64 protein-coding genes and 2 pseudogenes (1 of these 66 cut by a window edge) are annotated in these 55,018 nt (G+C 51.8%); 15 read left to right on the top strand and 51 right to left on the bottom strand.

The annotated features are described in order from the left end of the window. From rsmF to OGX94_RS14850, 3 genes are all read left to right on the top strand, one after another. Positions 1 to 251: the 3' end of a 16S rRNA (cytosine(1407)-C(5))-methyltransferase RsmF gene (gene rsmF, locus OGX94_RS14860; RefSeq protein ID WP_257661916.1), read on the top strand. It extends 1,171 nt beyond the left edge of the window; 251 of the gene's 1,422 nt are visible here — the last part of the coding sequence; its start codon lies off the left edge, out of view; its stop codon occupies positions 249 to 251. 100 nt (positions 252 to 351) lie between these two features. Continuing rightward, positions 352 to 588 carry a YebV family protein gene (locus OGX94_RS14855; RefSeq protein ID WP_029139506.1) on the top strand — a complete coding sequence of 79 codons (237 nt, stop codon included), beginning with the start codon at positions 352 to 354 and terminating at the stop codon, positions 586 to 588. A 102-nt stretch (positions 589 to 690) separates the two neighbouring features. After that, positions 691 to 882, top strand: a complete 192-nt coding sequence (locus OGX94_RS14850) for a YdfD/YebW family protein (protein ID WP_003833789.1) — start codon at positions 691 to 693, stop codon at positions 880 to 882. On the opposite strand, the pseudogene pphA reads toward OGX94_RS14850, so the two are convergent. The 4 genes and pseudogenes from pphA to yobA all read right to left on the bottom strand — a co-directional run bounded on the left by pphA (position 883) and on the right by yobA (position 3,546). Beyond that, positions 883 to 1,524 (bottom strand): annotated as a pseudogene (pphA, locus tag OGX94_RS14845) (protein-serine/threonine phosphatase). Positions 1,525 to 1,936: 412 nt separating this feature from the next. Next, positions 1,937 to 2,275 (bottom strand): YebY family protein, encoded by a 339-nt coding sequence (locus OGX94_RS14840; RefSeq protein ID WP_003833793.1) that lies wholly within the window; start codon positions 2,273 to 2,275, stop codon positions 1,937 to 1,939. A gap of 20 nt (positions 2,276 to 2,295) precedes the next feature. Beyond that, positions 2,296 to 3,168 (bottom strand): copper homeostasis membrane protein CopD, encoded by an 873-nt coding sequence (gene copD / locus OGX94_RS14835; protein WP_008785042.1) that lies wholly within the window; start codon positions 3,166 to 3,168, stop codon positions 2,296 to 2,298. A gap of 3 nt (positions 3,169 to 3,171) precedes the next feature. After that, on the bottom strand, positions 3,172 to 3,546 hold the full coding sequence (yobA, locus tag OGX94_RS14830; RefSeq protein ID WP_003833799.1) for a CopC domain-containing protein YobA: 375 nt from the start codon (positions 3,544 to 3,546) through the stop codon (positions 3,172 to 3,174). Between the two features lie 143 nt (positions 3,547 to 3,689). Here yobA and OGX94_RS14825 point away from each other — a divergent pair, with 143 nt between their 5' ends. The 3 genes from OGX94_RS14825 (at position 3,690) to exoX (ending at position 5,369) form a co-directional block, all read left to right on the top strand. Then, positions 3,690 to 3,920 carry a DNA polymerase III subunit theta gene (locus tag OGX94_RS14825; RefSeq protein ID WP_003833800.1) on the top strand — a complete coding sequence of 77 codons (231 nt, stop codon included), beginning with the start codon at positions 3,690 to 3,692 and terminating at the stop codon, positions 3,918 to 3,920. A gap of 106 nt (positions 3,921 to 4,026) precedes the next feature. Further along, on the top strand, positions 4,027 to 4,683 hold the full coding sequence (locus OGX94_RS14820; RefSeq protein ID WP_003833801.1) for a carbon-nitrogen hydrolase family protein: 657 nt from the start codon (positions 4,027 to 4,029) through the stop codon (positions 4,681 to 4,683). A gap of 23 nt (positions 4,684 to 4,706) precedes the next feature. Continuing rightward, positions 4,707 to 5,369, top strand: a complete 663-nt coding sequence (exoX, locus tag OGX94_RS14815; protein ID WP_257661894.1) for an exodeoxyribonuclease X — start codon at positions 4,707 to 4,709, stop codon at positions 5,367 to 5,369. Here exoX and ptrB read toward each other — a convergent pair. The 4 genes from ptrB to yebG all read right to left on the bottom strand — a co-directional run bounded on the left by ptrB (position 5,360) and on the right by yebG (position 9,020). Further along, positions 5,360 to 7,414, bottom strand: a complete 2,055-nt coding sequence (ptrB, locus tag OGX94_RS14810; RefSeq protein WP_257661893.1) for an oligopeptidase B — start codon at positions 7,412 to 7,414, stop codon at positions 5,360 to 5,362. The genes exoX and ptrB overlap by 10 nt on opposite strands. A gap of 86 nt (positions 7,415 to 7,500) precedes the next feature. Next, entirely contained in the window at positions 7,501 to 8,160 is a 660-nt protein-coding gene (locus tag OGX94_RS14805) for a tellurite resistance TerB family protein (RefSeq protein WP_063940875.1), read from the bottom strand. Between the two features lie 94 nt (positions 8,161 to 8,254). After that, positions 8,255 to 8,608 (bottom strand): protein YebF, encoded by a 354-nt coding sequence (gene yebF, locus OGX94_RS14800; protein WP_257661892.1) that lies wholly within the window; start codon positions 8,606 to 8,608, stop codon positions 8,255 to 8,257. Positions 8,609 to 8,729: 121 nt separating this feature from the next. After that, positions 8,730 to 9,020 (bottom strand): DNA damage-inducible protein YebG, encoded by a 291-nt coding sequence (gene yebG, locus OGX94_RS14795; protein WP_003833810.1) that lies wholly within the window; start codon positions 9,018 to 9,020, stop codon positions 8,730 to 8,732. 132 nt (positions 9,021 to 9,152) lie between these two features. Between yebG and purT the strand changes: the two genes are divergently transcribed. Further along, on the top strand, positions 9,153 to 10,331 hold the full coding sequence (gene purT, locus OGX94_RS14790; protein ID WP_003833812.1) for a formate-dependent phosphoribosylglycinamide formyltransferase: 1,179 nt from the start codon (positions 9,153 to 9,155) through the stop codon (positions 10,329 to 10,331). 67 nt (positions 10,332 to 10,398) lie between these two features. Here the strand turns inward: purT and kdgA are convergent, their stop codons facing one another. From kdgA to zwf, 3 genes are all read right to left on the bottom strand, one after another. Further along, a complete protein-coding gene (gene kdgA, locus OGX94_RS14785; protein WP_003034901.1) occupies positions 10,399 to 11,040 on the bottom strand; it encodes a bifunctional 4-hydroxy-2-oxoglutarate aldolase/2-dehydro-3-deoxy-phosphogluconate aldolase in 642 nt (213 codons plus the stop codon). 34 nt (positions 11,041 to 11,074) lie between these two features. Continuing rightward, positions 11,075 to 12,886 (bottom strand): phosphogluconate dehydratase, encoded by a 1,812-nt coding sequence (edd, locus tag OGX94_RS14780; protein WP_008785050.1) that lies wholly within the window; start codon positions 12,884 to 12,886, stop codon positions 11,075 to 11,077. Positions 12,887 to 13,119: 233 nt separating this feature from the next. Next, positions 13,120 to 14,595, bottom strand: coding sequence for a glucose-6-phosphate dehydrogenase (gene zwf, locus OGX94_RS14775; protein WP_003833817.1), 1,476 nt, complete (start codon positions 14,593 to 14,595; stop codon positions 13,120 to 13,122). Positions 14,596 to 14,959: 364 nt separating this feature from the next. On the opposite strand from zwf, the gene OGX94_RS14770 reads away from it, so the two are divergent. Together OGX94_RS14770 and pyk are read left to right on the top strand one after the other, a co-directional pair. After that, on the top strand, positions 14,960 to 15,829 hold the full coding sequence (locus OGX94_RS14770) for a MurR/RpiR family transcriptional regulator (RefSeq protein WP_286569514.1): 870 nt from the start codon (positions 14,960 to 14,962) through the stop codon (positions 15,827 to 15,829). Between the two features lie 119 nt (positions 15,830 to 15,948). Beyond that, complete coding sequence (pyk, locus tag OGX94_RS14765; RefSeq protein ID WP_003833821.1) at positions 15,949 to 17,391, top strand: pyruvate kinase; 1,443 nt, start codon at positions 15,949 to 15,951, stop codon at positions 17,389 to 17,391. 46 nt (positions 17,392 to 17,437) lie between these two features. Here pyk and lpxM read toward each other — a convergent pair whose 3' ends face one another. From lpxM to znuA, 3 genes are all read right to left on the bottom strand, one after another. Beyond that, positions 17,438 to 18,409, bottom strand: a complete 972-nt coding sequence (gene lpxM, locus OGX94_RS14760; protein WP_126957908.1) for a lauroyl-Kdo(2)-lipid IV(A) myristoyltransferase — start codon at positions 18,407 to 18,409, stop codon at positions 17,438 to 17,440. 120 nt (positions 18,410 to 18,529) lie between these two features. Continuing rightward, positions 18,530 to 19,849 carry a murein DD-endopeptidase MepM gene (mepM, locus tag OGX94_RS14755; RefSeq protein WP_003833825.1) on the bottom strand — a complete coding sequence of 440 codons (1,320 nt, stop codon included), beginning with the start codon at positions 19,847 to 19,849 and terminating at the stop codon, positions 18,530 to 18,532. Between the two features lie 15 nt (positions 19,850 to 19,864). After that, positions 19,865 to 20,809 carry a zinc ABC transporter substrate-binding protein ZnuA gene (znuA, locus tag OGX94_RS14750; RefSeq protein WP_063940898.1) on the bottom strand — a complete coding sequence of 315 codons (945 nt, stop codon included), beginning with the start codon at positions 20,807 to 20,809 and terminating at the stop codon, positions 19,865 to 19,867. Between the two features lie 78 nt (positions 20,810 to 20,887). Here znuA and znuC point away from each other — a divergent pair, with 78 nt between their 5' ends. Beyond that, positions 20,888 to 21,643: a zinc ABC transporter ATP-binding protein ZnuC gene (znuC, locus tag OGX94_RS14745; protein WP_003833829.1), complete on the top strand. Its 756-nt coding sequence runs from the start codon at positions 20,888 to 20,890 to the stop codon at positions 21,641 to 21,643. Then, entirely contained in the window at positions 21,640 to 22,425 is a 786-nt protein-coding gene (znuB, locus tag OGX94_RS14740) for a zinc ABC transporter permease subunit ZnuB (RefSeq protein WP_003833831.1), read from the top strand. The genes znuC and znuB overlap by 4 nt, the downstream gene beginning before the upstream one ends. Before the next feature lie 78 nt (positions 22,426 to 22,503). Here the strand turns inward: znuB and ruvB are convergent, their stop codons facing one another. The 6 genes from ruvB to aspS form a co-directional block, all read right to left on the bottom strand. After that, positions 22,504 to 23,514 carry a Holliday junction branch migration DNA helicase RuvB gene (ruvB, locus tag OGX94_RS14735; RefSeq protein ID WP_003034872.1) on the bottom strand — a complete coding sequence of 337 codons (1,011 nt, stop codon included), beginning with the start codon at positions 23,512 to 23,514 and terminating at the stop codon, positions 22,504 to 22,506. 8 nt (positions 23,515 to 23,522) lie between these two features. Beyond that, the gene (gene ruvA / locus OGX94_RS14730) at positions 23,523 to 24,134 is read right to left on the bottom strand and encodes a Holliday junction branch migration protein RuvA (RefSeq protein ID WP_003034869.1); all 612 of its coding nucleotides are present in this window, start codon (positions 24,132 to 24,134) and stop codon (positions 23,523 to 23,525) included. An 80-nt stretch (positions 24,135 to 24,214) separates the two neighbouring features. Then, complete coding sequence (gene ruvC, locus OGX94_RS14725) at positions 24,215 to 24,736, bottom strand: crossover junction endodeoxyribonuclease RuvC (RefSeq protein WP_003034867.1); 522 nt, start codon at positions 24,734 to 24,736, stop codon at positions 24,215 to 24,217. A 34-nt stretch (positions 24,737 to 24,770) separates the two neighbouring features. After that, entirely contained in the window at positions 24,771 to 25,514 is a 744-nt protein-coding gene (locus tag OGX94_RS14720) for a YebC/PmpR family DNA-binding transcriptional regulator (RefSeq protein WP_003833836.1), read from the bottom strand. A 28-nt stretch (positions 25,515 to 25,542) separates the two neighbouring features. Beyond that, positions 25,543 to 25,986, bottom strand: a complete 444-nt coding sequence (gene nudB, locus OGX94_RS14715) for a dihydroneopterin triphosphate diphosphatase (RefSeq protein WP_003833839.1) — start codon at positions 25,984 to 25,986, stop codon at positions 25,543 to 25,545. A 1-nt stretch (position 25,987) separates the two neighbouring features. Then, positions 25,988 to 27,760 carry an aspartate--tRNA ligase gene (gene aspS / locus OGX94_RS14710; protein WP_003833841.1) on the bottom strand — a complete coding sequence of 591 codons (1,773 nt, stop codon included), beginning with the start codon at positions 27,758 to 27,760 and terminating at the stop codon, positions 25,988 to 25,990. A gap of 287 nt (positions 27,761 to 28,047) precedes the next feature. Here aspS and OGX94_RS14705 point away from each other — a divergent pair, with 287 nt between their 5' ends. From OGX94_RS14705 to OGX94_RS14695, 3 genes and pseudogenes are all read left to right on the top strand, one after another. Next, on the top strand, positions 28,048 to 28,614 hold the full coding sequence (locus OGX94_RS14705) for a hydrolase (RefSeq protein WP_126957904.1): 567 nt from the start codon (positions 28,048 to 28,050) through the stop codon (positions 28,612 to 28,614). Next, a pseudogene (locus tag OGX94_RS14700) lies at positions 28,611 to 28,706 on the top strand (hypothetical protein); the annotation flags it as partial. The gene OGX94_RS14705 and the pseudogene OGX94_RS14700, both read left to right, overlap by 4 nt. 261 nt (positions 28,707 to 28,967) lie before the next feature. Beyond that, entirely contained in the window at positions 28,968 to 29,207 is a 240-nt protein-coding gene (locus tag OGX94_RS14695) for a DinI family protein (protein ID WP_000497460.1), read from the top strand. An 85-nt stretch (positions 29,208 to 29,292) separates the two neighbouring features. On the opposite strand, the gene OGX94_RS14690 is transcribed toward OGX94_RS14695, so the two are convergent. Next, the gene (locus OGX94_RS14690; RefSeq protein ID WP_275397587.1) at positions 29,293 to 29,703 is read right to left on the bottom strand and encodes a hemerythrin domain-containing protein; all 411 of its coding nucleotides are present in this window, start codon (positions 29,701 to 29,703) and stop codon (positions 29,293 to 29,295) included. Between the two features lie 191 nt (positions 29,704 to 29,894). After that, complete coding sequence (locus OGX94_RS14685; RefSeq protein ID WP_048216169.1) at positions 29,895 to 30,227, bottom strand: hypothetical protein; 333 nt, start codon at positions 30,225 to 30,227, stop codon at positions 29,895 to 29,897. A 78-nt stretch (positions 30,228 to 30,305) separates the two neighbouring features. On the opposite strand from OGX94_RS14685, the gene OGX94_RS14680 reads away from it, so the two are divergent. Further along, positions 30,306 to 30,545, top strand: coding sequence for a DinI family protein (locus OGX94_RS14680; protein ID WP_286547859.1), 240 nt, complete (start codon positions 30,306 to 30,308; stop codon positions 30,543 to 30,545). A gap of 144 nt (positions 30,546 to 30,689) precedes the next feature. Here OGX94_RS14680 and OGX94_RS14675 read toward each other — a convergent pair whose 3' ends face one another. The 29 genes from OGX94_RS14675 to OGX94_RS14535 all read right to left on the bottom strand — a co-directional run bounded on the left by OGX94_RS14675 (position 30,690) and on the right by OGX94_RS14535 (position 54,979). Continuing rightward, a complete protein-coding gene (locus OGX94_RS14675; RefSeq protein ID WP_286569480.1) occupies positions 30,690 to 31,973 on the bottom strand; it encodes a phage tail fiber protein in 1,284 nt (427 codons plus the stop codon). A 59-nt stretch (positions 31,974 to 32,032) separates the two neighbouring features. Beyond that, positions 32,033 to 32,713, bottom strand: coding sequence for a hypothetical protein (locus tag OGX94_RS14670; RefSeq protein WP_286569478.1), 681 nt, complete (start codon positions 32,711 to 32,713; stop codon positions 32,033 to 32,035). Beyond that, positions 32,713 to 33,033 (bottom strand): hypothetical protein, encoded by a 321-nt coding sequence (locus OGX94_RS14665; protein ID WP_286569476.1) that lies wholly within the window; start codon positions 33,031 to 33,033, stop codon positions 32,713 to 32,715. Before OGX94_RS14665 ends, OGX94_RS14670 begins: the two co-directional genes overlap by 1 nt. Further along, positions 33,026 to 36,199, bottom strand: a complete 3,174-nt coding sequence (locus tag OGX94_RS14660) for a TipJ family phage tail tip protein (protein WP_286569475.1) — start codon at positions 36,197 to 36,199, stop codon at positions 33,026 to 33,028. Before OGX94_RS14660 ends, OGX94_RS14665 begins: the two co-directional genes overlap by 8 nt. Positions 36,200 to 36,737: 538 nt before the next feature. After that, positions 36,738 to 37,328, bottom strand: a complete 591-nt coding sequence (locus tag OGX94_RS14655; RefSeq protein ID WP_286569473.1) for a tail assembly protein — start codon at positions 37,326 to 37,328, stop codon at positions 36,738 to 36,740. A 53-nt stretch (positions 37,329 to 37,381) separates the two neighbouring features. Beyond that, positions 37,382 to 37,792 carry a hypothetical protein gene (locus OGX94_RS14650; protein ID WP_043016030.1) on the bottom strand — a complete coding sequence of 137 codons (411 nt, stop codon included), beginning with the start codon at positions 37,790 to 37,792 and terminating at the stop codon, positions 37,382 to 37,384. Positions 37,793 to 37,821: 29 nt separating this feature from the next. Beyond that, entirely contained in the window at positions 37,822 to 38,532 is a 711-nt protein-coding gene (locus OGX94_RS14645) for a C40 family peptidase (protein ID WP_286569471.1), read from the bottom strand. A 1-nt stretch (position 38,533) separates the two neighbouring features. After that, a complete protein-coding gene (locus OGX94_RS14640) occupies positions 38,534 to 39,289 on the bottom strand; it encodes a phage minor tail protein L (protein WP_057064999.1) in 756 nt (251 codons plus the stop codon). Continuing rightward, a complete protein-coding gene (locus OGX94_RS14635; protein WP_048216155.1) occupies positions 39,286 to 39,633 on the bottom strand; it encodes a phage tail protein in 348 nt (115 codons plus the stop codon). The genes OGX94_RS14640 and OGX94_RS14635 overlap by 4 nt, the downstream gene beginning before the upstream one ends. Before the next feature lie 3 nt (positions 39,634 to 39,636). Next, on the bottom strand, positions 39,637 to 42,153 hold the full coding sequence (locus OGX94_RS14630; protein ID WP_286569469.1) for a phage tail tape measure protein: 2,517 nt from the start codon (positions 42,151 to 42,153) through the stop codon (positions 39,637 to 39,639). Then, the gene (locus OGX94_RS14625; RefSeq protein WP_008322441.1) at positions 42,131 to 42,409 is read right to left on the bottom strand and encodes a phage tail assembly protein T; all 279 of its coding nucleotides are present in this window, start codon (positions 42,407 to 42,409) and stop codon (positions 42,131 to 42,133) included. Before OGX94_RS14625 ends, OGX94_RS14630 begins: the two co-directional genes overlap by 23 nt. 50 nt (positions 42,410 to 42,459) lie before the next feature. Next, the gene (gpG, locus tag OGX94_RS14620) at positions 42,460 to 42,867 is read right to left on the bottom strand and encodes a phage tail assembly chaperone G (RefSeq protein ID WP_200030656.1); all 408 of its coding nucleotides are present in this window, start codon (positions 42,865 to 42,867) and stop codon (positions 42,460 to 42,462) included. A 36-nt stretch (positions 42,868 to 42,903) separates the two neighbouring features. Beyond that, positions 42,904 to 43,641, bottom strand: coding sequence for a phage tail tube protein (locus OGX94_RS14615; RefSeq protein ID WP_200013050.1), 738 nt, complete (start codon positions 43,639 to 43,641; stop codon positions 42,904 to 42,906). 7 nt (positions 43,642 to 43,648) lie between these two features. Then, the gene (gene gpU / locus OGX94_RS14610) at positions 43,649 to 44,047 is read right to left on the bottom strand and encodes a phage tail terminator protein (RefSeq protein ID WP_286569465.1); all 399 of its coding nucleotides are present in this window, start codon (positions 44,045 to 44,047) and stop codon (positions 43,649 to 43,651) included. Continuing rightward, a complete protein-coding gene (locus OGX94_RS14605; protein ID WP_103849301.1) occupies positions 44,044 to 44,598 on the bottom strand; it encodes a phage tail protein in 555 nt (184 codons plus the stop codon). Before OGX94_RS14605 ends, gpU begins: the two co-directional genes overlap by 4 nt. Positions 44,599 to 44,610: 12 nt before the next feature. After that, positions 44,611 to 44,886, bottom strand: coding sequence for a DNA breaking-rejoining protein (locus OGX94_RS14600; RefSeq protein WP_008784476.1), 276 nt, complete (start codon positions 44,884 to 44,886; stop codon positions 44,611 to 44,613). Then, positions 44,879 to 45,205: a DUF2190 family protein gene (locus OGX94_RS14595; protein WP_008784475.1), complete on the bottom strand. Its 327-nt coding sequence runs from the start codon at positions 45,203 to 45,205 to the stop codon at positions 44,879 to 44,881. The genes OGX94_RS14600 and OGX94_RS14595 overlap by 8 nt, the downstream gene beginning before the upstream one ends. Positions 45,206 to 45,296: 91 nt before the next feature. Continuing rightward, entirely contained in the window at positions 45,297 to 47,339 is a 2,043-nt protein-coding gene (locus tag OGX94_RS14590; RefSeq protein WP_353622356.1) for a ClpP-like prohead protease/major capsid protein fusion protein, read from the bottom strand. Further along, on the bottom strand, positions 47,266 to 48,774 hold the full coding sequence (locus OGX94_RS14585; RefSeq protein WP_286569462.1) for a phage portal protein: 1,509 nt from the start codon (positions 48,772 to 48,774) through the stop codon (positions 47,266 to 47,268). Before OGX94_RS14585 ends, OGX94_RS14590 begins: the two co-directional genes overlap by 74 nt. Continuing rightward, positions 48,771 to 48,986, bottom strand: a complete 216-nt coding sequence (locus tag OGX94_RS14580; protein WP_286569461.1) for a DUF6148 family protein — start codon at positions 48,984 to 48,986, stop codon at positions 48,771 to 48,773. Before OGX94_RS14580 ends, OGX94_RS14585 begins: the two co-directional genes overlap by 4 nt. After that, entirely contained in the window at positions 48,983 to 51,085 is a 2,103-nt protein-coding gene (locus OGX94_RS14575; RefSeq protein ID WP_286569459.1) for a phage terminase large subunit family protein, read from the bottom strand. The genes OGX94_RS14580 and OGX94_RS14575 overlap by 4 nt, the downstream gene beginning before the upstream one ends. Next, positions 51,085 to 51,573, bottom strand: coding sequence for a DUF1441 family protein (locus tag OGX94_RS14570; RefSeq protein ID WP_200080605.1), 489 nt, complete (start codon positions 51,571 to 51,573; stop codon positions 51,085 to 51,087). Before OGX94_RS14570 ends, OGX94_RS14575 begins: the two co-directional genes overlap by 1 nt. A 250-nt stretch (positions 51,574 to 51,823) precedes the next feature. Next, complete coding sequence (locus tag OGX94_RS14565) at positions 51,824 to 52,027, bottom strand: hypothetical protein (protein WP_044703081.1); 204 nt, start codon at positions 52,025 to 52,027, stop codon at positions 51,824 to 51,826. Positions 52,028 to 52,505: 478 nt separating this feature from the next. Continuing rightward, positions 52,506 to 53,015, bottom strand: coding sequence for a hypothetical protein (locus OGX94_RS14560; protein WP_048240887.1), 510 nt, complete (start codon positions 53,013 to 53,015; stop codon positions 52,506 to 52,508). 74 nt (positions 53,016 to 53,089) lie between these two features. Beyond that, positions 53,090 to 53,287: a hypothetical protein gene (locus OGX94_RS14555; RefSeq protein WP_048221277.1), complete on the bottom strand. Its 198-nt coding sequence runs from the start codon at positions 53,285 to 53,287 to the stop codon at positions 53,090 to 53,092. Positions 53,288 to 53,350: 63 nt separating this feature from the next. Next, entirely contained in the window at positions 53,351 to 53,515 is a 165-nt protein-coding gene (locus tag OGX94_RS14550; RefSeq protein WP_215532526.1) for a YnfU family zinc-binding protein, read from the bottom strand. 162 nt (positions 53,516 to 53,677) lie between these two features. Beyond that, complete coding sequence (locus OGX94_RS14545; protein ID WP_286569510.1) at positions 53,678 to 54,184, bottom strand: DUF2514 domain-containing protein; 507 nt, start codon at positions 54,182 to 54,184, stop codon at positions 53,678 to 53,680. Next, positions 54,181 to 54,729, bottom strand: coding sequence for a lysozyme (locus OGX94_RS14540; RefSeq protein ID WP_115601849.1), 549 nt, complete (start codon positions 54,727 to 54,729; stop codon positions 54,181 to 54,183). Before OGX94_RS14540 ends, OGX94_RS14545 begins: the two co-directional genes overlap by 4 nt. Beyond that, positions 54,701 to 54,979 carry a phage holin gene (locus tag OGX94_RS14535; protein WP_016150433.1) on the bottom strand — a complete coding sequence of 93 codons (279 nt, stop codon included), beginning with the start codon at positions 54,977 to 54,979 and terminating at the stop codon, positions 54,701 to 54,703. The genes OGX94_RS14540 and OGX94_RS14535 overlap by 29 nt, the downstream gene beginning before the upstream one ends. Between the last annotated feature and the right edge of the window lie 39 nt (positions 54,980 to 55,018).

Below are 55,018 nucleotides of genomic sequence, written 5' to 3'. Positions count from 1 at the left end.
ATCGCTGGCAGCATGAGGCCGTTATCGCCCTCGCCGATCCGAACCACAGCCATGCATTCGAGCTGACCCTTGCCGAAGCGGAAGAGTGGTATCGCGGTAGAGATGTTTACCCGCAAACCGCACCGACGAGTGACGACGTACTGGTTACGTTCCAGCATCAGCCGATCGGTCTGGCAAAACGCATTGGATCGCGACTGAAGAATAGCTATCCGCGCGATCTTGTCCGGGATGGCAAACTCTTTACGGGATAACGCACGTTTTTACTGGCGCTTTTGCTAACGTTGACTACGCTGAAAAATGGACGGCCTAACTGGTCGTACCACAACCAGCAAATTAACGGAGAGCACGATGATGAAAACCAGTGTGCGCATTGGCGCTTTTGAAATCGACGACGCCGAGTTACATGGCGAATCGCCGGGGGACCGAACGTTAACCATTCCGTGTAAATCCGATCCAGATTTATGTATGCAACTGGATGCCTGGGATGCCGACACCAGCGTCCCGGCCCTGTTGAACGGAGAACATTCAGTACTATTTCGCGAACACTACGATCGTAAGTCAGATGCCTGGATCATGCGCCTTGCCTGATTCAAAAAGAACCCGTCGCCAGACGGGTTATTTCTTGGTTAATTTCCCTCATCTATCAACATCTTCTACACTACAGGTATGGCTTTACCATTTGAGGATGGAATGTTCACGCTGGTTCTTTTTGTGTGCTATCTGGATGGCGGTTGTGAAGATATCGTGGTTGATGTCTACAAAACTGAGCGGCAGTGCCTGATATCGATGGACGATCAACGTATTCGTAACGGCGGATGTTTACCTGCGGATGACTACATCGACAGTTTCTGGCATCCGGCCCAGGAATACAGCGATTTTTGATTATTGCAGTTGTGCCAGCGTTAACTCGCCGCCAAATACAGCACCGGTATCAATATAGTGCAGATTCTCGCGATCCAGCCGATGGCGCAACGGCGTGTGGCCAAACCAGAAGTGATCCGCGCCGCGAATCCCACAACCGTTGTTGATTAGCCTCGAGCGGTCCCACAGCACCCGCTGTAAATCGATCTCTTTTAGCCACTGATAATCATCATCCGGATAATCGGCATGAGCAATAACGTGTATGCCGTTCTGACAATGCAGCTCCAGAATCCAGGGTAATTGTCAACACTCTTCAAGAGCAAATTTCGCTGCCGGTTGCTCCGCCTGCTCGAACCACGAGCCACCATTCATAAACCACATGAATTGATCCCCCGTCGCCAGCGCGTCCAGCGCCATCTGTTCATGGTTCCCCCTGACCGCGACAATCCAGCGTTTACGCAGTAGTTTCAGACAACGCAAACTGTCTGGTCCACGGTCGATAACATCCCCCACTGAAACCAGCAGATCCTGCCAGGGATCAAAACGGTACTGGCGCAGTTTAGCCATCAGCATCGAGAAGCATCCGTGGATATCCCCAACCACCCAGACGTGACGCCACTGCGTACCGTCGATTCGTTGATAGATATTGCCAGGTCGTCCCATGTCGCCTCCAGATTACAAGGGTACCTGATTATAATTTTAGCAATGATGGTAAAAAAGCCTGGACGATCGTGGGCAGGAGTATGGTATGGTTTATGGAGAATGCAGCATGCAATACGCCGTGTTTTGCCCTGGATGGCATCGCATTCGCCACATAAAAAGAGACCGAATACGATTCCTGTATTCGGTCCAGGGAAATGGCTCTTGGGAGAGAGCCGTGCGCTAAAAGTTGGCATTAATGCAGGCTAAGTTACCCTGCCATTTAAGAATAGATGACAGCGCCAGGTTTTCCAGTCCGCGGCTAAAGTGGCCGGAAAAAAAGGACGTTTGTTACGCATCCAAACGCAAAAACCGCAAGTTCTCCTGCGAGATCCTTGCGGTTTTTTATTGGAAATCAGAGCGCTACATCTGACAATTAACAGAGCTTTTCTGCACGCTCTACAAACGGTGCCAGGCTCATTTTTTCGCCCGGTTTCGCCGGATCATCAATCTGGATAATCTCTATCGGCTTTGCCGTGGTTTTTCCGCTCTCCACCTGCTGTCTGGCGACATCATTCAACGGGTATTGCACCAGCGTACTGGGATTGATGACATACAGCGCGTTACCTGGACGGCAGGTCAGCATCACCTCTTCCCGATTAAACGCCCACTTATCTTTGCCAACCTCAAAACGGCTGACGGTAATGACCTGCGGCGCAGCCAGCGCGGCTCCGGAGCTTGCCAGGAGTAATAAAGAGATAATGATTTTTTTCATGCGTTTCGCCAGTCCATCAATCAGAAAGGTTCGAGGGTTGCAAACAGGCTGACAATCGCCAGAACAACGGCTCCTATACCCCATTCCAGCTTGGTCATCCAAATAAAATAGAGAGTCATGCCGCGGTTATCCTGCCGCATGCGTGGTACCAGAACATACCGATTCACCAGCGCAATCGCCACCATTAGCATGACCAGGGCACCTTTTAACAAAAGCAGTCGCCCGTAAGCCATGTGCCAGGGAACAGAAAAACCGACAATAAACAGCGCATTCATAATACCGGTTAGTAAAACACCGATAACGAAAAGATGTCCATAGCGTGAGAAGCGCATCATGGTACTGATGGCCTGTTCCCGCCAGCGACCTTGCGCCATTCGCATACAGTAAAGTACGGGCAGCAAACCACCGAACCAGGCGGCAGCGCATACCAAATGTAAAGCGTGGTTAACCTGCTGGATTGCGCCAGGGATACCGCTGTGCAGCGTCGCATGTCCGACGCCAGCCAGCAAAATAAACTGCGCAATAGTCAGCATTAACAGTAGTCGCGGCATACTGCGCGGCACCATGATGGTCACCACCAGCGTGACCAAGGCGAGGATAATCTGCCATAACCAGACGCCACCAAATTGCGTTTGCAACACGGCGAGCCAAACGTCAGTAGAGACAACATCCCGCCAGCCTGAGCCCATTAACCCACCCTGAATCGCCAGCATCAGCGTCGCGCTGATAAAGCTCCACGTCGCAGCATGCCGTTGCAGACGTAAAAAACGACGCATCATTAAACGACGAACTGAAACGGGAGCCAGCCATGCGCCGTAAAGCGCACAGCCAAACACCAGCATCAAAGCGGTAAAATGGATAAACCGTAGTGCAACCCAGGTAAATGCCAGCATTGGTTATTTCACGCTAAAGGTATATTGCCCCTTCGTCTTGTGACCATCCACGGAGACAACGTGCCAGTCGACCGTATATTTTCCTGCTTCAAGTGTTTGATCAAGCGGAACAATCAGCTGCGTTTTGTCCTGCTCACTGCGCGATGCCTTGCCCGTTTTGATCTGTTCTTTGTTAGGACCGGTCAGCGTTGCACCGCTGAATCCCGGCTCTACGCCTTCAGAAAAATTCAGCGTCAACGCCTGAGGAGATGCCGCAACTTCAGCGTTAGCCGCCGGACTTTGTTTTGTGAGGTGGGCATGCGCCAATGCCGCAGGTGTTGCCAGAACGCTGGCGAGTACGATGAGCGCGTTGCGAAGCATAGATGCAGATGAAGCCATTTCAACTATTCCTTTTTGTTATGTCTAACCTGTAGAGAATAACCTTCTACAATGGTCGAGTCGAGAATCATCATTTCTGTCTTGCCATTAACGCACACTCTTAGTAACTTTGCGCGCCGAAAGACAGAGAAAAGGAAAAGCCCATGAACATCAATCTGGCCAAACTTGAGCAAGCGGAAATGGATAAGGTCAATGTCGATCTGGCTGCGGCTGGAGTGGCATTTAAGGAGCGATACAATATGCCCGTTGTTGCAGAAGTTGTTGAACGCGAACAGCCAGAGCATTTACGCGACTGGTTCCGCGAAAGACTCATCGCGCACCGCCTGGCATCCGTTACGCTTTCACGTTTACCTTACGAGCCTAAAGTTAAATAAAACTTATATTACGTTACGATTCCTTACATGACGCCTGCTACAGTATAAGCATATTCTTAATCCACACATTAAGGATGGTTGTAGACACTATGAAAAGGAAATCATTATGTCATACTGGAAAATCGCAGCAGCACAATACGAACCTCTTCACACCTCAGTTACCGAACATGTCGCGCATCACCTGCAATTCATTCATGCGGCAGCTCAATGCCAATGTGAATTGCTGGTCTTCCCTTCCCTCTCATTGCTGGGTTGTGTTGATGAGAATGACGCGCTTCCTGCCCCACCCGATGAAGCGCTGTTAGAACCTCTCGCACATGCCGCAGCGACTTATCGCATGACGATAATTGCGGGACTACCTGTAGAACATAACAACCGGTTCGTGAAAGGCATTGCGCTTTTCTCTCCCTGGATGACTTCGCCATTAACCTTCCATCAGAGCCACGGGGCCTGTATTGCCAGACAGCGAAATGCCATCAGCGTTGTAGATAGCCAACCGGAAGGCATTGATATCGACCCGGCTTTTTCGCTGTTCACCAGCTGCCAGTCAGTCAGTGAACCGGAACTGCTCTCCTCTACATCTCGCCTACAAAGTTTCTCACATAAATTCGCCATCGCGGTATTAATGGCCAATGCGCGGGGTAGCAGTGCGTTATGGGATGAACGAGGTCGATTGATTGTTCGCGCAGACAGCGGTTCGTTGCTGTTAACCGGCCAACGCACGCCACGGGGTTGGCAAGGTGATATCATTCCATTACGCTAGTCGTTTTGGGTCAGGAGCATGGCATGTTGCGCATAATAGATACAGAAACCTGTGGTCTACAGGGAGGCATTGTTGAAATTGCTTCTGTCGACGTGGTTGACGGAAAAATAGTCAACCCCATGAGCCACCTGGTACGCCCTGACCGCCCCATCAGCCCACAAGCAATGGCTATCCATCGCATTACTGAAGCAATGGTGGCCGATAAGCCATGGATTGAAGACGTCATCCCGCAGTATTACGGCAGCGAATGGTACGTGGCGCACAATGCCAGCTTTGACCGCCGCGTATTGCCCGATATGCCCGGGGAATGGATTTGCACCATGAAGCTCTCCCGTCGGTTGTGGCCGGGGATCAAATACAGCAACATAGCGTTGTATAAATCGCGCAAGCTGAGCGTCCAGACACCAGCGGGTCTCCACCATCACCGCGCCCTGTACGATTGCTACATCACTGCGGCACTGCTGATCGACATCATGCAGACGTCAGGCTGGACAGCCGATCAAATGGTCGATATTACCGGCCGTCCCGCCTTACTCACTACTTTCACTTTTGGTAAGTACCGCGGAAAACCGGTATCAGAAGTGGCTGAACGCGATCCGGGCTATCTACGTTGGTTATTTAATAACCTTGACAATATGAGCCCGGAACTACGATTAACGCTAAAACACTATTTGGATCACGCCTGAGCAGGCAGTGTTCCCTGCGCCAGTCCAATCAAAAACGCGTACTCAAGGGCCACGCCTTCGTAAGATTTAAAACGCCCGGATTTACCGCCGTGTCCGGAATCCATATCCGTGCAAAGTAGCAGCAAACGATCGTCCGTTTTCAGCTCACGCAGTTTTGCCACCCATTTTGCTGGTTCCCAGTATTGCACCTGGGAATCGTGTAATCCCGTCGTGACCAGCAGATGTGGGTATGCCTGCGCGGTTACATTGTCATACGGGCTGTAGCTTTTCATATAGGTGTAATACTCTTCGTCCTGCGGATTACCCCACTCTTCAAACTCACCGGTCGTCAGGGGAATTGATTCATCGAGCATAGTGGTTACCACATCGACAAACGGCACCTGAGCAATAACACCATGGAAGCGTTCCGGGCGTTCATTAATGGCGACGCCCATTAACATGCCTCCGGCGCTTCCGCCCATGCCATAACACAACTCAGGCGCGCCATAGCCCATTTTTAGCAGCGCATCACAGACGTCGAGGTAATCATTAAAAGTATTTTTCTTGTGCAGAAACTTACCGTCCTCGTACCACTGCTGTCCTAATTCACCGCCACCACGCACATGGGCAATAGCATAAACAAAGCCGCGATCCAGTAAGCTCAAACGGCTGCTGCTGAAATCGGCATCCATGCTGGCGCCATATGAGCCATAGCCATAAACGAGTAACGGATTTTTTCCTTTCAGGAAATACTTTTGATGATAAACCAGCGAAACCGGAACCTCGGTGCCATCACGCGCAGTTATCCATAGGTGTTCGCTACGGTAATTCGCCGCATCAAATCCGGGGACCTCCGTCTGCTTAAGCACACGACGTTCCCCGGTGTCCATATCCAGTTCAAACAACGTGTCCGGGGTGGTCATGGAGGAATAACCATAGCGCAGGCGCGATGTCTCAGGCTCTGGATTATAGGCAAGCCAGGTCACATAAGCCGGATCGTCAAAGGCGATCCCGACCACTTCGCGCGTTTTACGATTAATCTGTCGTAGGCTGGTTAAGCCCCGCTGACGCTCTTCTACCACCAGCCAGTCAGTGAATAGCGTAAAGCCCTCCAGCATCACGTTGTCGCGCGCTGGGATCAGCGTCTCCCAGGCTTGCTCATCACGAACGCGGGTACGATACAGGCCGAAATTTTTCCCCTGACGGTTGGAGCGCAGATAAAAATTGTGTTGATAGTGATCGAGACTGTATTCATGGTCTTTGCGTCGCGCTAAAAAGACCAACGGTTCGGCATCCGCCAGTTCTGCGTCAAGCAGTAAAACCTCACTGGTGGTCGCACTGGCGATATGAATAACCACATAGTGTAGCGAGGTGGTTTTATGCAGGCTGACATAAAAAATATCATCGGCTTCTTCATACACCAGCTCATCCAATGACGATGGCGAGCCGACTGTATGTCGCCACACCTGATACGGCAATAACGTTGTTTCGTGCTTGCGCACGTAATAGAAAGTCTGAGAATCATTCGCCCAGACCAGATCCGCTTCGACGTTTTCCAGCACTTCCGGATACCAGTTGCCGCTTTGCAAGTTGCGAAAACGCACGCCATATTGCCGGCGAGAGAGATAATCTTCCGCCAGCGACATGATGGTGTTATCCGGAGATATCGCCAGTCCACCCAGCGTATAAAACTCGCTGTGTGCCGCGCGCTGGTTCCCATCCAATAGAGTATCCCAATCATCCCACTCTTCACTGAGGGCAGACTGACGCTGATAAATAGCATATTCGCACCCCGGTTCATAAATATGCCGGTAGCGATAACCATTCTTCACATAGGGGGCTGATGCATCCTGAGGCGGGATACGGTCGATAATCTCTTTCAGGACGCGATCCTGCAAAGCCTGCTGCGAGGCCATAACCTGGCGGCCATACGCATTTTCTTGTTGCAGATAATCCAGCACTTCTGGCTGCGAGCGGGTGTCATCTCGCAGCCAGTAATAATTATCAACTCGAGTATCGCCATGCTGCGTCATGGCGTGAGGAATACGAGAAGCTTTTGGTAGCATGTCATTGTTCTTTTGCTTAAACATCCTATAAGGGTGGCAAAAGACAGCAATGATGCAAGCGAAACATGCGCCTTAGCGGTAAGTAATTAACCCGGTAAAGCCTGTTTTTGTTCTTTGAGATCCTGTTCAATGCCTTCACGAACATCCAGCGGGATCTTCAACGCATCGCCCAGCGCATTGAGATAGCTACGCTCCATAAAGTGGTCGATATCAATCGCCGCACAGCTCAGGAAGTAAATTTCCAGCGCTTCTTCTTCGTTGCGGATGCCCTGCGCCAGGCGCTGAGGATCTAACGGTTGTTCAATAGCACGTTCAATAAGAACGCGGCCCTGCTCTTCCACGCCCGCTTCACGGAGCTGCTGTTCAATGGCCGCTCGTTCTTTGGCATCAATATGTCCATCGCTTTTCGCCGCAAAAACCAGCGCCAGGATCAGACGCTCGGTGCGCTCATCCAGCGGTGAACTTTGTGCGCCAAACTGCGGCTCATCCTGATGCGCAGCGCGAACCTTATCCTTGTATTTGTTCCATAACACGGTACCGGCAACCGCACCGCCGCCCACCAGAAGCGCGCTGGTGCCGTATTTGCTCAGCAATTTTCGTGAAGATTTGTTGGCAACCAGTAATCCTGCCAGACCGCCTAACGCGCCTGGAACCAGAAGTTTACTCAGCCCTTGCTCGCCAGAAGATGACGCGGAGGATCCTTTTTGCCCAAGAAGAGATTGTAGTTGATTCAGCCAATTAGCCATTTTGCCCCTCAAGTACAGACGAATAATCATCAAAGCGTACCCGAGGGGATGTCAGGAAGTGTTCAGGTCATCAAAAGATGTGCAAATACCTGCGTTACTGCGGCTGATACTCGGCCGTTCCGGCTTTGCAGTCGACTTTCACCAGGTAGTGAATATCTGCGCTTTTACCACGAACCGTCAGGGGAACTGACCATTTCGCGTCTTTGCCCGTAATATCGGGCGTGCTAACCCAGGCGACAGGGTCGGCTTGACCGACGCGTTTTTGATCGTCAGCCCAGCGCGCGATGCGATTTTGCTGATAGTCACGTTTCACGCTTGCCGCAATACCGTCAGCATCCAGTCCTTCGCACTTGGGGAACTGAGCATTCTTGCTTTCCATATTTGCCGCAAATACCGATACGCTGGCAGACAATAACAGCAGGCTCAATAACGCTCTTTTTTTATACATTCTTTTCTCCTTAATCTCCCCTTCGTCCTTCAGGTTGCCTGCGGCAACGTGAAATATCGTCAGGAATTGCACAATGATTCAGGGAAAAGCATGGTACAAAACGTCAGGAGCGCAAGTCGTTTCAGGCAGCCTGAGTATCATCCTCAGCGTGCGCATCGTTTTCGACAGCCTGTGGCGAAGGCAGCTTGCCGTTTTTCAGAATGGCGCTCAGCACATCTTTTTGCTCAGCCAGCCACAGGGAGAGAGCTTCACGCTGCTCGTCTTCAAGCGCTACCGGCGATTGTTCCAGCCATGTGTCGAGCAGATCTGCTGTATCCAGCATTTTGTCATACGCATCGGCTTCCTTTTTGCTGGTAAACGACATTTTTTCCTCACCTTCCCGAATGACTACGTATTTAACTTCAACCGCCATTTTTGCAGCCTCTTAAATCACCTGTATTTATGTACAGTATATTCTTTTTAAGCCCTGAAATCAACCTGGTAATAAAGACAGACGCAAACGTTTTCGTATATACTGCGCCCAGATAAAACAGGGGATTAATTTATGACGTTATTAGGCACAGCGCTGCGTCCCGCAGCAACGCGAGTGATGTTATTAGGTTCAGGTGAACTGGGTAAAGAAGTGGCGATTGAATGCCAACGCCTGGGTGTGGAAGTCATTGCCGTGGATCGTTACCCCGACGCGCCAGCCATGCACGTAGCCCATCGCTCCTACGTAATTAACATGCTGGATGGCGAGGCATTACGCCAGCTTGTCGAGCGTGAAAAACCACATTACATCGTGCCGGAAATAGAGGCGATTGCCACGGATATGCTGGTCAAACTGGAACAGGAAGGTCAACACGTTGTGCCTTGCGCACGAGCGACCCAACTGACCATGAACCGGGAAGGAATCCGTCGTCTCGCCGCCGAAGAATTGTCTTTACCCACATCATCTTTCCGTTTTGCAGACACCGAAACACGCTTCCGTGAGGCCGTTGCCGAAATCGGCTATCCCTGCATTGTGAAGCCGGTCATGAGTTCTTCCGGCAAGGGGCAGAGCTTTATCCGTTCAGCCGATCAGCTCACCGAGGCGTGGAACTATGCTCAACAGGGAGGCCGGGCAGGCGCCGGACGCGTTATCGTCGAAGGCGTAGTGAATTTTGATTTTGAAATCACCCTGCTAACCGTCAGCGCCGTTGATGGTGTGCATTTCTGCGCGCCGGTAGGTCATCGCCAGGAAGATGGCGATTATCGCGAGTCCTGGCAGCCGCAGCAGATGAGTGACCTGGCGCTGGCGCGCGCGCAGGAAATAGCCCGCAAGGTGGTACTGGCGCTGGGCGGTCACGGACTGTTTGGCGTGGAGCTGTTTGTCTGCGGTGATGAGGTGATTTTCAGCGAAGTCTCCCCTCGCCCTCACGACACGGGTATGGTGACCTTAATTTCGCAGGATCTGTCTGAGTTTGCCCTGCACGTACGTGCATTTCTCGGTCTGCCCGTTGGCGAAATCCGCCAGTATGGACCTTCTGCTTCCGCCGTTATTCTGCCGCAACTTACCAGCCAGAATATCACATTTGATAACGTACAAGCCGCTGTAGGTGCGGGTATGCAAGTGCGTTTCTTTGGCAAGCCGGAAATCGACGGGAGCCGTCGTTTGGGCGTTGTGCTGGCCACAGCACAGAGTATTGAAGATGCGGTGATACGCGCGAAAGACGCAGCCGCACAGGTGAAAGTCGCAGGATAAAAACCAGACCCGTAGGCCGGATAAAACATTGATGCCGTATCCGACCTACGGTTTACGCATTAACGACTTACTGCTTCGCGCCTTCTACTGCTTCACGAGCCAGCTTGGTAATACGATCGTAATCACCCGCTTCCAGCGCATCCGCCGGAACCAGCCAGGAACCACCGATGCACAGCACGCTTTTCAGTGCCAGGTAGTCACGGTAGTTCGCCGGAGAGATACCGCCGGTTGGGCAGAAACGCACCTGAGAGAACGGACCCGCAATTGCCTGCAGCGCTTTGGTACCGCCATTTGCTTCAGCAGGGAAGAATTTGAACTCTTTCAAACCGTAGTCCATACCCAGCATCAGTTCAGACACGGTGCTGATACCAGGGATCAGCGGAATAGTACCTTCCGTTGCGGCTTTCAGCAGCGGCTCGGTCAGACCCGGACTGATAGCAAACTGTGCACCGGCTTCGGTAACTTCAGCCAGCTGTTGTGGATTCAGTACAGTACCTGCACCAACGATAGCGTCCGGAACTTCTTTTGCGATCGCGCGAATGGCATCCATCGCACATGCTGTACGTAAGGTCACTTCCAGAACGCGCACGCCGCCTGCAACCAGCGCTTTTGCCATCGGCACTGCGTGTTCCAGTTTATTAACCACGATAACCGGTACAACCGGGCCAGTGGTCAGGATTGCTTCTGCACTTGTCTTCCAGTTTTTCATCAGAGTTTTCTCTCGCCTGATTACAAAATAAGTCTTAAAAAGTGATACAGGTTGCGCCCTGTTCCGCACCGGACAGCTTTTCACGCAACGCGCTGAACATTTCACGGCCTGTGCCCACGCGCGATGCGCTGAGGTCAGGAATGTGAGGCTGACGAGAAGCAAGTTCCTCTTCATCAACCAGCAGCGTCAATTCACCTGTCTGTCCATTCACACGAATGATGTCACCATCGCGTACTTTTGCCAGCAGCCCGCCATCGTAGGCTTCTGGGGTTACATGGATTGCTGAAGGCACTTTACCTGAAGCACCTGAAAGTCGTCCATCGGTAACTAACGCAATTTTGAAACAACGGTCCAATAATACACCAAGTGGCGGCATGAGTTTATGTAATTCTGGCATTCCGTTTGCTTTTGGCCCCTGATGGCGCACAACGACTACGCAATCACGGTCGAGCAGTCCCGCATCGAAGGCCGGCAATACATCATGCTGACTTTCAAAAACAACCGCGGGCGCTTCAATTACCTGATTTTCTACCGGAACCGCCGACGTTTTCATCACAGCACGTCCGAGGTTACCGCTCAGCACTTTGGTACCGCCGTGGTGGGAGAATGGCTGATCGATGGTAGCAATCACATTGCTGTCCAGCGACTTCGCTGCCCCTTCGCGCCAGTCCAGTTCACCATCGTTGAGCCAGGGTTCCATGGTGTAACGCGACAAACCAAACCCAGCAACGGTGTTCACATCTTCATGCAGCAGACCCGCATTCAGCAGTTCGCGCATTAACACCGGCACGCCACCCGCTGCCTGGAAGTGGTTAATATCTGCCGGACCATTCGGATACAGACGCGCCATCAACGGCACGATATCGGACAGATCGGAGAAGTCGTCCCAGTTAATCAGAATCCCGGCTGCGCGCGCCATCGCAACCAGGTGCATTGTATGGTTGGTTGACCCCCCGGTCGCCAGCAGCGCGACAATACCGTTCACCACTACTTTTTCATCGATCATTTTACCGATCGGCATCCATTCATTGCCGTTACCGGTCAGACGCGTTACCTGACGAGCAGCCGCGGCGGTCAACGCCTCGCGCAGCGGGGCATCCGGGTGTACGAATGAGGAGCCAGGCAGTTGCATCCCCATAAACTCCACCACCATCTGGTTGGTGTTTGCCGTACCATAGAACGTACAGGTCCCCGGTGCGTGATAAGACGCCGCTTCGGATTCAAGCAGCGCCATGCGATCGACTTTGCCTTCAGCATACAACTGACGGATACGCACTTTTTCTTTGTTCGCCAGACCACTCGCCATCGGGCCGGAGGGAATAAAGATCGAAGGCAGATGACCAAATGACAGTGCCGCCATCACCAGACCCGGGACAATTTTGTCGCACACGCCAAGGAATAACGCGCCGTCAAACATATTGTGTGAGAGGCCGACAGCAGCCGACATCGCAATCACTTCGCGACTCAGTAACGAAAGCTCCATCCCATCCTGTCCCTGGGTCACACCGTCGCACATCGCAGGAACACCGCCAGCGACCTGGCCTACCGCATTGGCTTCATGCAGCGCTTTACGAATGATGTCCGGATAATGTTCGTACGGCTGATGCGCGGAAAGCATGTCGTTATAGGAGGTAATGATCGCGATATTGTTACGCAGCATGCTTTTCAGCGAGGCCTTGTCATCTGGCTGGCAGGCAGCAAAACCATGCGCCAGGTTACCGCACGCCAGTTGTGAACGATGAACGGTAGTCGATTTCGCTTGTTCAATACGGGCAAGGTAGGCGGAACGCGTGTCGCGAGAACGTTCGACAATACGTTTTGTTACGCGTAACAAATTCGGATTCATAGAGGCTCCTAAAATTTATCTGTCAGAGCGTTGGATCAACAATGTGTTTCAGTTGGGTTAAAAGCAGCTGAATCGCTTGTTAGCCGTAGCTCAGGGGCAAAATCGTTTCAGGCAGTGTAATAAAAAAAGCCCCGCGGGTGAATCCACGCGGAGCTTAAAAGTGCAAAAATTATTCTACAATCTGTGTTAGATCATGTTACCGGTAAAATAACACCTATGGGCTAGATGATATTTTACTCGAATTCGTTCCAGGAACGACCATCACGGGTAATCATGGCCACAGAGGCAACCGGTCCCCAGGTCCCGGCCTGATACGGTTTAGGTGCGTCGTTGTCCATTGCCCAGGCTTCGGTAATAGAATCGACCCACTTCCATGCTTCTTCAACTTCATCTCGACGCACAAACAGCGCCTGAATGCCGCGCATCGTTTCAAGCAGCAGGCGCTCATAAGCGTCGGCCAGATGCGTTTGGTTGAAGGTTTCGGAGTAGCTCAGATCAAGTTTGGTAATTTGCAGGTTATGCTTGTGATCCAGCCCCGGCACTTTGTTTAGTACCTGGATATCGACACCTTCATCAGGCTGCAAACGGATAGTCAGCTTGTTCTGCGGCAGGTCCTGCCAGGATTCTCTGAACAGGTTCAGCTCAGGCGTTTTGAAGTACACCACCACTTCAGAACACTTGGTCGGTAAACGTTTACCGGTACGCAGATAGAATGGAACACCCGCCCAGCGCCAGTTATCGATATCCACACGGATCGCCACAAACGTTTCCGTGTTGCTGCTCTTATTCGCACCTTCTTCTTCCAGGTATCCCGGAACTTTTTTGCCCTGGGCAAAACCGGCGGTGTACTGACCACGAACTGTCTTTTCACGTACGTTCGAACGATCGATACGACGCAGTGATTTCAGTACTTTCACTTTTTCATCACGGATGCTGTCGGCGCTCAGATCGGACGGCGGAGACATCGCGATCATGCACAGGATCTGCAGCAGGTGGTTCTGGATCATGTCGCGCATTTGACCGGCCTGGTCAAAGTAGCCCCAGCGCCCTTCAATGCCCACTTCTTCCGCCACGGTAATTTCTACGTGGTCGATAGTGCGGTTATCCCAGTTATTCACAAACAGGGAGTTGGCAAAACGCAGTGCCAACAGGTTCAGTACCGTCTCTTTGCCGAGATAGTGGTCGATGCGGTAAACCTGGCACTCTTCGAAATACTCGCCAACCTGATCGTTGATTTCACGGGATGTTGCCAGTGATGTACCCAGCGGTTTTTCCATCACCACGCGGGCAGGCTTAGCATTCAGCTTTGCTTCACCCAGACCTTTGCAGATCGCGCCAAAGGTGCTAGGCGGCATTGCAAAATAGTTGATGGTGGTACGCGATTTTTGATCCAGCATTTTGCCCAGACGCTTAAACGCGGCGGTGTCGTTGACGTCCAGGTTACAAAACTCAAGACGACCGCTGAGGGTTTCCCACAAACTTTCATCAATTTTTTCTTTCATGAAGGTTTCGAGCGCTTCGCGCACAACCTTGGTATAGGCTGCTTTGTCCCAGTCGGCACGCCCAACCCCAATGATGCGGGTATCCGGGTTAATCTGGCCGGCCTTTTCCAGTTGATACAGGGAAGGCAGCAATTTCCGTCGCGCCAGGTCGCCCTTCGCGCCGAAAATGACCAGATCACATGCCTGGGCTGTTTGCGTTACCGCCATGTCATTCTCCTCAATTAAGTGCCTGGTGCTTTTGCCAGACACTGGTTGTAATTTTATTACAGTGCACTGTACTGCTTTTACGTGAATCCGGAAACCGTAAACGCTTATCCAGCCGTGCTGTTACCGCGAACAGCCGCTTTATTGGCGTATAACCCATCAAAATGGATAAAAAAGTCGTCTTTTTCGTACCCATGAAGAAGTATGAAAATCCGACTCCGATCATGTAATGAAAAAAAACAACAACTATTTTGTCCATTTTGCCCCGTTGCTGCACTAGCAGGGGTACTATCTACCAGAGTTACCACTCGATTTCCCCTTATCGTTGAAATCGTTTTTGCCCATGACCCATGAGTCTACCTACATCATGAATATGCTGGAAAAAATCCAGTTAAAACTGGAACATTTGAGCAAGTCAGAGCGTAAAGTCGCCGACATTATTCTTGCCTCTCCCGAGCAGGCAATTCACTCAAGCATCGCTGCGCTTGCTGTAGAAGCCAACGTCAGCGAACCGACGGTGAACCGTTTCTGTCGTAGCATGGATACGCGCGGCTTCCCTGATTTTAAACTGCATCTGGCACAAAGTCTGGCAAATGGTACCCCTTATGTTAATCGCAATGTGGATGAGGATGACAGCGTAGAATCTTATACGGGGAAAATCTTCGAATCGGCGATGGCAAGCCTTTACCACGTTCGTCAGTCGCTGGATAACACAGCGGTAAACCGGGCGGTAGATTTGTTAACCCAGGCGAAGAAAATCGCCTTCTTTGGTTTAGGTTCTTCCGCCGCGGTCGCGCACGACGCGATGAACAAATTTTTCCGCTTTAACGTACCGGTAATCTATTCCGACGACATTGTCCTGCAACGGATGAGTTGTATGAATTGTAGCGACGACGACGTCATTGTGCTTATTTCTCATACCGGAAGAACCAAAAGTCTGGTTGAACTGGCGCAGTTAGCAAGGGAAAACGACGCTATGGTTATCGCCCTCACCTCTCCCGGCACGCCACTGGCGCGTGAAGCCACGCTGGCTATTACCCTCGATGTACCGGAAGATACTGACATTTATATGCCCATGGTCTCTCGACTTGCTCAACTGACCGTGATAGATGTGCTGGCTACAGGATTTACTTTGCGCCGAGGGGCAAAATTTAGAGATAACTTGAAGCGTGTCAAGGAAGCGCTCAAGGAATCGCGTTTTGATAAAGAATTACTCATCAAGAGTGATGACCGCTAAAAGCAATAACAATGTTCTACCCTTTTATCATCCGGGTCGTTCATTTTACCGTTAATGTTTGAGAACGACCGGATTAATGTTCACGCAACACCTAGTTGTTTCAGTCAACGGAGTATTACATGTCCAGAAGGCTTCGCAGAACCAAAATCGTTACCACGTTAGGCCCGGCAACTGACCGCGATAACAACCTTGAGAAGATTATCGCCGCGGGTGCGAACGTCGTACGTATGAACTTTTCCCACGGCTCTCCAGAAGATCACAAACTGCGGGCGGATAAGGTCCGTGAAATTGCCGCAAAACTGGGACGTCATGTAGCTATTTTGGGTGACCTGCAGGGACCTAAAATCCGCGTATCTACCTTTAAAGAAGGTAAAGTTTTTCTTAATGTTGGCGACAAGTTCCTGTTAGACGCCAACCTCGGTAAAGGCGAAGGCGACAAAGAAAAAGTCGGCATTGATTATAAGGGACTGCCTGCAGACGTCGTGCCTGGCGATATCCTGCTGCTCGACGACGGTCGCGTACAGCTTAAAGTGCTGGAAGTTCAGGGCATGAAAGTCTTCACCGAAGTCACTGTCGGTGGCCCGCTGTCCAATAACAAGGGCATCAACAAACTGGGCGGCGGTCTCTCTGCTGAAGCCCTCACCGAAAAAGACAAAGCCGACATCATTACCGCAGCGCAAATCAGCGTTGACTATTTGGCTGTATCCTTCCCGCGCTGCGGCGAAGATCTAAACTATGCCCGCCGTCTGGCGCGCGACGCCGGTTGCGATGCGAAAATTGTCGCCAAGGTAGAACGTGCAGAAGCCGTCTGCGACCAGAATGCGATGGATGACATCATCCTGGCTTCTGACGTAGTGATGGTAGCCCGTGGCGACTTGGGTGTTGAAATCGGTGACCCTGAGCTGGTAGGTATTCAGAAAGCGTTGATTCGCCGTGCGCGTCAGCTGAACCGTGCGGTCATCACCGCCACACAGATGATGGAGTCGATGATCACCAACCCAATGCCGACTCGTGCGGAAGTGATGGACGTGGCTAACGCCGTCCTCGACGGTACCGATGCCGTGATGCTCTCTGCCGAAACAGCAGCAGGTCAGTACCCGGCGGAAACCGTCACGGCAATGGCGCGCGTTTGCCTGGGTGCAGAGAAGATCCCAAGCATCAACGTCTCTAAACACCGCCTTGACGTGCAGTTTGATAACGTTGAAGAAGCGATTGCGATGTCAGCGATGTACGCTGCTAACCACCTGAAAGGGGTCACCGCTATTATCGCTATGACGGAGTCTGGTCGTACTGCGCTGATGACTTCTCGTATCAGTTCCGGTCTGCCAATTTTCGCGATGTCTCGTCATGAACGTACGCTGAATCTGACCTCTCTGTATCGCGGTGTCACCCCGGTTCACTTTGACAGCGAAACAGATGGCGTCGTTGCCGCCAATGAAGCAGTGAACCTGCTGCGCGATAAAGGCTATCTGGTTTCCGGCGATCTGGTGATTGTGACACAGGGCGATGTGATGAGCACTATTGGCTCAACTAACACCACGCGTATTCTGACCGTCGAGTAACGCCAGCGTTTGATGTAAAAAAGCCTCTCGTTTGAGAGGCTTTTTTTTATTTCTTCGGATAGAGATCTTTGCGCTTATAGGGCTCAATCTCGCCGGGTTTACGCGTCTTAAGCAGTTTCAGTATCCAGGTGTATTGTTCGACATGAGGCGTGACAAAAATTTCCACCTCTTCGTTCATTCGTCTGGCAATGGTGTGGTCATCCGCTGTCAGGATGTCATCCATCGGAGGACGGACCTTAATCGTCAGGCGGTGCGTTTTACCGTCATACACCGGAAACAGCGGCACTACACGCGCGTGGCAAACCTTCATCAAGCGACCAATTGCCGGTAACGTTGCTTTATAGGTAGCAAAAAAATCGACAAACTCGCTGTGCTCAGGCCCATGGTCCTGATCCGGCAGGTAGTATCCCCAATATCCCTGACGTACAGACTGAATAAACGGTTTGATGCCATCATTACGTGCATGTAATCGGCCTCCGAAACGACGGCGCACCGTGTTCCAGACGTAATCAAATACCGGGTTCCCCTGATTGTGGAACATTGCTGCCATTTTCTGTCCCTGGGAAGCCATCAGCATCGCCGGGATATCTACGCCCCAGCCATGAGGAACGAGAAAAATCACTTTTTCATCGTTGCGGCGCATCTCTTCGATGATTTCAAGGCCCTGCCAGTCAACCCGATTCTGAATTTTCTCCGGACCGCGCAGGGCCAGTTCCGCCATCATGACCATCGCCTGAGGGGCTGTCGCGAACATCTCATCGACAATGGCTTCGCGCTCAGCATCGCTGCGTTCAGGAAAACAAAGGGATAAATTGATCAGTGCTCTGCGACGTGAGCTTTTTCCCAAACGTCCAACCATCCGTCCGAGCTTTGCCAGAATAGGATCGCGAAATGACGCCGGCGTTAACGCAATCCCAGCTATCGCCGCTACACCCAGCCAGGCGCCCCAGTAGCGCGGATAGCGAAATGATTTATCAAACTCAGGGATATACTCAATATTCTTTTTTTTCGTTTCCATGCTCTTCCAGTGTCTGGTGCGGCGAAAAGTAGATCTGTTGATAGTGTAGCGGCGCACGATGCGCCGTACAAAATAAAAAAAGCCGGCACGCATCGCGTACCGGCTTTATCAGTGTGCTAATTAATCAAAACGTAGCTGAGGCATAACTTCTTTCACCTGCGCCAGATAATCGGTGCGATCCGAGCCGGTCAGACCTTCTGTACGCGGCAGTTTCGCCGTCAGAGGGTTCACGGCCTGCTGGTTGATCCACACTTCGTAGTGCAGGTGCGGACCGGTTGAACGCCCGGTGTTACCTGACAGCGCGATACGATCGCCACGTTTCACTTTTTGACCTGGTTTCACCAATAGCTTACGCAGGTGCATATAACGGGTGGTGTAGGTGCGACCATGACGTACCGCAACATAGTATCCGGCAGCGCCGCTACGCTTCGCTACGACCACTTCACCATCGCCTACCGACAGTACTGGCGTCCCCTGCGGCATCGCAAAGTCGACACCTTTGTGCGGCGCTACGCGTCCAGTCACCGGATTCAGGCGACGCGGGTTAAAGTTCGAGGAGATACGGAACTGTTTCGCCGTCGGGAAACGCATGAAGCCTTTCGCCAGCCCGGTACCGTTACGGTCATAGAACTTACCGTCTTCAGCACGGATGGCGTAATAGTCTTTGCCTTCAGAACGTAAACGCACGCCCAGCAGCTGGCTTTGCTCGCGCTTACCGTCCAGCATTTCGCGAGACATCAGCACTGAGAACTCATCGCCTTTTTTCAGTTTGCGGAAATCCATCTGCCACTGCATGGCCTTAATCACCGCGCTGATTTCAGAGCTGGTCAGTCCGGCCTCTTTGGCGCTGGCGACAAAGCTTCCGCCCACCGTGCCTTTGATACGGCTGTTAACCCAATCGCCCTGCTGCATTTCGCTGCTCATTTTGAAACCTGTCGCAGTGCGATCGTAAGTGCGGGTTTCACGGCGGGACACTTCCCAGGTCAGGCGCTGCAGGTCACCTTCCGCGCTTAACGTCCAGGATAACTGTTGACCAATTTTCAGATTGCGCAGTTCTTTATCGGAAGCAGCGAGCTGACTGATGTCGCCCATATCGATGCCGTACTGATTAAGAATACTGCTCAGCGTATCGCCTGTGGAGACGACATACTCATGCACGCCGGCTTCACCAGACGTTTTGTCATCCAGTTCATCCTGCGGAATGGCTTCGTCTTCCTGCGCGGCCTGATCGATAGGTTCACTGGCCTCAGGCAACAGCGAACGAATCTCGCTTTTTTCCAGCTCGATAGTTTTAACGATGGGTGCAGAATCGGGGTGGTAAACATAAGGCCGCCAGACGGCGACGGCCAATGTCAGTACGGTAAGCGACCCCAGCATAACGCGATGGGGTCGCGGCAGATTATTAAATGCCAGAGCGACAGAGCGGGCTATCTGTTGCACGTATTCACTTCCTCATTAATCTCCTTTCAGGCAGCTCGCATACTGGTTGGCTAATTGGTTCAAAAACGCTGAATAGCTTGTTTTACCCAGTTTGATATTCGTTCCGAGCGGATCCAGCGTTCCCATTCGAACGGATGTCCCTCTCGCGACGGCTTCAACGACCGCTGGCCTGAACTGTGGCTCAGCAAAAACGCAGGTTGCTTTTTGCTCAACCAACTGTGTTCTTATTTCATGTAAACGCTGCGCACCAGGTTGAATCTCAGGGTTCACGGTAAAGTGACCAAGCGGTGTTAGTCCGTAGTGTTTTTCGTAGTAGCCATAGGCGTCATGAAAAACGAAATAACCTTTTCCCTTGAGCGGTGCGAGCTCGTTACCTACCTGCTTATCGGTTGCGGCTAATTGTGCCTCAAAATCCTTCAGGTTGGCGTCAAGTTTGGCTCGACTTTGCGGCATAAGTTCCACTAATTTTTCATGGATTGCAACCGCTGAGGCCCGCGCTATCTCTGGGGAAAGCCAAAGATGCATGTTGTAATCGCCATGATGGTGATGCTCGTCACTTTTTTCACTGCCAGCATCATCGTGTCCATGATCGTCATCGTCGTCATCGGCACCTTTCATGAGTAACGGTTTCACGTCATTGAGCTGCGCAATCGTTACCTGTTTCGCGTTAGGAATATTCTTGACTGACTTCTCCATAAACGCTTCCATCTCAGGTCCAATCCAAACAACTAAGTCCGCGCCCTGTAAGCGTTTTACGTCTGATGGACGCAGTGAATAGTCATGTTCGGAAGCCCCATCAGGCAACAGAACCTCAGTGTCTGTTACCCCGTCTGCAATAGCTGAAGCAATAAACCCCAGCGGCTTGAGCGAGGCCACCACAGCGGCATTTGCTGCCTGTGTTGCACTACCCCAAAGAGCAGCGGATAATGCTGCGAAAAGAAGCGTATTTTTATGTAACATAATGCGACCAATCATCGTAATGAATACAAGAAATGTGATATTATAACATTCTATAACTTCTGCAAGACTAAAATTGATATGACGACTTTGGTTTCACTGGAAAATGTCTCGGTCTCTTATGGTCAACGCCGCGTCCTGTCTGACGTATCGCTTGAACTTCGACCCGGTAAAATTTTAACGCTTCTCGGCCCAAATGGCGCCGGGAAGTCTACGCTGGTGCGCGTTGTATTAGGGCTGGTAGCGGCTGATGAGGGCGTAATCAAGCGTAATGGTCAATTGCGGATTGGCTATGTACCGCAAAAACTGTACCTCGATACTACGCTGCCACTGACGGTAAGTCGGTTTATGCGCTTACGTCCCGGCACCAAAAAAGAGGATATCCTTCCGGCACTGAAGCGCGTTCAGGCCGGGCATCTGATGGATGCGCCGATGCAAAAGCTCTCTGGCGGGGAAACGCAACGCGTCCTGTTGGCCCGTGCTTTATTGAATAAACCTCAGCTACTGGTGCTCGATGAACCAACCCAGGGCGTGGATGTCAATGGGCAGGTCGCACTGTACGACCTTATCGACCAGTTGCGACGTGAACTGGATTGCGCCGTACTGATGGTTTCCCATGACCTGCATCTGGTGATGGCCAAAACCGATGAGGTACTGTGCCTGAACCATCATATTTGCTGTTCCGGTGCGCCGGAAGTGGTTTCTATGCACCCGGAATTCATCTCAATGTTCGGGCAACGCGGCGCCGAACAACTCGGAATTTACCGTCATAATCACAATCACCGCCACGATTTACAGGGTCGTATCGTCTTACGCCGGGGAAATGGTCACTCATGATTGAATTGTTATTACCCGGTTGGTTAGCCGGGATCATGCTGGCCTGTGCCGCTGGCCCACTCGGCTCGTTTGTAGTCTGGCGTCGAATGTCTTATTTCGGTGATACGCTGGCCCACGCTTCGCTGCTGGGGGTCGCCTTTGGCCTGCTGCTGGATGTAAACCCTTTCTATGCGGTTATCGCCGTCACCCTGTTGCTGGCTGGCGGTCTGGTATGGCTGGAGAAGCGCCCTCACCTTGCGATCGATACCTTGCTGGGTATTATGGCGCACAGCGCATTGTCATTGGGGCTGGTTGTTGTCAGCCTGATGTCCAACATCCGTGTAGATCTGATGGCTTACCTGTTTGGTGATTTGCTCGCCGTGACGCCAGAAGATCTTATCTCCATCGCCATCGGCGTGGTTATTGTTCTGGCGATTCTGTTCTGGCAGTGGCGTAACCTGCTGTCGATGACCATCAGTCCTGATCTGGCATTTGTCGATGGTGTGAAGCTGCAACGCGTGAAGCTGCTGCTGATGCTGGTTACGGCGTTAACGATTGGTGTGGCGATGAAGTTTGTCGGGGCGCTGATTATCACCTCACTGCTTATCATCCCTGCGGCGACCGCCCGTCGCTTTGCCCGTACGCCGGAGCAGATGGCAGGGGTTGCCGTTGGAGTGGGAATGATAGCGGTTACAGGCGGGCTGACCTTCTCGGCCTTCTATGACACCCCGGCAGGTCCTTCCGTGGTGCTGTGCGCCGCGCTGCTGTTTATTTTCAGCATGATGAAAAAGCAGGCGAACTAAGCATGCGTTGCCCGGTGGCGCTGCGCTTACCGGGCCTACAAAATCGCCCAGGCCTGATGAGCGTCACGACATCAGGCACTAAGGCATCTGTGGCGGTGTAATGCCAAAATGGTTCCAGGCGCGCACGGTTGCCATACGTCCACGCGGCGTACGCTGCAGAAAACCTTGCTGAATCAGATACGGCTCCAGCACGTCCTCAATGGTTTCACGCTCTTCCCCAATCGCCGCTGCCAGGTTATCCAGTCCTACCGGTCCGCCAAAGAATTTATCGATAACCGCCAGCAGCAGCTTACGGTCCATATAATCGAATCCTTCCGCATCCACATTGAGCATATCCAGCGCCTGGGCGGCAATATCAGCCGAAATCGTGCCGTCATGCTTCACTTCAGCGAAATCACGTACCCGGCGTAATAAACGGTTGGCGATACGCGGCGTACCGCGGGCGCGGCGTGCCACTTCCAGCGCGCCTTCATCGCTCATTTCCAGGCCCATAAAGCGTGCGCTACGCCCAACAATGTGCTGCAGGTCTGCCACCTGATAGAACTCCAGGCGCTGCACAATACCAAAACGGTCACGCAGCGGAGAGGTTAACGACCCGGCGCGCGTCGTCGCCCCGATTAGCGTGAACGGCGGCAGATCGATCTTAATCGAACGGGCAGCCGGCCCTTCACCAATCATGATATCCAGCTGATAATCTTCCATCGCCGGATACAGCACCTCTTCCACCACTGGTGACAGACGATGAATTTCATCGATAAACAGCACATCGTGGGGTTCAAGGTTGGTAAGCATTGCCGCCAGGTCACCCGCTTTTTCCAGTACCGGACCGGACGTGGTGCGCAGGTTAACACCCATTTCATTAGCGACAATATTGGCAAGCGTAGTTTTACCCAGACCAGGAGGACCGAAAATCAGCAGGTGATCGAGAGCGTCACCGCGCAGCTTCGCCGCCTGGATAAAAATCTCCATTTGCGAACGGACCTGAGGCTGGCCAATATACTCTTCCAGCAATTTTGGGCGAATCGCACGATCCACCAGATCTTCAGGGGTAGTGCTGACAGCCGAAATCAGGCGATCTGCTTCAATCATCCGTTACCTCACAATGCCGCGCGAAGCGCTTCACGAATCAGGGTTTCACTGCTGGCATCAGGGCGGGCAATTTTGCTCACCATGCGGCTGGCTTCCTGTGGTTTATAGCCCAACGCCACCAGCGCAGCAACCGCTTCCTGCTCGGCGTCGTCCGTTGTCGGACTTGCCGGAGACGTCAGGACCAGATCCGCTGCTGGCGTAAAGAGATCACCATGTAAACCTTTAAAGCGGTCTTTCATTTCTACAATCAGGCGTTCTGCGGTTTTTTTACCAATACCCGGTAATTTCACCAGCGCGCCCAGCTCTTCGCGCTCCACGGCATTAACGAACTGCTGAGCAGACATACCGGAGAGGATCGCCAGCGCCAGCTTCGGTCCCACGCCATTGGTTTTGATTAACTCTTTAAACAGCGTGCGCTCTTGCTTGTTGTTAAAGCCATACAATAGCTGAGCATCTTCTCGCACCACAAAATGGGTGAAAATAATCGCTTCTTGCCCGGCTTCCGGCAACTCGTAGAAACAGGTCATCGGCATATGCACTTCATAGCCTACCCCGCCCGTTTCCAGAAGGACCAGCGGGGGTTGTTTTTCAATAATGATGCCTCTGAGTCTGCCTATCACGTGACGCTCCTGCGTTAAGGGCTAAAAGGTAATGCGCTATCATAAAAAAAGGCTGGATAGATATCCAGCCTCATTTGTCACTAACGTAATCGACCTCGCGCCAAATTCAGCCTCGACTCGCTCATTTGCATGGCGTTCTGACTGACATGGCAGTGGGTAATGGCAATCGCCAGTGCATCCGCAGCATCCGCTTGCGGATTCGCCGGGAGTTTTAGCAGCGTGCGTACCATATGCTGGACCTGGCTTTTTTCCGCGCTACCGATCCCCACCACGGTCTGTTTTACCTGGCGGGCCGCGTATTCAAAGACCGGTAGATCCTGATTGGTCGCCGCAACGATTGCCACGCCGCGAGCCTGTCCCAGCTTTAGCGCCGAGTCGGCGTTCTTCGCCATAAAAACCTGCTCAATGGCAAAATAGTCCGGCTGAAACTGGGTGATGATTTCCGTCACGCCCGCGTAAATCAACTTCAGACGTGACGGTAGATCGTCGACTTTGGTGCGAATGCAGCCGCTGCCGAGGTAGGTCAGCTGCCTGCCGACCTGACGAATAACACCATAACCGGTGATGCGCGACCCCGGGTCAATGCCGAGAATAATAGACATCACGCATCTCCTGTTATTTTATGGCTTAACCACATCATTCTAAGGTGGCAGCAACCTCATCGGAGATTTCACCGTTGTGGTAAACTTCCTGCACGTCGTCGCAGTCTTCTAGCATATCGATCAGACGCATCAGCTTCGGCGCTGTTTCTGCATCCATATCCGCTTTGGTGGATGGGATCATAGACACTTCAGCTGCGTCCGCTTTCAGACCAGCCGCTTCCAGCGCGTCACGTACTTTGCCCATCTCTTCCCACGCGGTGTAAACGTCAATTGCGCCGTCGTCGAAGGTCACAACGTCTTCAGCACCTGCTTCCAGCGCCGCTTCCATGATGGCGTCTTCGTCGCCCTGTTCAAAGGAGATTACGCCTTTTTTGCTGAACAGATAAGCCACGGAACCGTCGGTACCGAGGTTACCACCCGTTTTCGTGAACGCGTGACGCACTTCCGCAACGGTACGGTTACGGTTGTCAGACAGACATTCAATCATAACGGCTGTACCGCCAGGACCGTAACCTTCATAGATGATGGTTTCCATGTTGGAATCTTCATCACCACCCACACCGCGCGCGATTGCACGGTTCAGGGTGTCACGGGTCATGTTGTTAGCCAGCGCTTTATCAACCGCTGCACGCAGACGCGGGTTAGCATCCGGATCGCCGCCGCCCAGTTTAGCCGCCGTCACCAGCTCACGAATTATTTTGGTGAAAATTTTACCGCGTTTAGCATCCTGCGCTGCTTTACGGTGTCTGGTGTTGGCCCATTTACTATGACCTGCCATAAATAATATCTCCAAAAAGCGCGCCTTTTCAGGCGACGTTAATTACAAACTCTTCAATCGCCTGCCGGTTACTCCACGACTTAGTTAATTGGGCGGCTTCAACCGCATTAACCCAACGATAGGTCAGATGTTCGGTGAACACGATCTTTCGTTCTGAGGGAAGTGCCAGGCAAAACCAGGATTCAGTATTACGTTCAATTCCCGGTGCATAGCGATGACGTAAATGGCTAAAAATCTCAAACTCCACCGTGCGCTGACAGTCAATTAAGGTCAGTTGCTCAGATGCAACATCAATGGCGACCTCTTCCTTTACTTCGCGCATAGCGGCTTGCGACGCGGTTTCACCTTCTTCAAGGCTGCCGGTGACCGACTGCCAGAAATCAGGATCGTCGCGTCGCTGTAACATCAGCACTCTCCCGGTGTCCTTTGCATAAATCACGACTAACACCGAGACAGGCTGTTTATATGTCATATCAGTTATTCTCGGCCTTCTTAACAACCTGAATGCTCAGTTCCGCCAGCGCAGCTGCGTTGGCAAAGCTTGGCGCTTCAGTCATCAGACACGCTGCAGCCGTGGTTTTCGGGAAAGCAATAACGTCACGAATGTTGTCAGTACCGGTCAACAGCATAGTCAGACGGTCCAGACCAAACGCCAGGCCCGCATGCGGCGGTGTACCATATTTTAGCGCATCCAGCAGGAAGCCGAATTTCTCACGCTGCTCTTGCTCGTTAATGCCCAGAATACCGAATACGGTTTGCTGCATGTCGCCGTTGTGAATACGCACGGAACCGCCGCCTACTTCGTAACCGTTGATGACCATATCGTATGCGTTGGCAACCGCGTCTTCCGGCGCTGCTTTCAGCTCAGCGGCCGTCATATCTTTCGGCGCGGTGAACGGGTGATGCATTGCGGTCAGTCCGCCTTCACCATCGTCTTCAAACATTGGGAAGTCGATAACCCACAGCGGCGCCCATTTGGCTTCGTCGGTGATGTTCAGGTCTTTACCCAGTTTCAGACGCAGCGCGCCCATCGCGTCGGCAACCACTTTCTTGTTGTCGGCACCGAAGAAAATCATGTCGCCGTCTTGCGCACCGGTACGTGCCAGAATCGCTTCCACGATTTCTGCGTTCAGGAACTTAGCAACCGGACTGGTGATACCTTCCAGACCTTTCGCACGTTCGGTGACTTTGATGTAAGCCAGACCTTTCGCGCCGTAAATCTTGATAAAGTTACCGTAATCGTCAATTTGCTTACGGCTCAGTGCAGCACCGCCCGGTACACGCAGAGCAGCTACGCGGCCTTTCGCATCGTTTGCCGGACCAGAGAACACTGCAAACTCAACGTCTTTCACCAGATCGGCAACGTCCACCAGCTCCATCGGGTTACGCAGGTCTGGTTTATCGGAACCGTAGCGACGCTCAGCTTCGGCAAAGGTCATGATCGGGAAATCACCCAGATCCACGCCTTTAACTTCCAGCCACAGGTTACGTACCAGCGCTTCCATCACTTCACGCACCTGCGGTGCGGTCATGAAGGAAGTCTCAACGTCGATCTGGGTAAATTCAGGCTGACGGTCAGCTCGTAAGTCTTCATCACGGAAGCATTTTACGATCTGATAGTAGCGGTCAAAGCCAGACATCATCAGCAGCTGTTTAAACAACTGAGGTGATTGCGGCAGCGCGTAGAATTTACCTTTATGTACGCGAGAAGGTACCAGGTAATCGCGCGCGCCTTCCGGCGTTGCTTTGGTCAGCATCGGTGTTTCGATGTCGAGGAAGCCGTGGTCGTCCATAAAACGACGCACCAGGCTGGTGATTTTAGCACGCGTTTTCAGGCGCTGCGCCATTTCAGGGCGACGCAGATCTAAATAGCGATACTTCAGTCGCGCTTCTTCGGTGTTGACGTGGTTAGAGTCCAACGGCAGCGAGTCTGAACGGTTGATGATGGTCAGATCGGAGGCCAGTACTTCAATTTCGCCCGTCGCCATATCGGCGTTGACGTTTTTCGCGTCACGCGCACGCACAGTGCCCGTAACCTGGATGCAGAACTCATTACGCAGTTCGGAGGCCAGCTTTAACGCGTCCGCACGGTCCGGATCGAAAAATACCTGCACGATACCTTCGCGGTCGCGCATATCGATAAAGATCAGGCTACCAAGATCACGACGACGGTTGACCCAACCACACAGAGTCACCTGCTGCCCCTCGTGGGACAGACGTAGCTGTCCGCAATATTCTGTACGCATGAGATATCCCTTAACTTTGCCGCAGGCGGATTGTCACCTGTCTCGCAGATGACGAAGTCGCAGCTTTAGCTGAATGTCACAACTGAATGAAAAAAGGCGGCTATTATACTGGAAATTCTGCCGCACGATAAGAGCCTACTGGGATAGACTCTCAGTCCGGTACTGACTGTACGCCTGTTTCCTGGACGGGCATTGCGTAATCTCACAAAAAATAACAAAAATTGTCGCCCCTTTCACACTGATTCGCGATTAAGGTGTAACGGAATTCTTTTATTACTGGAGTGACCATGCTGGAATTGAACGCTAAAACAACCGCCCTTGTCGTGATTGATTTACAGGAAGGGATCCTGCCTTTCGCTGGCGGACCTCATACGGCACAGGATGTGGTTACCCGCGCCGCGCAGTTGGCGGAAAAATTCCGTGCCCACGGTTCCCCGGTGGTAATGGTGCGCGTTGGCTGGTCTGACGATTACGCCGAAACGCTGAAACAACCGGTAGATGCTCATACTCCGGCAAAAGCGTTGCCCGAAAACTGGTGGCATTACCCGGCTGCTTTGGGGAAATGCGCCAGCGATATCGAAGTGACTAAACGCCAGTGGGGAGCCTTCTATGGCACCGATCTGGAATTGCAGCTGCGTCGCCGGGGCATCGATACCATCGTCCTGTGCGGCATCTCTACTAACATTGGCGTGGAGTCAACGGCGAGAAATGCGTGGGAGCTGGGTTTCAGTCTGATCATTGCAGAGGATGCCTGTAGCGCCGCCAGTGCTGAACAACACCAGGGCAGCATGACTCACATTTTCCCGCGCATTGCGCGCGTTCGCAGCGTGGAGGAGATTCTGCAAGCGCTATGATCTATATCGGTTTACCCCAGTGGTCGCATCCAAAATGGGTGCGTCTAGGGATCACCAGCCTTGAAGAATATGCCCGCCACTTTAACTGCGTGACGCGGTAATTTTTAAAATCACTAAAGAACGCCCAAGAGCATGTGTTTTCTTTAGGTTAATCAGTGCATTATAAGACGCCTCCATATGAAATTCGGTTAAGTTCATATGAGTTAAAATGTCCCAACCATGCCCCAAGACTGGCATTTATGCCCCATACATGCCCCAAAAACCTTCCTTAAAAAGCTACGTGCCCAACCGTTGACGCTGTATAAATAAACAGTATAAATTGCGTGCAAAATCATTGTTGCTTTGGAGGCGGTATGTTCGTTGAGTTGGTGTACGACAAACGGAATGTTGAAGGATTAACAGGTGCCAGAGAAATAATTCTGAATGAGTTAACAAAGCGAGTGCACCGGATCTTTCCGGATGCAGAAGTGAAGGTTAAGCCGATGCAGGCGAACGGCTTAAACAGCGATGCCAGCAAAAGCGATCGGGAGAAGCTGAACCGCATGCTGGAGGAAATGTTTGAAGAATCCGATATGTGGTTAGTTTCGGAGTAGTGCCAGCTTTTACCAAGTCCTTTTCATACCTTTCTGGATACGGGAAACCAAATTCCCGTATTGGATGAACCATTGCCGCCCTTTTTTAAAGCTGCTCTACCAGCGGATAAAAATTATGATCCTCGCGCTGCATTCGTTCATGCACCTTGCGCAACACTACATTCGCGTCGCGGCGAAATGCCTCGTCACAATTGATAAGCTTATTTGCCGTATTCCAGCGACGGGAAAACTTTTCATACTCGGCAACAATATCAGCCATCTCGCGCTGAAAATTTACGCTCATTGTTTTTAGCTTTTGATCGTTCACCTTTTCCAGATAAGGATATAAAAACTGATCTTCGGCAGAAAGGTGTACTTTAATCACAGAACTCATACTGATAACGGTTTGAGCGATTTCTTGCGCATGAGCCGTCACACCCGCCCGGCTAAGCTCCCTGAGGCGGCTAATTTTATGGATAATCTCGGCATGATGGATCTTCATTTTATCAATATTCACTGGGGAATCCCTTAATGAGCTTTGCAATTTATAACATATATATTAAATGCATCTTTAAAAATAAGCAATCTGAGTTGTTTTTATTAAATTTTATAAATTTACGTTATGTAAATACATAATAAACAAAATTTGAATGCAAATATAAAGAGATCTATTGCCAATCTTCGGAATTTTTCTATCGTACATATGTCTCAAAACTGCGCCAATGCCGCCTCAAGAGATATCGCAGCATCAGTGCTGTTGATAAAGTGCGTCACCCGCCTCATAACCTCAGCCTCTTCAGCTGCATCACCTTCGATCGCTTCGCCGTCATCCGTGATTAACGCTTTCCCCCTAAGCTTCGCAAACTGCGTCCGACCTCCGGACAGAATCAACAGCGCATCACCCTGCTGTGGGCGCGTGACCGGGACGATGAGCGCATAACCCGCCGACGTCTCGAGGATGCGACTGTCGGGAGTCATGCAGACACTGGCTGGCGTAACCCGCTGCTCTATATAGTCGGTAGCTGGTGAAGGAAAGCCCATGTTTACGCCCTCTCTTGAATACTGGATAAAAACACAGTATAAATACTGTATACCCATCCAGTAAAGGAGCAATGAGCAATGTTCGTGGAACTCGTTTATGACAAAAGGAATTTTGATGGTCTGCCTGGTGCGAAAGATATCATCCTGGGCGAATTGAGTAAGAGGGTTCACCGGATTTTCCCCGACGCTGATGTTCGGGTTAAACCGATGATGACACTGCCGGCGATCAACACTGACGCCAGCAAGCATGAGAAGGAACAGATAAGCCGTACTGTCCAGGAAATGTTTGAAGAAGCTGATATGTGGTTGTTTTCTTAGTTCTAGACAATTCGCCAGATTAGTTTTTTAACGTGGTCAGGCAGTCACAGAATTCCCTGACTGCCATAACATTACTTATTTATCCCCACAGTAAATTTTTATAAAATGTGCATAGTGCATCATCTTTTTTTCTCGGGTACGTTTTTACGAACCTGTATCCTTTACTGCTTCCATTGCTTCTTTCTGACGCTGATTCCAGATACTGCTGTCCGGCATTTCCAGGCGTAAATCTATCCAGCGACCGTCCGGGATATCCATTTCATCCCCTGCAACGATCATCGCACTATCAATATCGAAACGACGTTTGAAAACACGAACAGTGATTGTTCCATTTTCTGATATTTGTGTGTTAACAAAACACAGTCGATTACCATTTTCATCCCGAGGAACTTCCAGGGTCCATCCTTCGCTACACAGTCCAACGGCTCCGCGAACTTCATAGACACCAGTCGATATTTTTTCAGCTATCACCCCTTCTGCCTCACAGTTCGTACCGGCATATCCTGACAGCTTAAATTCCTCCAAAAAGCTGGTTGGCATAATCTCTGGATTGTTTGTAAGCCTGACAACAGGAGAAGCTTTCTTAATGAAACCATTCGCATCTACTGTTGTTGTAAGATTATCAAGCAGAATCCTTGTTGTAGATACCCCAGCTGAACCATATCCTGACATTATACGAATACCACGGGCCAGATAATGCACACTCATCAGGAACCAGGTGTCATTTGCTCCCACCCATAAAGTCGGAGCATTCGCTGGAATTTCATAAAAATCCCCTGTCATTTGCCCACTATTTTGAACTGTGGCAAGACTGAAACCGCGCATTTTTGAAACTAAATTATCTATAACCGTTTCATTTGTTGCGTTGTATTCTGCAATTGGGAACCCGTTTTTAAGTCCGATTCCTGCACGAGCACCCGCTTCGGTCTTTGCCCCAGTGCCACCCTGAGCCAGAGACAGCGCTGTAGTGAGTCCGCTTAGCGAGGTAATGTCATTGTTTGCACCTTTTGCCGCCTTGCCTGAAAGTGATGTGGTAATGCTATTCCAGGATGGGCCGGTCCATGTCGTTCCATCCGGCAAAGTTACCGTTACATTGCCGCTCCCAGAAAAAATGCGTTGCCAGTTCTGCTTGTCGTAATTCAGTCCGCGCAGCGCTTCAGTGTTCTGAACCACCATTGCGGCGGTAACCATATTCAGCGCCACACGGGGAACGGCAGACCAGGCCGCACCTGATTGTGTTGGTCCAGTAAAGTTACTAACCAGCGTCAACGCGGCATCACTTTCCACTGATTTAACCGGGAGCGTATAGGGAATGCCGCCGACCGTAGCGACAATAAAATCACCGGCTGCCAGTTCTGTGGTAAATGTGGTTCCGCTGCCGGAAACAGCAGCAGAGTTATTCGTCAGGGTGAGTGTTCCTGCGGACATAATGACTCCGGATATTATTCGATAGAATGAATTGATATTTTGTGAGGACGAAACTGAGGCTATAGATAATTCGATACATCAAGAACAATTGCTGCCCTTGCGTTATTGCTGTAACCAGCCTGAACCCAACCGCTTCCACCTGTAAAAATATATGCCTGGCTGTTCACTCTGGTGGTGTTCCCATTGAAATACGCTGAGAACCCGTTGGGTATCTGCACAATGTTCCCCGCCACGGTATTCCTCCAGTGAATAACGCCTGTCATTTGCGGGATTACGGCAAACCGTCCGTTCAGCGTTTTATCCAGCGTTATCCCGGAATCCGTATCTGAGGCCGGATTACCCAAAGTCTGAACGTCCGTGAGTACCTTCATCTCATTAGTGAAAACCAAATCCCCGGCAGCATTCCAGGATGCAAAACCGTAATCAGGAAGTGTGGGAGTAAACTCAGTAAACAAAAAAACAGACAAAGTGAACGATGCGGCCAGGATATTGATTGCAGTCACAACCAGATTATTATTTGCATCAACAGATGCCTTCAGGGCACATGGCTGCGTCGTATAGGCAAACGGAATCACAGCCCCCCAGTTATTTGGCCTCGGCAGCGTTACTGTTGCACTACTGTTACCTGAACTCAGTTTTATAGAGTTAGCAGAACCTTTTGAGTAAAGCGATATGGGAACAGACTGTGGTGTAATAAAAGGATTGCCTGCATCATTAACTATCATTATCCCGTAATCCATCAGACTTTCTCCAGAAATACAACTACCTGGGTTTTGTCTGCCACATATACGTTAGTGCCGATGGAATTATCACCTGCACTACCGATAACGACAGCATTGCCACTCACGCTGATTGTTCTTCGCCCGGCCTGATAATTATCAAATGACGGAGAAAGGCCAACCATAAAGCCTAATTTGAATCCGGCAGGTACGGTAAATGAATATGTCCCTGATTTCTGACCATCATTCATATCTATTTTCCCAACCAGGCTTATGGGCTTAACTCCGTAGTTATTTGGGGCGCCACTGGCATCCCATGAAGCAAAACCATAATCAGACATTAGGCGCTACCCCTGTAAGCTTACCTACCTGCACAAGCAACCGTCCTGTTGGCCCGGTAAAAGACAGGTTATTGTCAGATTTCGATAAACACCACCCTCCCTGGCTGGCAACTTTGTACCCTTCAGACCATACAGAGCCTGAAATTTTGGCATTCGTAATGGCAGCATCCTTTATTTTCGCACTGGTAATACTCGCATTCTGAATAAACGCATCGCTGATAAACACCTGACCATTGACCACCGCAAACGGCGAATATTGCGTATCACCGCTGCCACTCATCAGGACGAACTGATTGGCGTTAAATCCGACACGAGTGACTACCGTCTTACCCGTTTCCGCCAGCACCGCAATCGACATTCCGGCGTTATACATCACGCCGTTAATCCGGACTCCGGTTTTGAGGGTGTAAATTGCAGAGGCTCCGGTGGCATCAACCACGGCGGTGAGCTTATCTTCCAGCGCGGCAGTCACATCATTGAACTGTGCCTGCACCTGCGTCGACATTTCAGCCATGGCCTTATCGACCTGCGCAATGGTCGTTTTAACCACCAGAATATCCGCGCGTACTTCACCATACTGCGCCCACTGGTGTTCCACGGTTGCATGGTTGGCCAGCGCATTCTGCAACGCGGCTTCCAGGTTGGTATCAATGTCGCTTGTCAGGCGGTCACCGTCTGCAGACGTCAGGAAGTCATCAGCAATATCGCCCAGGTAGTCGTCAGCATTCGCGTTGGATACACCACGAACCCAGTCGGTCCAGCCTGATTCATTACCCGTTCTGTCAACCAGCTGCGCGCGGTACCAGAACTCCTGTCCCGCCTTCAGTCCCAGTTGGGTGTATTCGGCTGACGGATAAGGCACATCCGACAACAATAGGGGATTTGAGAAATCACTGTTCGCGGTGTACTGAATTTCCGTTTTCAGCGTGTCCCCGGTATTAGCCGGGAATCCCCAGTTCAGACGAATCCCCCAGTTGATCGGCGTTGTCGCAAAGCCGACAGGTTTCGGTGGATTTCCTACCTTGCCCGTCAGCGTTTTCTCTTCGGAGTAGCCCCAGCCAGAGGATATTTCAGAGGCGTTAATGGCGCGCACACGCACGAGGTAGCGCCCTGCATAAATGCCCGGAACATCGAATGACGTGGTGGAGCTGCGCGGCACATTCACCCAGTTACCGTCATTGCGGCGCCACTGTGCCTCATAGGCGATGGCATTCTGCGCCTGGTCCCAGCTCACACGCATGGTTTCGACGCTGATATTCTGCTGCACCACTGAAAACGAGCTGATCACAATGTTAGCCGGCGGCGACTGGTTACCCGGCGGGATCACACTCACCGGCCGCTGGTCAATGATGGCTCCGGTATCGATACGGGCATATTTATCCGGGTCATGCCATGCGCCAGTAATAGAAAAAGTGCCATCATCATTATCGGAGACGCTGACAACTCGATACTGCTGGGCGTAGAGCTCGTCTGACTCAACCACCCATACTGCTTCGGCCTGTGGTGTCTCACTGTATGCCGTGGTGACTGTGACTGATTCCCCATTAATCGCCTGAATAGTCCTGCTCTGTGACGCACCGGAGGGAAGATTGAGAATAAGGCGATCGCCTGCTGCTGCATCAGCTGCGCGGTCAAGTTTAATCACGCGACCGTTAACAGCACTGATGCGGCCGCCCATAACTTTGCCGGACAGAAGCTCGTCTGACACGGCGATGATGTATCCCGGCTGCGGAATGTTTCCGTCCAGGCCAACATCAAACGAAACAACACGATCCTTATTGTTGGTGAGAATACCCCAGCGCCCCTTTCGGTTCGCTTCTGATTGACGGGTGCAACCGATGGCTGTCATTTCCAGCTGATTAAATCCGTACCGGGCCACCAGAGGCTGCTCAAATACCGGCTCCATCGCATCCGCATAGGCGTTATCCGGATCAGACCAGGAAACCAACGCCGTGGTATACCGCGTTTTTGTTGTACTGCTGGAATAGGTAAAGCGTCCGTCGATAACGTTAGCGCGGGTGTAAGCGTAATCCACATCTCTCGGCATATCCGCAAGCGCCACAATCTGATCACCGCCCCAGTACGTCATACCCCGGAATATAGCCGCAAAGTCACGCAGCACAGTGTAAGCGTCATTCCTGTCCTGAACATAGACGTTACAGGTATAGCGTGGCTCTGTCCCGCTTCCACCCTTTCCATCCGGTACCGGCTGATCGCAATACTGCGATACCTGGTACAACGTCCATTTATCGATGTTGGCTGCACTCAGACGATTCCCCAGACCAAAGCGATCGGTAATAACCAGATCGTAAAATATCCACGCCGGGTTATCGGTCCAGGCCCACTTAAACGCCCCTTGCCATGTACCACTGTAAGTCCTCGTTTCAGGATTATAATTATCCGGCACACGGATCACGCGCATTTTTGGTTCGCAGGAAATCTGCGGGATAGAGCCATTGAACTGGCTTGAGTCAAATTCGATGTAAAGCAGAGCGGTATTCGGGTAACGTAATTTGGCGTCAATCACCTCGGTGAAGCTCTGTAGCGTCATCGTATCGCCGATCTTCGCGCTGTTTGCATCAGCGGTAATCTTACGCAATCGGATTGTCCAGGTGCTGCCAGCCTGCGGTAAATCAATACGGTGGCTGCGCTCATAACCAGACGTAGTTTTGCCGGTTACGCTGGTATTAAAAACGGTTTGCCAGGTACCACCATCAGTTTGCAGGTCTATTGCATAATTGATGGAATACCCTACCAGATCGCCGTTGTCCTCCTGCTTAAACAGTGAAGGCCATTTCAGTCGCAGGCGAACGGCTGATAGTTGCGTGTTCGTAAAGGTACGCGTCCAGGCTGTGGCGCTAGATATTTCAGTTCCAACGTTGATTTCGTTTTCGGTGCCGGGAATACCCTGAATGTAATTTTGTGCCTGCGTACCAGCGCGAAATTCCCAAACTACGCCACCAAAGTTTTGGGAGCCGTCGACATTCTCCAGCGGTGTGCCATCGAGGTAGATATCTTTTCCGGTTAAAGCACCGGCATACTCACCTTCCCCCAGCGCCACCAGCAACTTTGCCTTCGCAACAGACTGAAGATCATCCGGTTGTTCCGTCGGTGTTCGGCTTTTAGAACCACCACCTTTTCGCCCTGTGATTTTTTTCGACGCCATATTTCACCCATAAAAAAGCCACCATAAGGTGGCTACTGTTTGAATATCAGGATGTTGCTCATCTATAACCCTGGTTAATGTGTTAGCTCAGCCCGTCAGCGCTGGGACGCTGACGTACTCTGGGAAGGAGGGATGGCTGATTACCTCTTAACGAAGGATTAAAATGACTAAATATAAGTTTGAAGCTGTCGATACGAGCACCCACCTAACGCTGAGGACCTTGCTTATGCTCTCATGAGTGCATTTGGGGCGCTTGCCTCAACAGTTGTAGGGAAGGACACAGAAAAGCAGGCTGAGTTGTTTAGCAAACTTGACCAAGCGCTAGCTCATAATCAGGGGGCAAGTAGCTATATTGAGCTTGCTCGGATTTGCCAGGCTACGAAATTTTCCCTAACCGGAGAGCGATAACCCCATTGGGTTTAATTAGTTCAAAGGCGTGTTCCTTAGGGACCGCCTTTATTTCCTTAGTATCATCAACTTTTGTTTCTTGAAATTTTACCTTTTGCTCTAAGGTCATAACTTTCTCCCACCTTTCAGCTTATTGTTTATCTTCAACATAAATTCCGGCAGAAATAATCGCGCCACCGATCCGGCGTCGCCCATAACCAAGGGGAACTGGATTACCCTGAGCAGCAGTGTTAGTTACACCACCGAATGCATACGATGCCCGATTTTCGGCATCCTGTTTGCTGGCAAGTCCTGCTGGCTGTGGCGAAAGCATTTGAACAACGCCACCAATGATCAACGCACCACCAGCCTGATAGAAGAAAGGCGAGGCCGCTGCAAAAGGCGTAAAATTTAGAACGACACCAACAGCTACTAATACTGCGCCTAGGATTGTCTGAAGGACACCGGATTTTTTACTACCTATAGTAACTGGAACAATTCTGATTACTTCACCAGTCACCGGGAAACCTAAATCATCTTCCCCAATATTTTTCTTTCCACGAAATACCGCAAAGGTCAGACCTCGCTGTTTACTGGTGTGCATGTACTGCTCGAAGCCTTTAATAGTGGCAGATAGCGCCCTGCATGCCTCGTGAGTAGTGCTAATCAAGCGATGGTGAACCTTACCAAAGGTTTTTCCCAAAGGCCCATGTAGCTCAATTTGAGTCATTACTTCTTGCATTTGTTACTCCCATAAAAAAACCACCCGAAGGTGGTTCTCATATTTAATATATTTCAATTTACAGTCATTGGTAAAATATCAACATTACCACTTTGATCCGTGAATATTCTTAACACCCTCGGTGTGTCAGGTTTGATTATAAACTCCCGCTCTTTTTTTGGTGCTCCACTACATAGCCCCTTTCCAGCGAATCCAGCACCAATAATTATTTCACCCGCTGGTAAATAAGCTCTAACTTTTTCCCCTGTTTCAAGTTCAGCAACTGGCACGCCATTCACATAGGATGTGATAGCACACCCTCCAGCTACAAACCCTTTATCACGAATGATGGTAACTTCTGTCGTATTTGGTTTTTGATGAAATTCAACCGCGGCATCAACTTCTTTTGCATTTTGTGGAAGAACTGGTTCAGTTGAACAGCCCGCAACAGCTATTGCGATTAGAAGCAGCAAAGTCTTTTTCATATCCCTATCCCCTTTGGTTTTGCAAAAGGTTAGCACAGAGACTTATACCGTAGAACCTTCATCGTCCGTTCCTGCCAGTATCCCCCATACGGCACACGCTGACTCAAATGGCCATAAAGATGGTGGAGTAACATATTACCTTCGAGCAAGATTCCGGCATGGTTCCACTTATTAGCCTGGACCTGCATGATCACCATGTCACCTGGCTGCGGCGCACCGCTGAATTCACGGAAGCCGCATTCATACCAGCAATCGTGGTAGAAGTTTTCGGGGTAACTGTCTTCCCACCAGGGGTAATCGACGCGGTAGTCCTTCAGTTCAATACCATGCGTTTGCCGGAAGTAACTCATTACCAGTCCCCAGCAATCGAAGTGACCGAGCACAAACGGGCGCTCCAGCAGCGGCAACTCGCCCCGCGGCTGGATAGTACGTACATCCCCCTCCGGCCAGCTGACGATATGCCACGGAAGCAGTGTAGCGTCGCACTGTGCCTTATCCAGTTCGCTCGCCTGCGTCGTGGCATCCGGGTGGCTGTGGACAATGGCAATCACTGTTCCCCAGTCTTCGGCAGCGGCGTAATCTTCCGGCGACAGGTGGAAATGCTCTGTCGGATCGGTTGCCAGATTACGGCAGGGAATGTACCGCTGCACCCTGCTTTTTTGCACCACTACGCCGCAGCATTCACGCGGATATTCAGCAGCAGCATGCGCCATAATGGCGTCGATAATTTTCTGACGCATATCAGCTCCTGATCAGGGATGTGCCAGGGAAGCCACCGAACGGCAACTCGTTCCCCTCGCCATGCCTCAACTTGCACGCAGTGAGCGTACCGGGACATTCATCGAGTGACGGATCGTTAACCGGGTTGTTGTGCTTGTCGAAATAACGCGTTCCGGCATAGTCACATCCATCACCTGAGCGATATTTGTTACGGATACACCAGGTACAAAGCGAATGTAGCTGGCGCGTCGGGATCATCAGCCCCTGCAGGTCCATCGGACTGGACAACGTAAACGCCACCACCTCGTTGGTTTCAGTGCTCTTGGCGTCTATGTAAAACACCTTCAGCTTTTCCTGCTGCGGATCCGCAGACGGGTTGCCCTCCGGATAGTTTTTCGCATCCAGATACTGCGCCAGTGTGTCATGAATGGTGACCTTCGCCTGCAGAAGGTCATCATAAGCAAGACACAGCGCCGTAATGGAACTATCCAGGTTAGCGACCGAGAGTGTTGGCTGTGCGCTGGTCCCGTCGGTCGCAGTCTCAATACCCTCTATCTGGCAGGGCCAGGCTTTATATTCATGCCCCTGCCACCAGATCGATTTCGCCGGTAGCTTATTTTCATCTCCACCAGCAGCGGCGATTTCATCGGCCGTGTGGGCAATATTGTGGGCGTGGAAGCGGAGAACGTCGGAAACACCAAATGCGGTGCCATCGACATCAAAAAGCCGGACAACATTGCCCGGCTCAAGTTTCTGATAATCACTGTTTAAGCTCATGGCGCAAACGCCTGTTCAAAGGTGGCTGATACGGTTTCCACCGTTTTACTTTTGGTGACGCGCTGCAGGCTGTCTGCCTCAACACGCCACAGCGCAAGATCACCGCCTGGCGGGGTAAACGAAAATGATTTCGTCTTATGGCGCCGCAGAAAAGCATAGATATCCTTGACGGTTCCCGGTTCGCCGGTAAATGAAAACTCATAGCTGAGCGTTTCATCATTCATCCCGGCACCTGATACTTGCTTATAGCCATCACCAAACTGTGCCGTGCGGACGGTATCCTTACTTTTCAGGGTCGGCTGGCTGGATGCTTTAATCCGCCACGCAAAATGCTCGATCGCCATTGCTTACCTCTGTTTTGTTGCATTCCAGATAATGCCTCCGGGCCGGACCTCTCTGGTGATACCTTCCCTGATGGAACTGTTGATCACCTGCTGATAGGCTTTCCCCAGCGCATCACCGTTTCCTTTCTGCTGACCGGAATCCCCCTGGCCTGTTGTAACCGAAACCGGTGCATACACGCTGACACCAAAAGGAGAAGCAACGCCAGCGCCACTCCCCCCGACCAGGCCACCAGTCGCATAACCGCGCATCATGCGATAAAGGTTGCCGACACCGATTCGGTTAGTGGCTTCCTGCGTAAAGACAAACTCTCCACGGTGCACCACACCTGCAGGCTCATACTTACCGCCGGACCCGGTATAACCACCGCCAGCAAAACCCAGCGCTGACGTGGCGGAACTGACCAGGCCAGCCATAGCCTGCTTCATCAGGATCTGCGTCAGCATCGACAACGTGGAACGGGTGAAATCTGCCCAGTTTGCTTTCCCTGTCGTCAGCATATCGGCCATATTCTGGCTGATGCCATCGAATGTGGCTGAAGCAGCGGACTTCATCGAACCATAGGCATCAGCCGCTGAATCGGCATAGTCAGCCCACGCTGATTTCGCCCCGGCCTGCCAGTTGCCGCGGAGCTCATCCTGTGCGGCATAATATTTCTTCAGCGCTTCCAGTTCGTTCTGATAACCCTGATCGGTATCCGTACCGCCGGCATTCATCCAGCCCTGCCGCAGCTGTGCCTCTTCGTTTTGCCGCTGCGCGCCGCGACTGCTCATGCTGCCCCCGGCAACCAGCGCTCGGGTTTTCTCCCCAATCTGAGTAACGTACTTCTGCGAGCTGTCCTGCAGGCGGTTTAACCTCTCCTGGGCAACAATCTGATCGCCCAGTCGGGCATTCACTTCGGCCCGCGCCAGTACCTCGTCTTTGTTCGCCAGCACCGATTTTTCATCGGCGGTCAGCGCGCGCTTTTTGGCGGCCTCTTCCAGCACCGAAAAGCGGGATTGTTGTTTCCACAATTCCTGCCGCTGCTGGCTGATGGTATCCGTGATGCTCTTATGCTCCTGCAGAGTGCGTAACTGCGCCTCCAGCTCCAGCGTCTGCGCGCTGGCAGTATCGACACTTTTTACACCTGCAGGTGTTTTTACCGCTGAAGGGGCTTTGGGTTTCTTCAGCGAGTCGTCGTATTCTTTTTTCGCAGCTTCCAGATTGATGTTGTAGTCAGCCTGGAGGATCCGTCCGTCTTTCAGCGCCTTGTTCAGTTCATTCTGACGGGCCGTGTACTTCTCCAGCGCAGTCTGCGTCTTTGCATAATTCGACTGCGCCTGCGCGGCATACTTCTGGCGGTCAGATTCAATCACCGCCTCGCGGGCGGCGTTATCCTCAGTGGCCTTTGCCACGCTGGCCTGCTGCTGCGCCATTTCCAGTGCAAGGCGGGCAGACTCCCGATCGTTCCAGTAGCTGGCACGCGCATCATCATTGACATAACCATCACCTTTACGCAGATTCCAGATTTCATCCGCCCGCTTAAAGGCCGCTTCAGCTTTGGCAACCATCTCCTGCGTGGTGTCAGGCCGCCCGATATCGAGCGCCGCATCCCACATCGATTTAAAGGCGCGCTTCAGGCTGTCGGCAGCAGACTCAATCGACCCCATATTGTCGCGCAGGCTCTTTGTCTGCTCACGAAAACCGTTCGTCGCCGCATCATTAGCTGCCTGCAGCGCCCCGGCTTCATCCCCGGCACGCTGCAGCTGCGCCACATAAGCAATCTGTTCCGCGGTAACGTTGTGGAACTGCTGCGCCATGGCAATCAGACCAGAGGTCGGATCGTTCGTCAGTTTGCCGAATGCCGCCGCCACCTTATCGACCGGCATACCCGACGCATCGGTAAATTTCGCTACCGCCTGACTCATCTCATCGAACCGGGCACCAGCACGCACTCCGGCGTTGACCAGCTCCGTCAGCGCGCTGCTGGTCTGGTTAAACGTGAGTCCCGCCTGCTCGCCGGATTTCGCCAGCACCAGCATGCGGTTTGAGGTCAGCCCGGCAGTATTACCGGACAGAACCAGCGTTTTGTTGAAATCAGACAGCGTGGACGAGCCCTGATACCAGGCGTAAACCACCGCGCCAGTGGCGGCAGCCAGCGCGCCAACACCTACCATCACCGGCGATATGGTGCCCAGCAGCGCCCGAAAGGTCGGAATGATACCGCCGAAAGAATCTTTAACCTGACCGCCCTGCTGCAGCAGGATAAGCCACGGACTCTGCCCACCGGCCAGCTGAGTGGCGATATCCGTAAACTGCGCAGGCAGCATACGCATCGCGGCGTTATACTGGCCGACTGAAATACCGGCCTTCTTCGCGGCGCTCTCCTGGCGGGTAAATGACTGCTGCACCTTCAGCGCCGAGTCATTCGCTGCGTCCCCCGTCTGCTTAAACTGCCTTTTAACGTACTCCATCTGCTCGTTGAACTTTGACGAATTAACGTCAAGGTTAACGACCAGGTCACCCACTGCCGTCTGGGCCATAGCGAACACCTCCTGAAATGCCCTCGGCCTTTGCCATCAGCACAGCGTCACCGGGTTCATCGTCGGCAATATCCTCCGCAGAAGGTGAAAGCAGGCTGAAGCTGGCAGGGGTTGATGTGGTTTTGGGGTCAAGCGCGGTAATGACGATATGCATCAGCGAGGAAAAATGTGCATCCAGTTGCACATCATTAAAAAAATTGTCCTGGTAGAACGTTCGCCAGTCGGCATATTCCGTTGACGACATACCAGCAAGCATGGCGCGCCAGTCCGGGCGGCGAAATTCACGCGCCAGTTTCAGGACGAATGTCAGCTCACTGGCGAGGACTTTTCCAGACTGACTGGTTCAGTCACAGCGACATCCTCCGGATCATTCGCTTCCTGCAGCGGTACCATGCCGGACAGCAGCTTCACGCTGTACTCTGCAGCGGAAACAATCTCCAGCGGCCAGGTCATCAGCACTTCATTCTGGATCTGCTCAACGTCTTCTTTCGGCGTTTTGTGCGTCCCTTTCAGGGGGTGGTCATGCCATAAAGACATGGCCACCAGCAGTGCGCCGGATTTAATCGTCATATCCATCGCCGCCTGCATGTCGGCATCAGAGATACTTTCCAGCGACTTCAGGTGTTCAAGATGCTCAATACGCTGTAGCGCCGACAGTTCGTAGAGCGTGACGGTCTTGCCGTTGCGTTCGAACGGCTCACTTTTTAAAAACATGCATTACTCCAGAAAGCGGGGCCACAGCCCCGGAAGTCAGGAAACGGTGACTTTACAGGTCGCGACAAAAAGCCCGTCGTTGGTCATCACGATAATGTCGGCGGTTCCGGCGGAAATGCCGGTTACCGTCAGCACTGTACCAGCGACAGTCACCGTGGCTTTACCTGCATCCGTGGTGGTGGCCCGGAAAGATGGATCGCTTGCGCTGGCTGGCGCCACGGTGACATTCAGCGTGGTGGTGGCAGCAACCGCAACGGTGGTGGTCGATTTATCCAGGCTGACGCCGGTTACGTCAATCACTGCAGCAGCGCTGTCTTCAGCAAGACCTGGTTTGCCGTTGTTGCTGATTTTGACAGAACGGGTAATGGTGTCTTTTGCCGTCACCGTTTTACCCAGGCTGCTTACCCAGCCACGGAACACATCGATGGCGCCATTCGGGTATTTGATTTTGTACGCCAGCACGGTACCGTCATCAAACCAGCGAACCAGATCCTGCTGCCCGCTCTCGGCAGGTTTCCAGGCCAGCGTAAAACTGGCCTCCCCCGCCGATTTCTGGCCCTGTGAAGTGGACGTCCAGTCAGCATCCGCATCATCCAGATAGGTGTCGTCGTTTGATTCGGCAGTCAGTTCACCGGGCTGCAGGTCTTTAATCTTTGCCAGGCGCGTCCAGTCAACATCTGATAATGGGTTAGCGAACGGGTTGCCCGACCCGGAATAAATCCAGAGCGTGGTGGTGGCACCCTTTACCGGCGCCAGTGGGTTTGGTGTAGTCATTACGTCCTCACATAATGTAGCTGATGGAATAACTGAGGTCGGCAGATCCCCACGTCATGGCCTCTTCATCGCGCTGATAGTCATACCCCTGAGCCGCCATCAATTCGAGAAGATTTGCCAGTTCGGGAACATCAGCCATTGCCGGATAGATGCGGTCCTCCATCCAGGAATCCAGAGCACTGTCTGTAGCCGTGGCTTTTAGAAATACCTCAACATGCAGCACGGCTGTCCACATATCTTCATCAACACTTTCATCCGAGGCTCGGGCGTCAGAAAGGTAAACCGCAACCGCCGGAAGATCCTGCTCATCCAGAAACCCAGGACGACCATCGAACCATATCACTGCATCTGAGATATTGCGCTGGAGCGCGGTTAGTACGGCTTTGCGAATATCACTGTTTTTCATCGTTTAAGGATCAGCCTCAGTTGGTTAGACAGGTTTTGTCGCATAATTTGCGGCATACGTTCGTCCATAAGTTTTGGCACTTCAGCCCGGAACGTTTCGGTCAGAGGAACGGAAAGGGGAATACTGACCACTTCAATGGGATACCGACTCTTTGTGGTACGCCGCAAGACATGCCAGCGACCGTTTGCCAGTTGTTGAATAAAGGCCCCGGGAAAACGAAAACGCCCCACACGCAGCTCACTGTTCGTACCTGACTTATCACGTTTACGCCGTGACAGACGCATACTGGATGGTCCCAGTTTGATAGCGGGAAGATTCCCGCGGTTTATGCGAATCAGAGCGCGCGGCTTCTCCACCGTAGCCCGACGTATCCGTGCACGCTGCCTGACCAGTTTTCGGGGAACGCGGGTTGATTTCGCGACAGCGGACACACTGCGATTGACCGCCTGCGTGGCGATACGGTTCACCGTCTGGGCGGAAGCGCGCGGTACAGCTCTTTTACTGATGCTGTTCAGATTAGCAATGGCTTGCTCCAGCCCCTTAATCGACATATTCCCTCCTGCTTACTCGATAAAGATGCGCGGTTTGCCGTTAAAGCGTTCGTGACGGGTAAGATGGAATTCCTCCCCTTCAAAAATCACCACGTCATTACGACGCGGCCTGTATCCTGCAGTAAACACCACCAGCGATCGCCCTGTTCCGCTCAAAGGCCCCATTTCTTCCAGAAACTCAGCCGGAATAACAATCATGGGCTCCCCGTTGATGGTCGCTGGCTTGCCCATTTTGTTCACCGTGACCGCATCCATGCGGCTGACAAGTCTGTCAAAGGGATTAGGCATTGATTTTCACGGCTACAATTGCGGAACTGGCAGCAGCATCTTCCCAGGCAACCCCGGCCAGATCGGCACCTGTCGCGTCGTTCTGCACTTTTCCATCTTTGATATGAACCTGCTCACCGATGGTGATCGCATCGGTAGTCAGCTTAGGCAGCAGGAAAACACCTTCGGTAAAACCGTCTCCCGTCTGGCCTGCCGCAATATCAGTAATGGCAATCGCCACGACTTTCCCCACCATCACCGGCGAACCACTCAGGATCTCAACGCTGCCCGTGTTGGCAATCTCAATAGTTTTGCCATGCTGTACAAAATTCTTCGCCATAAATTCAGTCTCCATCCAGCCCCATACGGGGCCGAATTCAGATACAAAAAAAGCCCTGATGGGCTGTGATGTGCTGCTTGAGTGGAAGGAATTATTTCCCGGTTGATTTCGCCATGCCGCGATAATCCAGAGGTGATACACCGGCATCGATGCGCACTTTGGTGGCAATACCGTCGGTAGTGAAACCTTCCTGCTGATCGATATACGGAGTATCAACGCCGTTCAGGTAAGCCACTTCGATGGTGTCTGTGCCCTTAGCTGCGGCCAGATACCAGGCGCTGGTATCTTTGGCATCAAGACGCGGCTCCGCGATAACTTCAGCAAAGTTATGAATTGGGTTCATGATACCGGCGTTGATATCCGCCCCTTTCACACTGGCAGACTTGATCGTCTGGTTTGCCAGGGTTTCGAGCGCGACTGGCACCAGCATGAATGCCGGGCGAATATTCAGGGGACGCTCACCCTCTTTCTGCAGACGCATCATCTTGCGCGCTTCATCAAGGCTGGCTACAGAAATCGCGCCTGCGGAAATATTACCGTGATCAGCATGGAACAGCGGCTTACCATCAGACAATTTCGCATTTTCGGTCAGAACGGCATACACCAGGTCGCCAATCGTCCCTTTTGCTGCACGGCCCATCTTCATAGGTACATCGGTTAACTGATTCAGATCGTCGTTGATGATCGCCTGACGGGTAATAGAGAAGATTTCACCGTAGGTGGCCAGCGCGATGCTTTCACCTTTATCTTTGGTGGTCACATACTTATATTCAGCACCTTCGCGTACCTGACGCAGGGATGAGAAGCCGCCCAGACCGACACGATGCGCCGTTTTAAAGTCAGACAACTGGCCTTTCTTGGTCCACTGCTCAAAAGTTTCTGCCGCTTCCTCCCAGCCCTGCAGTAACGCTTTATTAGCAACGTCGAGCAGGATATTACCGAAGTCAGACGTACTGTGCGTCAGTGCCATACCGACCATTTGCATCGGGTTAAAACTGGAAACGCCGATGCCGCGTTCGGTCAGTGCCATACGGGCATATTCGCGCAGCGTCATGCCGTTATAGACGTTGTCCCGCTCCAGGCTCTCGAAGCCCGCACGCGCCATCAGTGCCTGGCGAACTCCGTCGCCAACAAAGTTACCGTTCCCGGCGTAAATGTGCGCATCCGTGGTTTTATTCGACGGTGTTGCATTTTTGCCCAGCGCCGCCAGCAGTTCATCTTTAGCCTGAGCCACTGTGCATTCCGGATCCGCGATGCATTTATTCTGCAGCTCATGATGCTTGCCGCCGAACATCGCAAAGAGATCGTTAATTGCGTTAACACGGTTCTTTTGCTCGGCAAGCACCTGTGCACGGATAGTGGCTTCATCAGAAGTGGACGCTGGCGCTGGGGTCGTCGTTGCCGCCACCTGTGGTTGCGGTTGCTGCGGTTCGCGCTGGGTAGTATTGCGCGGCGGGGTGATCATGTTACGAATGCTGTTTGGCATCTTTTCAAAGTCCTCAATACGTTTTGATTGAATACAGGCCATCGCCTGCAGAGATGTAGTGACCTGATCGGCAAAGCCATGCGCTAAGCATTCTTTACCATCCATCCAGGTTTCATCGTCCAGCATGGTGGCGATTTCATCGGTCGTTTTTCCTGTTTTCTCCGCGTACGCCGGGATCAGGACAGACTCGACCTTATCCAGCAGATCGGCATAATCCCGCATGTCGTTGGCATCGCCACCTGCGAATCCCCATGGTTTGTGGATCATCATCATCGTGTTTTCCGGCATAATTACCGGGTTGCCAACCATCGCAATCACCGAAGCCATTGAAGCTGCCAGACCATCAATTTGAACGGTGATCGCCGCGCCGTGATGCTTCAGGGCATTAAAAATGGCGATGCCATCAAAGACATCACCACCGGGCGAATTGATGTGAAGGTTGATATGGGTAATGTCGCCCAGCGCCTTAAGGTCATTCACAAACTGGCGCGCCGTCACCCCCCAGTAGCCGATCTCGTCGTAGATATAAATATCCGCTTCGTTGTCGGCGCTGGCCTGCATACGGAACCAGGAATTACTTTTTGCGCTGGCTTTCGGACGGTGGTGCGCCCGGTTTTTTGGCTTCGGCACTTGTGCCTCCTTTGTCATTGGCAGGGTCAGTGTCAAACACCAGCCCCATCTCTTTGTTTTCGTCGATCTCTGCCTTCCGGCGCGCCTTCACATCGTTCGGGTTACGTCCGCTGGCGCGGACCCAGTCGGATTCCGTTGCCGCTCCGCCCCGGATCTGTAACTTCCAGGCATTGGCCTCTTTAACCGGATCGATCCACGGCATAACAGGGCCTGAATACACCGCCGAGTACAGCGACTCCATATCCAGACCGCGGGGTAATTTAATCTCGCCAGCGGCCACCGCCATTTTCAGCCAGGCGCGGTACATTGGCCGGGTCACCGCGCCAATAAACCAGTCCTGTAAAATGAGATAGCCATCTGTTGATTCCACCAGTTCCTGCCGCTGCGCGCTGTAGGTGCCGTTGTAGTTTCTGGCTGTGCTTGAAAAGCTGAGTCGGCTGCCTGCTGCGACAGCGCGAAGTTGCCCATTACGGAAGGTTTCAAGGTTAGGATTGGGCCGGTCAGATTTCACCATGCCGATATCTTCACCAGGCTTCAGATCGTCATAAATGATGCCTGGCTGAATCATCACTTCCCGATCATCATCATCGGAAGAACTGTTACTCTCTTCGAAGCTTTGCCCGTCCCCCTTTTTGATGTACATACCCAGCGCAGCAGCAATACGTGCGGCGGTGAGCTCAGCATCTTCATACTCTTTAAGTGCGCTCAGACGCATCAGTACACCGGATAGCATCGATACGCCCCGGGTTTGGTGCAGACGGCGGACAAATTTAAGATGCAGCATGTTTTCCGCATCCACTTCTTTGGTATCAAGCTGACGGCCTGAAACGGGCAGGCTTTTATAAACCTGATATTTCCTTGGTCTGCCCCAGTTGTCGACGAATACCCCCTGATTAAGCTGGCTGGCAGCATCGCTGTTCATGGGAATAAAATCTGGTTCAAGCGCCTCAAGCCAGAAGGGGATACCGGCTGCTGGCGTAAGACCATTCCCGGTTCCACTGACAAGCTGGGCAAACACTTCGCCATCCCGCAGCCAGGTGCGCAACATCAGGCGCTCAAGCATCGGGCGGGTAAACTGGTTCGTGACATCAGGCCTGACAGACCATTCTGCCCATTTATTACGGATCTGATCTGCCAGCTTTTTGGCGATTTTACCGTTCATCAGTTTGGGATGGGGTTCAACAATAATTCCGGCTTTCCCCACCACCCTCTCTTCCAGCTTATCGAACACCCCAATCACCAGATCGTGATTGTTATCGAGCCACCGGGCCTGCTCCCGCAGTGATACCGCCCCCATTTTGCTGAGCTGATCAGCTGAACGATTTTCACGGCGCCCTTTGTGCGTTCTGGTCGGGGTAACGGCTTCATATGCCCTGATTTTCGCGCGCGCCTGCAGACGGGCTGCTTTCCAGCCAGGCGAAAAGACCCCAATCGCATCATCTAAAAGGCTCATTCAAACCTCGCCAGTCGGTAACCGGGTCGCCCGCGGCGATGAGAAATAAGAGAAGTGAGCCGACGCTCCCACTCCTGACGCCCTTTTCGGATTTCCGACAGGTTCTCCATCGTCATTTCCTGCCCATTGAAACGGATAGTTTTGCCATCCAGTACCGCCATTTCTGCTTCGGTATATCGCTGGATCATGGCTTCAATATCAACACGGTTCACAACCATCCTCCTGATGTACTCCAAGGGTTAGCATCATCGGTTACGGGCTTTTTCCGCTTCCGTTTTTTGGTGGGTACTGGTTCTGGTGTCTGGGATGACGCTTCGCCAGCCTCCGGCGGCGCGTTCTCCAGCCAGGTTTCCCGCCTCGCCCACTCAGGAGCAGCGGGCCATTTGATTTTCTCGTAGCCGTGGAGGATGGCGAGCGCATCAGCGTAGACCAGCAGGTCAAATGCTTCGTTTGCACCACGTCCCGGCTTACTCCATTTGCCATCGGTCGATCGCTCCTCATAGGTCAGTTCATCGTAAAACCAGCTGCCGAGCCAGTCAGGGAAATGCACATAGCCAGGGCCTGGTGAATCACGCCACAAAGCATTGTTCACCCGGTCTTTCAGAGCATCGGTCTGGAGCAGGTAAAGCGGGACATCACCAGATGCCTGTGCCCGTCGGCTTGAACGTCCAGTATTATCAGGAAAGGTTCGGGAGATGAGTTTTGATCGGCGGACACTGTCGCCTTTGAACAGGTAAATCTGTTTTCCGAGTCCTTCACGACGACACTTACGCCAGAATTTATAAGCGTTGTCTGTCACACCATCCTCACCGCCGGAGTCAACGGCCATCGCCATCAGCCGCATACACCGGGTCGGATCCGATGCCAATGGCCAGGCTTTGTTAAACACATCGGTCAGCAATAAATCCCAGTCTTCCGGATAGCTTGCCGGGTCAATCTGCGGGCTCTCGCCATTGGCGTCATAGCGCATCGACTGCCTGATATTGTAGCGGTCCACCAGCCAGCGCTCACCCATGCTGCCGTAACCAGTAACCTGAACAACAAAACGCCGGTTGCGCCCCGCCTGAACATCGACGGTCGCCATAAGGAAACAAACCCCGTCCGGAACAGAGCGCTTTGGTACAACCTCCGCACGCTGCTCAAGCAGTTCACTTTTGCGCTGTTCCATGCTGGAGCGAGGAAGATACGGACGCCCAAAGTCGGTGTTGATTACCGTCTTCAGTGCTTCCTCGCTGCCGGTGGCCTGATAGTCCTGCTCAGCGGTAAGAAATTTATAGATGAGCTGCGCCCAGGTCTGGTACGCGGCGGCAGGGCCTTCCATCCAGAAGGAGGCAATGCGCGAGCGTCGCCCTTCCCCAGTGATAACACCATCGTTGTCGATGGTTTGCCCATCCCGCAGCCACTTCCCTTTCATATTGAGCGAACGCTTCATATCCGCAGTGATGTGCTCTTTACAGGCAGGGCATTGAAGACAGGCTTTCTCGCTGGCCTGAACAGGGTCCGCGATATCGCGGTAACCTGTCATATTGTCCATTTCAGGCTGGAAATATTCACCGCAATGTGGGCACGGCCAGTAAAGGCGACGGCGATCACCACGGTTGTACAGCGCCAGAATCCCCGTTGAAGGAGGTGCTTCATGCGGTGAGCTACGGCGCCATTTTGTGTCACGTATGTCGCGGCCCGGTGAACTCTCAACAAGTGTCATACCTGACGACATGAACGTTGTTGTTCGCTTTGATGCCAGTGAAAAGGCGTCACCTTCCCCGTCAATGTCTTCCGAGAAACGGTCATAGTCGGTCAGTGCCACGCATTTATAGTCCGATGAGGACATGATATTGACCGATGGCCAGCCGATTTTCAGGTAGTTCCCGGCGCGAAACGTGCGGTCATATACGTTGTTATCATTACGCCGCGGGCTCAGTCGGGATTTCACTTCAGGGCTGCAACGGAATGTACGATCAAGACGCTTTTTGGAGTGCTCGCGCGCCTTTTCCTCAGTCATCTGAATCAGGAGCATATCAGCCGGATCACAGACAACGTTGTAAACAATCCAGCCATCAATCAGACCAATGGTTTTACCCGTTCGCGCCGGACCAACAAACACTACCGCATCATATTCACGCGATGCCAGGCAGTTCATCGGTTCAATCACGTAAGGTGCCAGATCCGGATCCCATGGAACGGAGTTACCCGCCCCCATCGGCACGCGCATATAAGTACTGACCGCATCGGCCACCTGCATTCGACGCGGGGCACGTAAAATACCGGAAACATCGCGGCGGATGCCTCTGGCGGATGCCCGCTTTGCCATCAGTCCTCCTCTGGCTCTTCCTCCTCTGCTTCAGCGTCCTGCACCCTCTCCGCCATCTGATCGCGCAGGTCATCAATAACGCTCTGCACGCGAGAAACCGCAACAGGCGTTAATGCACAGTCACGCTCAAGTACATCAGGGAGGGTTTCAAGTACCATGACGACGGCTTTCGCCATCAATGAGAATTCGCGCGCCACTTCATCAGCGGGAATGAGCTGCCCCGTATCCAGCTCAAACTTGAGTCGCTCATTCTCCGCTTTCCAGTGGGAAAGCCTGTCCGATGGCAGCATGTCATCGATATTGGCTGACACAGTGGGGATCATCAGTTCGGTCAGAATGTCGGTGATCAGGTAAAGCTTTAATTTGCTGTTGCTACCTGGTGCCGGTTCAATATTTTTCAGCCTGGCGGCGACCGTCTGACGGTGTACGCCAGTGATCCCCGCCAACTGGTTGATATTCAGTTTTAAAGTGGCAATTTCCTGGTCCATGATGGTGAACACTTTTTAAACGATTCGACATCTGCACGAAATCGCCTCCAATGAGATCAATAACCTGCGCAAATGATGATGATGACCTTAGATCTGAAAAACTAGCCGTTTTCCGCGAGCATGCCGCCCCGTGGCAGGCCACCCCGCCGGGAGGACCCATTTAATAATAATGATTATCACTTGCAATGATAGGTGGCGGGCATTAAAAAGCCCCGCTCTTGCGAGGCTTATTCGATGTGATAGCTGAGTATCATTCGTCTTTTTTGATTACCACTTCTTGTGGTCTCATCTGTTGGATAGCACGACAGATGCAATATGGGATTACCGCCCATGCAACGCCCATTGCTGCACCAGCAGCCTGCTGAGGCGCACTAACAGCACCGAACACCCCGATAATTCCCTGCACAAACCCAATAACTCCGCAAATAATGCATACAACCCAGAGAAATTTCATTACCAAAACTCCTTTTATCAAAGAGTCACCATGATAAACCCATGAATTATTTAGTAAAGCATGATCGCAGACACTCAGCGAATACCTATGGGGCTGATTAACACAGCTTTGTTCAAACGAAGCGAAACCATTTCCATATCTCCTGTAATGAATCTTTTAAAGAGTCGCAATCTTTACGACTCACTAATGGGAAGACCTATTAGGCACTACAATAGATAACCTCAATTCGAGGCTATCTCCCTCAATGTATAAAAAAGGAGAAATTATGGAAGCTTCCAATGTCTTGGTTACAATTCTGTTTTCCCCTGCAACAGCAACGATACTGTGGTTTATTCTGAGCCTGATTCATTTCAGGCTTACTGGCGTTCCATTGGTATGACAACATTGCCATTACGATGGGCTTGTCCATGGTGATGGCAACAACAAATCCACTCGAAAGTGACCTTTGTGATGGCAATAAAAAACTGCCCAGAGGCGGTTAACTGAAACGTATGAATGAGCCATATGAAGCGGATGAGATGCTTATAAGACCTTCCATTCTGTTAATTATGACTGGATCTTCTTTTACTTCCTCATACCATCGGTTGACGGCTGCAATCATATCTCGGCAAAAAACATCGATTTGCAACTGAAGCTTTCCATCATAATGGTTTAAATGCACCAGATGACCTGAACCGGGAGGAGGTGTGAAATTGAATTTCATCATTCTCTTTTTGTTTTCCGGATCAACACCAGCATGAAGGCAAGAACAACGATACAACCAAAAATCTTGTGCATAGAATTTGCATTCTTCAAAACGACCAGCAGTGTATTCGCCCTCAATGTAACGGGTTACCCAGTCTCTATACCATTTCCCCGTTGTCTTCGGACTAATATCAGGTCGCTCTAAGCTTCTACAAATATCTGGCATAGCAAGCGCCATAAATAACGCTGCTAACCAATTTTCACTTTCAAGTGAAGCCTCAATTGAAGTTATGAACCTTTCCATAGATCACCTTTATCTTTTTAGGTGATTTTTTATAGCATTATTACAGGCACTCAGGGAATGCCTGCTGAATGCCACTAATCGTCGAGTTGCAATACACCGTGCTCAAGTGACTCTGAGTAGGCGATCATCCCTGTGTATTCAGGGATAATCTCGCCATCATCCGCTTCAAATTCCGGGATCGTGCCAGTGGTGATGGTGTATTGGGGCTGCCCATCTTCTTTCGCGAAGGCTGCCAGGTCTTCAATCTGCGTAGCTGTAAGAACTACTGTCATGCGCATTCAGTTGTTAAAAAGCCCCGCTATTGCGAGGCCTAGGGTTATTTGTATCGCGACCGACTACCTGTGAATGATAAAAAGCGATTTACACTTTGGGCAAAGTAATACCTGTTGCTGACGTACTTTCGTGGTCGACTGAGTAGATTTATGTCCACATATCGGACACGTGACAGTCATATTGGCTACAAGCCCAACACGCTGCATTGCGTAATCGAAGAATGACATGATGGCTGACCTTTTAATGAATGTGGTTTATCATACCGCATTCCGTTCAATTATTAACCAATTACTGTCATCCAACTAGCAAATGTGGATGCATAATGTACTCATGCTCAACAGCCAGTACATGCTTATTCTCTTTCATCTGGCGACTGCTGATTGCGAAGCTCATTGTTGGCTATTTGACTCTCTCACCGAGTCATGAATCCGCTCACACGTCATTCCAGCGCGGTAGCTTTCGTCAGCTCGTCCAGCATAATATCGAGCTTCTTCTGCAAGGCGTCCGAGCATGTCGGCGAGCACTGCGGCGTCGGCTCCGGCTGTTTTGCTTCTGACGGCAGTGGCAAGATCTGCGGTGTGCTTTGCGGCGTCCAGGCGAGTGGCAAGCTTTGTTGCTTCGGTACGCAGCTGGTTAACAGTGGCAGACAGGCCAGCAGCAGTGGCAGCGGATTTAGCGGCTTGTGCTTGTGCATCTTTTACAGCCTCATCACGGGCAATAATACGCCCTTGTTCAATCATGCGAGCGGCGGTCTGTGCGTTCGCTGTTTGCGATGATTCTACGCTGTCACGCTCGGCCCACTTCTTTTCCCAACCGCGGCTGCTCCATACACTACCCGCGAAGAATGCAACGGCCACCAGCAACAAAATAACAATGAACTGATAGCGCAGGCTCACTGGTCTATCCCCCAGCACGTCAACGCGCTTTCCTGGTCTCGCCGTTCAACCTGACCATAGCAACCGTTCTTCTGCCCTTTGGTCAGACGACAATCGCGACCACCGTCTTTTATCCACCAGCGGATCGCTTCACAGGCACCTTCACGGTCGCCAGCATTTATTCGCTTATAGAACGTAGATGGGAAACATTTTCCGGGACCGATGTTATATGGGCAGAAAGACGCGATCCCGGCTTTCTGTGGTTCGGTCAGTGGTACTTTGATATTTCGGTCAACCCACGCCAGTGCCTTATCACGCTCAATGGCGTTTACCTGATCGCATTTCTCAGCAGACAGCTTCATGCCCTGAACTACTGGCTTACCATCAACCATCGTGGCGCCACGGCAAATAGTCCAGATGCCGGAGCCATCCTTGTATGCGGTCAGACTGTTGCCTTCTTTCTCATCCAGAAACTGATCGAGAATCACGGGCGCGGAAGCCCCCGCAAGAATTAAACCAACGACCGCTGCACTCAGTTTATTCTTCAGCTTTGGTGGCATAGCCATTGCGCCGATCCTCCCGTTCTTTCCAGCGGAAATACCAGTTCACTGCACAGGTGATAACGGTGCATGCGATACCGACAATAATTGCCCAGTCGCTCAGGCTTAACCCTGCAATTCTGTCGGCCAACATCCAGGACACCTCTTTTGCTGTTTTAGCTGTTTCGGCATATGCCTTCGCTGATACACCGCAGCCGGCAAGCGTGGTTCCTGATCCATATGAAAGTCTGCTGTAAATGGTGCTCATTCTGGTCATAGCCTCACCTCCGATTTTTCGGATGGCGCTGTGTGTGAT

Origin of the sequence: Citrobacter sp. Cpo037, from assembly GCF_030332945.1 — a bacterium.
GTDB lineage: Bacteria > Pseudomonadota > Gammaproteobacteria > Enterobacterales > Enterobacteriaceae > Citrobacter > Citrobacter portucalensis.
This window is presented reverse-complemented; position numbering and strand designations above follow the sequence as displayed.

What these genes read in the sequence shown, in the direction of transcription:
- OGX94_RS14855 (WP_029139506.1), top strand. Translation starts at nt 352, where the DNA reads ATGAAAACCAGTGTGCGCATTGGCGCTTTTGAAATCGACGACGCCGAG.
- OGX94_RS14850 (WP_003833789.1), top strand. Translation starts at nt 691, where the DNA reads ATGTTCACGCTGGTTCTTTTTGTGTGCTATCTGGATGGCGGTTGTGAA.
- OGX94_RS14840 (WP_003833793.1), bottom strand. Translation starts at nt 2,275, where the DNA reads ATGAAAAAAATCATTATCTCTTTATTACTCCTGGCAAGCTCCGGAGCC.
- copD (WP_008785042.1), bottom strand. Translation starts at nt 3,168, where the DNA reads ATGCTGGCATTTACCTGGGTTGCACTACGGTTTATCCATTTTACCGCT.
- yobA (WP_003833799.1), bottom strand. Translation starts at nt 3,546, where the DNA reads ATGGCTTCATCTGCATCTATGCTTCGCAACGCGCTCATCGTACTCGCC.
- OGX94_RS14825 (WP_003833800.1), top strand. Translation starts at nt 3,690, where the DNA reads ATGAACATCAATCTGGCCAAACTTGAGCAAGCGGAAATGGATAAGGTC.
- OGX94_RS14820 (WP_003833801.1), top strand. Translation starts at nt 4,027, where the DNA reads ATGTCATACTGGAAAATCGCAGCAGCACAATACGAACCTCTTCACACC.
- exoX (WP_257661894.1), top strand. Translation starts at nt 4,707, where the DNA reads ATGTTGCGCATAATAGATACAGAAACCTGTGGTCTACAGGGAGGCATT.
- ptrB (WP_257661893.1), bottom strand. Translation starts at nt 7,414, where the DNA reads ATGCTACCAAAAGCTTCTCGTATTCCTCACGCCATGACGCAGCATGGC.
- OGX94_RS14805 (WP_063940875.1), bottom strand. Translation starts at nt 8,160, where the DNA reads ATGGCTAATTGGCTGAATCAACTACAATCTCTTCTTGGGCAAAAAGGA.
- yebF (WP_257661892.1), bottom strand. Translation starts at nt 8,608, where the DNA reads ATGTATAAAAAAAGAGCGTTATTGAGCCTGCTGTTATTGTCTGCCAGC.
- yebG (WP_003833810.1), bottom strand. Translation starts at nt 9,020, where the DNA reads ATGGCGGTTGAAGTTAAATACGTAGTCATTCGGGAAGGTGAGGAAAAA.
- purT (WP_003833812.1), top strand. Translation starts at nt 9,153, where the DNA reads ATGACGTTATTAGGCACAGCGCTGCGTCCCGCAGCAACGCGAGTGATG.
- kdgA (WP_003034901.1), bottom strand. Translation starts at nt 11,040, where the DNA reads ATGAAAAACTGGAAGACAAGTGCAGAAGCAATCCTGACCACTGGCCCG.
- edd (WP_008785050.1), bottom strand. Translation starts at nt 12,886, where the DNA reads ATGAATCCGAATTTGTTACGCGTAACAAAACGTATTGTCGAACGTTCT.
- zwf (WP_003833817.1), bottom strand. Translation starts at nt 14,595, where the DNA reads ATGGCGGTAACGCAAACAGCCCAGGCATGTGATCTGGTCATTTTCGGC.
- OGX94_RS14770 (WP_286569514.1), top strand. Translation starts at nt 14,960, where the DNA reads ATGAATATGCTGGAAAAAATCCAGTTAAAACTGGAACATTTGAGCAAG.
- pyk (WP_003833821.1), top strand. Translation starts at nt 15,949, where the DNA reads ATGTCCAGAAGGCTTCGCAGAACCAAAATCGTTACCACGTTAGGCCCG.
- lpxM (WP_126957908.1), bottom strand. Translation starts at nt 18,409, where the DNA reads ATGGAAACGAAAAAAAAGAATATTGAGTATATCCCTGAGTTTGATAAA.
- znuA (WP_063940898.1), bottom strand. Translation starts at nt 20,809, where the DNA reads ATGTTACATAAAAATACGCTTCTTTTCGCAGCATTATCCGCTGCTCTT.
- znuC (WP_003833829.1), top strand. Translation starts at nt 20,888, where the DNA reads ATGACGACTTTGGTTTCACTGGAAAATGTCTCGGTCTCTTATGGTCAA.
- znuB (WP_003833831.1), top strand. Translation starts at nt 21,640, where the DNA reads ATGATTGAATTGTTATTACCCGGTTGGTTAGCCGGGATCATGCTGGCC.
- ruvB (WP_003034872.1), bottom strand. Translation starts at nt 23,514, where the DNA reads ATGATTGAAGCAGATCGCCTGATTTCGGCTGTCAGCACTACCCCTGAA.
- ruvC (WP_003034867.1), bottom strand. Translation starts at nt 24,736, where the DNA reads ATGTCTATTATTCTCGGCATTGACCCGGGGTCGCGCATCACCGGTTAT.
- OGX94_RS14720 (WP_003833836.1), bottom strand. Translation starts at nt 25,514, where the DNA reads ATGGCAGGTCATAGTAAATGGGCCAACACCAGACACCGTAAAGCAGCG.
- nudB (WP_003833839.1), bottom strand. Translation starts at nt 25,986, where the DNA reads ATGACATATAAACAGCCTGTCTCGGTGTTAGTCGTGATTTATGCAAAG.
- aspS (WP_003833841.1), bottom strand. Translation starts at nt 27,760, where the DNA reads ATGCGTACAGAATATTGCGGACAGCTACGTCTGTCCCACGAGGGGCAG.
- OGX94_RS14705 (WP_126957904.1), top strand. Translation starts at nt 28,048, where the DNA reads ATGCTGGAATTGAACGCTAAAACAACCGCCCTTGTCGTGATTGATTTA.
- OGX94_RS14695 (WP_000497460.1), top strand. Translation starts at nt 28,968, where the DNA reads ATGTTCGTTGAGTTGGTGTACGACAAACGGAATGTTGAAGGATTAACA.
- OGX94_RS14685 (WP_048216169.1), bottom strand. Translation starts at nt 30,227, where the DNA reads ATGGGCTTTCCTTCACCAGCTACCGACTATATAGAGCAGCGGGTTACG.
- OGX94_RS14680 (WP_286547859.1), top strand. Translation starts at nt 30,306, where the DNA reads ATGTTCGTGGAACTCGTTTATGACAAAAGGAATTTTGATGGTCTGCCT.
- OGX94_RS14675 (WP_286569480.1), bottom strand. Translation starts at nt 31,973, where the DNA reads ATGTCCGCAGGAACACTCACCCTGACGAATAACTCTGCTGCTGTTTCC.
- OGX94_RS14670 (WP_286569478.1), bottom strand. Translation starts at nt 32,713, where the DNA reads ATGGATTACGGGATAATGATAGTTAATGATGCAGGCAATCCTTTTATT.
- OGX94_RS14665 (WP_286569476.1), bottom strand. Translation starts at nt 33,033, where the DNA reads ATGTCTGATTATGGTTTTGCTTCATGGGATGCCAGTGGCGCCCCAAAT.
- OGX94_RS14660 (WP_286569475.1), bottom strand. Translation starts at nt 36,199, where the DNA reads ATGGCGTCGAAAAAAATCACAGGGCGAAAAGGTGGTGGTTCTAAAAGC.
- OGX94_RS14655 (WP_286569473.1), bottom strand. Translation starts at nt 37,328, where the DNA reads ATGCAAGAAGTAATGACTCAAATTGAGCTACATGGGCCTTTGGGAAAA.
- OGX94_RS14650 (WP_043016030.1), bottom strand. Translation starts at nt 37,792, where the DNA reads ATGAAAAAGACTTTGCTGCTTCTAATCGCAATAGCTGTTGCGGGCTGT.
- OGX94_RS14645 (WP_286569471.1), bottom strand. Translation starts at nt 38,532, where the DNA reads ATGCGTCAGAAAATTATCGACGCCATTATGGCGCATGCTGCTGCTGAA.
- OGX94_RS14640 (WP_057064999.1), bottom strand. Translation starts at nt 39,289, where the DNA reads ATGAGCTTAAACAGTGATTATCAGAAACTTGAGCCGGGCAATGTTGTC.
- OGX94_RS14635 (WP_048216155.1), bottom strand. Translation starts at nt 39,633, where the DNA reads ATGGCGATCGAGCATTTTGCGTGGCGGATTAAAGCATCCAGCCAGCCG.
- OGX94_RS14630 (WP_286569469.1), bottom strand. Translation starts at nt 42,153, where the DNA reads ATGGCCCAGACGGCAGTGGGTGACCTGGTCGTTAACCTTGACGTTAAT.
- OGX94_RS14625 (WP_008322441.1), bottom strand. Translation starts at nt 42,409, where the DNA reads ATGCTTGCTGGTATGTCGTCAACGGAATATGCCGACTGGCGAACGTTC.
- gpG (WP_200030656.1), bottom strand. Translation starts at nt 42,867, where the DNA reads ATGTTTTTAAAAAGTGAGCCGTTCGAACGCAACGGCAAGACCGTCACG.
- OGX94_RS14615 (WP_200013050.1), bottom strand. Translation starts at nt 43,641, where the DNA reads ATGACTACACCAAACCCACTGGCGCCGGTAAAGGGTGCCACCACCACG.
- gpU (WP_286569465.1), bottom strand. Translation starts at nt 44,047, where the DNA reads ATGAAAAACAGTGATATTCGCAAAGCCGTACTAACCGCGCTCCAGCGC.
- OGX94_RS14605 (WP_103849301.1), bottom strand. Translation starts at nt 44,598, where the DNA reads ATGTCGATTAAGGGGCTGGAGCAAGCCATTGCTAATCTGAACAGCATC.
- OGX94_RS14600 (WP_008784476.1), bottom strand. Translation starts at nt 44,886, where the DNA reads ATGCCTAATCCCTTTGACAGACTTGTCAGCCGCATGGATGCGGTCACG.
- OGX94_RS14595 (WP_008784475.1), bottom strand. Translation starts at nt 45,205, where the DNA reads ATGGCGAAGAATTTTGTACAGCATGGCAAAACTATTGAGATTGCCAAC.
- OGX94_RS14590 (WP_353622356.1), bottom strand. Translation starts at nt 47,339, where the DNA reads ATGACAAAGGAGGCACAAGTGCCGAAGCCAAAAAACCGGGCGCACCAC.
- OGX94_RS14585 (WP_286569462.1), bottom strand. Translation starts at nt 48,774, where the DNA reads ATGAGCCTTTTAGATGATGCGATTGGGGTCTTTTCGCCTGGCTGGAAA.
- OGX94_RS14575 (WP_286569459.1), bottom strand. Translation starts at nt 51,085, where the DNA reads ATGGCAAAGCGGGCATCCGCCAGAGGCATCCGCCGCGATGTTTCCGGT.
- OGX94_RS14570 (WP_200080605.1), bottom strand. Translation starts at nt 51,573, where the DNA reads ATGGACCAGGAAATTGCCACTTTAAAACTGAATATCAACCAGTTGGCG.
- OGX94_RS14565 (WP_044703081.1), bottom strand. Translation starts at nt 52,027, where the DNA reads ATGAAATTTCTCTGGGTTGTATGCATTATTTGCGGAGTTATTGGGTTT.
- OGX94_RS14560 (WP_048240887.1), bottom strand. Translation starts at nt 53,015, where the DNA reads ATGGAAAGGTTCATAACTTCAATTGAGGCTTCACTTGAAAGTGAAAAT.
- OGX94_RS14555 (WP_048221277.1), bottom strand. Translation starts at nt 53,287, where the DNA reads ATGACAGTAGTTCTTACAGCTACGCAGATTGAAGACCTGGCAGCCTTC.
- OGX94_RS14550 (WP_215532526.1), bottom strand. Translation starts at nt 53,515, where the DNA reads ATGTCATTCTTCGATTACGCAATGCAGCGTGTTGGGCTTGTAGCCAAT.
- OGX94_RS14540 (WP_115601849.1), bottom strand. Translation starts at nt 54,729, where the DNA reads ATGGCTATGCCACCAAAGCTGAAGAATAAACTGAGTGCAGCGGTCGTT.
- OGX94_RS14535 (WP_016150433.1), bottom strand. Translation starts at nt 54,979, where the DNA reads ATGACCAGAATGAGCACCATTTACAGCAGACTTTCATATGGATCAGGA.